The sequence below is a fragment of the uncultured Kluyvera sp. genome, from assembly GCF_902485085.1.
Taxonomy (GTDB): domain Bacteria; phylum Pseudomonadota; class Gammaproteobacteria; order Enterobacterales; family Enterobacteriaceae; genus Kluyvera; species Kluyvera ascorbata.
On record NZ_CABTJS010000037.1, the window covers coordinates 1 to 47707 of the forward strand.

At 56.8% G+C, this 47707-nt stretch carries 44 protein-coding genes and 1 pseudogene; 30 read left to right on the top strand and 15 right to left on the bottom strand.

Annotation, left to right across the window (positions count from 1 at the left end; all coding sequences use genetic code 11):
* Window positions 1–102: IS1 family transposase (locus RDN66_RS05530; RefSeq protein ID WP_000496773.1), on the top strand; the 102-nt coding region annotated here is incomplete at its 5' end.
* An 18-nt stretch (window positions 103–120) separates the two neighbouring features.
* Here RDN66_RS05530 and RDN66_RS05535 read toward each other — a convergent pair.
* Window positions 121–1731, bottom strand: a pseudogene (locus RDN66_RS05535) (sigma 54-interacting transcriptional regulator); the annotation flags it as partial.
* Between the two features lie 273 nt (window positions 1732–2004).
* On the opposite strand from RDN66_RS05535, the gene ssuD reads away from it, so the two are divergent.
* From ssuD to RDN66_RS05550, 3 genes are read left to right on the top strand one after another with little or no spacing between them, the layout of a single operon-like run.
* A complete protein-coding gene (ssuD, locus tag RDN66_RS05540; protein WP_202215944.1) occupies window positions 2005–3177 on the top strand; it encodes an FMNH2-dependent alkanesulfonate monooxygenase in 1173 nt (390 codons plus the stop codon).
* Window positions 3178–3190: 13 nt separating this feature from the next.
* Window positions 3191–4576 carry an FAD/NAD(P)-binding protein gene (locus tag RDN66_RS05545; RefSeq protein ID WP_227675087.1) on the top strand — a complete coding sequence of 462 codons (1386 nt, stop codon included), beginning with the start codon at window positions 3191–3193 and terminating at the stop codon, window positions 4574–4576.
* Between the two features lie 56 nt (window positions 4577–4632).
* Window positions 4633–6030, top strand: coding sequence for an LLM class flavin-dependent oxidoreductase (locus RDN66_RS05550; protein ID WP_308537652.1), 1398 nt, complete (start codon window positions 4633–4635; stop codon window positions 6028–6030).
* A 110-nt stretch (window positions 6031–6140) separates the two neighbouring features.
* On the opposite strand, the gene RDN66_RS05555 is transcribed toward RDN66_RS05550, so the two are convergent.
* The 4 genes from RDN66_RS05555 to sppA all read right to left on the bottom strand — a co-directional run bounded on the left by RDN66_RS05555 (window position 6141) and on the right by sppA (window position 11183).
* On the bottom strand, window positions 6141–7394 hold the full coding sequence (locus RDN66_RS05555) for a glycoside hydrolase family 18 protein (RefSeq protein ID WP_035894593.1): 1254 nt from the start codon (window positions 7392–7394) through the stop codon (window positions 6141–6143).
* A 207-nt stretch (window positions 7395–7601) separates the two neighbouring features.
* Window positions 7602–8243 (bottom strand): bifunctional nicotinamidase/pyrazinamidase, encoded by a 642-nt coding sequence (pncA, locus tag RDN66_RS05560; protein ID WP_308537653.1) that lies wholly within the window; start codon window positions 8241–8243, stop codon window positions 7602–7604.
* A 10-nt stretch (window positions 8244–8253) separates the two neighbouring features.
* Window positions 8254–9270, bottom strand: coding sequence for an asparaginase (ansA, locus tag RDN66_RS05565; RefSeq protein ID WP_123652388.1), 1017 nt, complete (start codon window positions 9268–9270; stop codon window positions 8254–8256).
* A gap of 56 nt (window positions 9271–9326) precedes the next feature.
* Entirely contained in the window at window positions 9327–11183 is a 1857-nt protein-coding gene (gene sppA / locus RDN66_RS05570) for a signal peptide peptidase SppA (RefSeq protein ID WP_308537654.1), read from the bottom strand.
* 159 nt (window positions 11184–11342) lie between these two features.
* Here sppA and RDN66_RS05575 point away from each other — a divergent pair, with 159 nt between their 5' ends.
* From RDN66_RS05575 to RDN66_RS05585, 3 genes are all read left to right on the top strand, one after another.
* Entirely contained in the window at window positions 11343–11894 is a 552-nt protein-coding gene (locus RDN66_RS05575; RefSeq protein WP_035894588.1) for an NAD(P)H nitroreductase, read from the top strand.
* 130 nt (window positions 11895–12024) lie between these two features.
* Entirely contained in the window at window positions 12025–13068 is a 1044-nt protein-coding gene (gene selD / locus RDN66_RS05580; RefSeq protein ID WP_308537655.1) for a selenide, water dikinase SelD, read from the top strand.
* A gap of 4 nt (window positions 13069–13072) precedes the next feature.
* A complete protein-coding gene (locus RDN66_RS05585) occupies window positions 13073–15010 on the top strand; it encodes a DNA topoisomerase III (protein ID WP_308537656.1) in 1938 nt (645 codons plus the stop codon).
* Between the two features lie 151 nt (window positions 15011–15161).
* Here the strand turns inward: RDN66_RS05585 and minE are convergent, their stop codons facing one another.
* The 3 genes from minE to minC are packed head-to-tail and all read right to left on the bottom strand — an operon-like array spanning window position 15162 to window position 16978.
* Window positions 15162–15431, bottom strand: a complete 270-nt coding sequence (gene minE / locus RDN66_RS05590) for a cell division topological specificity factor MinE (protein ID WP_035894584.1) — start codon at window positions 15429–15431, stop codon at window positions 15162–15164.
* Between the two features lie 3 nt (window positions 15432–15434).
* On the bottom strand, window positions 15435–16247 hold the full coding sequence (gene minD / locus RDN66_RS05595; protein ID WP_035894583.1) for a septum site-determining protein MinD: 813 nt from the start codon (window positions 16245–16247) through the stop codon (window positions 15435–15437).
* A 23-nt stretch (window positions 16248–16270) separates the two neighbouring features.
* Window positions 16271–16978: a septum site-determining protein MinC gene (gene minC, locus RDN66_RS05600; protein ID WP_035894582.1), complete on the bottom strand. Its 708-nt coding sequence runs from the start codon at window positions 16976–16978 to the stop codon at window positions 16271–16273.
* 127 nt (window positions 16979–17105) lie between these two features.
* On the opposite strand from minC, the gene RDN66_RS05605 reads away from it, so the two are divergent.
* From RDN66_RS05605 to RDN66_RS05615, 3 genes are all read left to right on the top strand, one after another.
* Window positions 17106–17387 (top strand): YcgL domain-containing protein, encoded by a 282-nt coding sequence (locus RDN66_RS05605; protein WP_035894581.1) that lies wholly within the window; start codon window positions 17106–17108, stop codon window positions 17385–17387.
* Between the two features lie 55 nt (window positions 17388–17442).
* The gene (locus tag RDN66_RS05610; RefSeq protein WP_202215937.1) at window positions 17443–18102 is read left to right on the top strand and encodes a fumarylacetoacetate hydrolase family protein; all 660 of its coding nucleotides are present in this window, start codon (window positions 17443–17445) and stop codon (window positions 18100–18102) included.
* A gap of 93 nt (window positions 18103–18195) precedes the next feature.
* Window positions 18196–18642 carry a YcgN family cysteine cluster protein gene (locus RDN66_RS05615; protein ID WP_202215936.1) on the top strand — a complete coding sequence of 149 codons (447 nt, stop codon included), beginning with the start codon at window positions 18196–18198 and terminating at the stop codon, window positions 18640–18642.
* 268 nt (window positions 18643–18910) lie between these two features.
* On the opposite strand, the gene dsbB is transcribed toward RDN66_RS05615, so the two are convergent.
* Window positions 18911–19441: a disulfide bond formation protein DsbB gene (dsbB, locus tag RDN66_RS05620; RefSeq protein ID WP_115074706.1), complete on the bottom strand. Its 531-nt coding sequence runs from the start codon at window positions 19439–19441 to the stop codon at window positions 18911–18913.
* A 146-nt stretch (window positions 19442–19587) separates the two neighbouring features.
* Window positions 19588–21132 (bottom strand): Na(+)/H(+) antiporter NhaB, encoded by a 1545-nt coding sequence (nhaB, locus tag RDN66_RS05625; RefSeq protein ID WP_202215935.1) that lies wholly within the window; start codon window positions 21130–21132, stop codon window positions 19588–19590.
* A 211-nt stretch (window positions 21133–21343) separates the two neighbouring features.
* On the opposite strand from nhaB, the gene fadR reads away from it, so the two are divergent.
* Window positions 21344–22063, top strand: coding sequence for a fatty acid metabolism transcriptional regulator FadR (fadR, locus tag RDN66_RS05630; RefSeq protein ID WP_202215934.1), 720 nt, complete (start codon window positions 21344–21346; stop codon window positions 22061–22063).
* A 676-nt stretch (window positions 22064–22739) separates the two neighbouring features.
* On the opposite strand, the gene RDN66_RS05635 is transcribed toward fadR, so the two are convergent.
* Window positions 22740–24272: a SpoVR family protein gene (locus tag RDN66_RS05635; RefSeq protein ID WP_035893502.1), complete on the bottom strand. Its 1533-nt coding sequence runs from the start codon at window positions 24270–24272 to the stop codon at window positions 22740–22742.
* A gap of 320 nt (window positions 24273–24592) precedes the next feature.
* Between RDN66_RS05635 and RDN66_RS05640 the strand changes: the two genes are divergently transcribed.
* A complete protein-coding gene (locus RDN66_RS05640; RefSeq protein WP_202215933.1) occupies window positions 24593–25891 on the top strand; it encodes a D-amino acid dehydrogenase in 1299 nt (432 codons plus the stop codon).
* 9 nt (window positions 25892–25900) lie between these two features.
* Window positions 25901–26971 carry a catabolic alanine racemase DadX gene (gene dadX, locus RDN66_RS05645; protein WP_202215932.1) on the top strand — a complete coding sequence of 357 codons (1071 nt, stop codon included), beginning with the start codon at window positions 25901–25903 and terminating at the stop codon, window positions 26969–26971.
* Between the two features lie 78 nt (window positions 26972–27049).
* On the opposite strand, the gene RDN66_RS05650 is transcribed toward dadX, so the two are convergent.
* Together RDN66_RS05650 and ldcA are read right to left on the bottom strand one after the other, a co-directional pair.
* Entirely contained in the window at window positions 27050–28783 is a 1734-nt protein-coding gene (locus RDN66_RS05650) for a potassium/proton antiporter (protein WP_202215931.1), read from the bottom strand.
* 95 nt (window positions 28784–28878) lie between these two features.
* Window positions 28879–29793 carry a muramoyltetrapeptide carboxypeptidase gene (gene ldcA / locus RDN66_RS05655; protein WP_202215930.1) on the bottom strand — a complete coding sequence of 305 codons (915 nt, stop codon included), beginning with the start codon at window positions 29791–29793 and terminating at the stop codon, window positions 28879–28881.
* A gap of 93 nt (window positions 29794–29886) precedes the next feature.
* Here ldcA and emtA point away from each other — a divergent pair, with 93 nt between their 5' ends.
* Complete coding sequence (gene emtA / locus RDN66_RS05660) at window positions 29887–30501, top strand: membrane-bound lytic murein transglycosylase EmtA (protein ID WP_202215929.1); 615 nt, start codon at window positions 29887–29889, stop codon at window positions 30499–30501.
* Here emtA and RDN66_RS05665 read toward each other — a convergent pair whose 3' ends face one another.
* The gene (locus tag RDN66_RS05665) at window positions 30502–31233 is read right to left on the bottom strand and encodes a flagellar brake protein (RefSeq protein WP_035893515.1); all 732 of its coding nucleotides are present in this window, start codon (window positions 31231–31233) and stop codon (window positions 30502–30504) included.
* A 270-nt stretch (window positions 31234–31503) separates the two neighbouring features.
* Between RDN66_RS05665 and RDN66_RS05670 the strand changes: the two genes are divergently transcribed.
* Together RDN66_RS05670 and RDN66_RS05675 are read left to right on the top strand one after the other, a co-directional pair.
* Window positions 31504–31758, top strand: coding sequence for a GlsB/YeaQ/YmgE family stress response membrane protein (locus RDN66_RS05670; protein WP_202215928.1), 255 nt, complete (start codon window positions 31504–31506; stop codon window positions 31756–31758).
* 150 nt (window positions 31759–31908) lie between these two features.
* A complete protein-coding gene (locus tag RDN66_RS05675; RefSeq protein ID WP_308537657.1) occupies window positions 31909–34017 on the top strand; it encodes a TonB-dependent siderophore receptor in 2109 nt (702 codons plus the stop codon).
* A gap of 74 nt (window positions 34018–34091) precedes the next feature.
* On the opposite strand, the gene hpaX is transcribed toward RDN66_RS05675, so the two are convergent.
* Window positions 34092–35504, bottom strand: a complete 1413-nt coding sequence (hpaX, locus tag RDN66_RS05680) for a 4-hydroxyphenylacetate permease (protein ID WP_308537658.1) — start codon at window positions 35502–35504, stop codon at window positions 34092–34094.
* Window positions 35505–35764: 260 nt separating this feature from the next.
* Between hpaX and RDN66_RS05685 the strand changes: the two genes are divergently transcribed.
* From RDN66_RS05685 to catA, 14 genes are all read left to right on the top strand, one after another.
* Window positions 35765–36226 (top strand): MarR family winged helix-turn-helix transcriptional regulator, encoded by a 462-nt coding sequence (locus tag RDN66_RS05685; protein ID WP_035893520.1) that lies wholly within the window; start codon window positions 35765–35767, stop codon window positions 36224–36226.
* 333 nt (window positions 36227–36559) lie between these two features.
* Entirely contained in the window at window positions 36560–37684 is a 1125-nt protein-coding gene (locus RDN66_RS05690) for an amidase (protein ID WP_202215925.1), read from the top strand.
* Window positions 37685–37785: 101 nt separating this feature from the next.
* Window positions 37786–38913 carry an acyl-CoA dehydrogenase family protein gene (locus RDN66_RS05695; RefSeq protein WP_248537233.1) on the top strand — a complete coding sequence of 376 codons (1128 nt, stop codon included), beginning with the start codon at window positions 37786–37788 and terminating at the stop codon, window positions 38911–38913.
* 22 nt (window positions 38914–38935) lie between these two features.
* Entirely contained in the window at window positions 38936–39295 is a 360-nt protein-coding gene (locus RDN66_RS05700; protein ID WP_035893525.1) for a hypothetical protein, read from the top strand.
* Between the two features lie 8 nt (window positions 39296–39303).
* Window positions 39304–39858, top strand: coding sequence for a nuclear transport factor 2 family protein (locus tag RDN66_RS05705; protein ID WP_227675085.1), 555 nt, complete (start codon window positions 39304–39306; stop codon window positions 39856–39858).
* Entirely contained in the window at window positions 39848–41158 is a 1311-nt protein-coding gene (locus RDN66_RS05710) for a Rieske 2Fe-2S domain-containing protein (RefSeq protein WP_202215924.1), read from the top strand. Before RDN66_RS05705 ends, RDN66_RS05710 begins: the two co-directional genes overlap by 11 nt.
* Window positions 41159–41641, top strand: coding sequence for an aromatic-ring-hydroxylating dioxygenase subunit beta (locus RDN66_RS05715; RefSeq protein ID WP_035893528.1), 483 nt, complete (start codon window positions 41159–41161; stop codon window positions 41639–41641). It abuts the gene before it with no gap.
* Between the two features lie 10 nt (window positions 41642–41651).
* Window positions 41652–42392, top strand: a complete 741-nt coding sequence (locus tag RDN66_RS05720) for an SDR family NAD(P)-dependent oxidoreductase (protein ID WP_035893530.1) — start codon at window positions 41652–41654, stop codon at window positions 42390–42392.
* A gap of 10 nt (window positions 42393–42402) precedes the next feature.
* Window positions 42403–43335 carry a PDR/VanB family oxidoreductase gene (locus RDN66_RS05725; RefSeq protein ID WP_202215922.1) on the top strand — a complete coding sequence of 311 codons (933 nt, stop codon included), beginning with the start codon at window positions 42403–42405 and terminating at the stop codon, window positions 43333–43335.
* A gap of 10 nt (window positions 43336–43345) precedes the next feature.
* A complete protein-coding gene (locus RDN66_RS05730; RefSeq protein WP_202215921.1) occupies window positions 43346–43840 on the top strand; it encodes a flavin reductase in 495 nt (164 codons plus the stop codon).
* 21 nt (window positions 43841–43861) lie between these two features.
* Entirely contained in the window at window positions 43862–45205 is a 1344-nt protein-coding gene (locus tag RDN66_RS05735; protein WP_227675084.1) for an MFS transporter, read from the top strand.
* Entirely contained in the window at window positions 45192–46304 is a 1113-nt protein-coding gene (locus RDN66_RS05740) for a muconate/chloromuconate family cycloisomerase (RefSeq protein ID WP_202215920.1), read from the top strand. Before RDN66_RS05735 ends, RDN66_RS05740 begins: the two co-directional genes overlap by 14 nt.
* Window positions 46305–46316: 12 nt before the next feature.
* Window positions 46317–46595, top strand: a complete 279-nt coding sequence (gene catC / locus RDN66_RS05745) for a muconolactone Delta-isomerase (protein ID WP_202215919.1) — start codon at window positions 46317–46319, stop codon at window positions 46593–46595.
* A 35-nt stretch (window positions 46596–46630) separates the two neighbouring features.
* Entirely contained in the window at window positions 46631–47557 is a 927-nt protein-coding gene (catA, locus tag RDN66_RS05750) for a catechol 1,2-dioxygenase (protein ID WP_035893539.1), read from the top strand.
* Window positions 47558–47707: the final 150 nt, after the last annotated feature.

The following is a 47707-nucleotide window of genomic DNA, read 5'->3' on the forward strand; positions in this document are numbered from 1 at the left end:
CACCTGGCACGGCTGGGACGGAAGTCGCTGTCGTTCTCAAAATCGGTGGAGCTGCATGACAAGGTCATCGGGCATTATCTGAACATAAAACACTATCAGTAAGTTGGAGTCATTACCCTGACGGCGGGTAATATAGAACTGATGGTTATTCACCCGGCCTTCCCCGGTGGCCAGCACCCGCAGGGTGCCGCTGCGTTCCGCCGCGCTGAGTACCGGGTCCCACATCATCCATGCATCTGCCGCGAGATAGTCGCTGGCCGTTAAAGGATACTTAGGCGGGGCATACACAATTTTGACGTCTCCCAGCCCCAGCCCGGCCTCTTCCAGAATCTGCACCAGCAACCAATGCACGTTTGACCCTTTATTCAGGGCAATACGTTTGCCTTTGAGTTGTTCAATTGAGCGGATGTCGCTGTCATGCGGCACCACCATTGCTACGCTACGCGGTGCCGGTGGCTCCCAGGCCACGTAAAGCAACGCGTTGTCCTTCGCCTGGGCAAAGATGGGCGGCGCTTCGCCGGTAGTGCCAAAATCGATTTCATCGTTACTCAGCGCTTGCAGCAACTGTGGGCCAGCGGGATATTCGCTCCACAGTACGTTTACCCCTGAATCGGCGAAGGACTGCTCCAGAAGCTGACGCGCTTTCAGCACCCCGAGATTACCAAAGCGCTGGTAGCCAATACGCAGCTCGCGTTCGCGCGGCGGCGCAGGTAGCGGTTCGCCTGGTTTGCGCCGTTGCTTAATGACTCCCAGATGCGCCAACTGGGTGCGCAGCGCATGGCGGCTCATACCGAGCAGCGAGGCGGCCTGGCTCTGGTTGTTATCACTTTGGCTCATTGCCGTCTGGATCATGGCGCGCAGCATGCGGTCATACAGTGCGCCACTGTGCGTCTGTAGCTGACGGCGTATAAAGGTGGTCAGCTCGTCGCTTTCATCCGGCGCGGGGAGCGGTGGTGATGTGGCTGACGTGAGCCGCAGATGCTCCGGCAGGAGCAGTGCGTCGGGGTTCAGCAAGACCGCGTTGTGCAGCGTATTTTCCAGCTCGCGGATATTGCCAGGCCACGGATACGTCAGCATTAGTGCTAGCGTTTCAGGGGCAATCTGCTGTTCTGCTCGTCCAAGCCGGTGGGCGTAGCGCTGGATGAAATGCGCGGCCAGCACCGGAATGTCCTGTTTACGCTGGCGCAGCGGCGGGAGATTGACGGCAGCGATATTCAGGCGATAAAAAAGATCCTCCCGAAAACGACGTTCCTGAATGGCACGTTTAAGATCGACATGCGTCGCGGCGATCACCCGCACATTGATGCGAATCGGCCTGTGCGACCCCACGCGCGTAATTTCACGTTCCTGGAGCACGCGCAGCAGCTTGACCTGTAGCGACAGGCTCAGTTCCCCAATTTCATCAAGCAGCAGGGTGCCGCCTTCCGCAGCTTCAAACCAGCCTTCATGGCGGTGCGTCGCGCCGCTAAATGCGCCTTTCTCATGCCCAAACAGTTCGGACTCCGCCAGCGATTCGGTCAGCGCGCCGCAGTTCACCGCCAGAAACGGCGCGTTGGCGCGCGGGCTATGGTGATGAAGATAACGCGCCACCACCTCTTTACCGGTGCCGGTTTCGCCAATAATCAGCACCGTGGCGTCCGTCGGGGCAAGCCGGTTCAGCACCTTCTGAAAGGCCTGTGAAGCGGGGTCGACCAGTATCGGGCCTGATGAAGTGAGTTCTGCATTGAGCATCGTGAGTCTCCGGCTAATTCCTGTCTGGACGGTATCTTTTGCGCGGTGAATTTTCCAGAGGGGGGAAGGCGTGGTCTGTTGCCATTGCAGCAGTTTTTGCTTCTCGGCTGTTGCATTTGCAACAACGCGAGGGCAATAGAATAATCTATAATATATTGATATTTAATGTAATTTTTGTTTTTGAAAACTGGCACGCATTTCGCTAACTCCTTTATAACTGACTTAAATAACCACTTCTATAAATACCAAATATAGTTATAAGGGAAATGGATAATGACCGTACAAGCCGCAGAGAACATCAATATCTTCTGGTTTTTACCCACCCATGGTGATGGGCGCTACCTGGGGACCACCGAAGGAGGGCGTCCGGTAGACCTGCCTTACCTGCAACAGGTGGCGCTGGCGGCAGACAGCCTCGGCTACTACGGGGTGTTGATCCCCACCGGAAAAAGCTGCGAAGACTCCTGGCTTGTCGCGGCCGCGCTGGCACCGATAACGCGAAATTTACGCTACCTGGTGGCGGTACGTCCCGGCTTGCAGCCGCCGACGCTGGCGGCGCGGATGGCCGCTACTCTGGACCGGCTATCTGAAGGCCGCCTGCTGATAAACGTGGTGACCGGCGGCGACCCGGTTGAAAACAAAGGTGACGGCATTTTCTTAAGCCATAGCGAACGCTATGAAGTCACGCATGAGTTTCTTGAGGTCTATCGTCGGCTGCTGGCGGGCGAAAAAGTGGACTATCGCGGCCAGCATATTCAGGTGGAAGGCGCAGAAGTGCTGTTCCCAACGGCACAGCGCAACGGGCCTCCGCTCTATTTTGGCGGTTCGTCGGAGCAGGCCATTGATGTTGCCGCCGATCATATCGATGCCTACCTGACCTGGGGCGAGCCGCCAGCGCAGGTGGCGGAGAAATTGGCGGTGGTTAAAGCACGGGCAGAAGAGAAAGGGCGCACGCTGGAATATGGTATTCGTCTGCATGTGATTGTGCGCGAAACGGAAGACGAGGCCTGGGCCGCAGCCGATAAACTTATTGCCCATCTTGATGACGACACTATCGCGCAGGCGCAGCAGATCTTTTCTCGCATGGATTCAACCGGGCAGGCGCGGATGAGCGCGTTGCATAACGGCAATCGCGACAACCTGCGTATTGCGCCGAACCTCTGGGCGGGCGTCGGGCTGGTACGCGGAGGTGCCGGTACCGCGCTGGTGGGCAACCCGCAGCAGGTGGCTGAGCGCATCCGCGAGTATCAGGCGCTGGGGATAACTCACTTTATCTTCTCAGGCTACCCGCATCTGGAAGAGGCACACCGTTTTGCCGAACTGGTGATGCCGCTACTGCCGACTAGCACTCAGCCACGTTCGGCGAAAGGGCAGCTAAACATGGGGCCATTCGGTGAAACCATCGGCGGCGCGGCGCGCCCCGTCAAACAGGTCAGCGCGAGCTGAAGGAGGTGGTGTCATGCAACCACGGATGAGCGAACCCCACGTGGTGATCGTCGGGGGCGGATTTAGCGGTACGGCAGTCGCCATCCATCTGCTACGCGAGGCGGCGCGACCGTTACACATCAGCATTATTGAACCGCGCAACGCGTTGGGGCTGGGCGTCGCCTATTCGGCCACCGACCCGGCGCACCGGATTAACGTTCCCGCCGCGCGCATGCAGCTTGCGGGAGACGACGATGGTGCGTTTGACCGCTGGTATCGGCGTCATGGTGATTTCCCGCAGGACCCACAGGCGGTGCTAGCCGATGGCAGCATCTACCCACAGCGCGGGGCATTTGGTCGCTATCTTCAGGCCGCGTTGGCGAGCGAAGTCAGCGCGCAGCGCGGGTGGGTGAGGCATCTTCAGGACCGGGCGGTTGATTGGCACAGCGGTCAGGTGGTGACAGAAAAAGGTGAACGGCTTCAGGCCGATAGCCTGGTGCTGGCCATTAGCCATCCGCCGCCATCGCTACCGGACGCGGTAGGTGAACTGGCACAGCACTCACGGGTGATAGCGAACCCGTGGCAGTCCGGCGCGTTAGCGATCATCCCCTCTACGGCAAAGGTTGCGATTATGGGGACGGCGCTGAGCATGGGTGACGTGGTGGCCTCGCTCCACCGCCTGGGGCATCTGGGGAACATTATCGCGTTCTCACGCCACGGACTGCTATCACGCCCCAATGCGCCAATCAATTTGCCAAAATGGGCCATAAAGGCTCTGACAGGGTCGTTGCGCCAGCATCTGAAGCAAGTCCGCCAGGAGATTCGCCGCGCCGCCGAGGCCGGGTTGCCGTGGCAGGTGGTGCTGGATGCGGTACGCAGCCAGGGACAGGTCATCTGGCAGCAGATGAGTGACAAGGAAAAGCGCCAGTTCCAGCGCCATCTGCGGCGTTTCTGGGACGTGCATCGCTATCGCATTGCTCCGCAGGTGTCGCAAGCGATTGAATCACGCCAGCGCGCGGGCACATTGCGCGTGCTGGCCGCACGGCTGAAGACCACCACTCTTCATGGCGACACGCTACGTCTTGCGCTATGTGCGCGCGGTGGCGAACAACAGACAGAAACGGTGGACTATCTGGTCCTCACTACCGGTCCCGCGCACAGCAATCTGATTAGCGGTCAGCCGTTTTTAAGCGCTCTCAAGCAGGCTGGCATTATCCGCGCCGATGCGCTGGGAATGGGCATAGACGTTAACGCGCAGTCGCAGCCTGTAGGCAGCACATTACCGATTTGGGTGGCGGGTCCCGCCGCGCGCGGACGTTTTGGCGAGCTGATGGGATTGCCGCAGGTCGCCGATCACGCTCAGCAGGTTGCGCACGCAGTGCTGGAAAAACTGGGCTGCCGTCAGCGCGTTTTATCGTAAACACACCAACCTAATTTTTGGCGTCGGGCCTTTGCCGGGCGTCATGGGAGAACGCTATGTCATCACAACGTGAAATTCGTCTCAACGCCTTCGACATGAACTGCGTCGGCCACCAATCGCCGGGGCTTTGGGCCCATCCGCGCGATCGGTCCTGGCAGTATAAAGACCTGGATTATTGGGTCGATCTGGCGCGCTTGCTTGAGCGTGGCAAGTTCGACGGCCTGTTTATTGCCGATGTGCTGGGCGTCTATGACGTGTACAACGGTAACGGTGATGCAGCCATTCGCCAGGCGGCTCAGGTACCGGTAAAGGATCCGCTGGCGCTGGTCACGCCAATGGCACTGGTGACGGAGCATCTGGGCTTTGGTCTTACCGCGTCGCTGTCGTTTGAACATCCTTATCCCTTTGCCCGTCGCCTGTCGACCCTGGACCACCTGACCAAAGGGCGCGTGGGCTGGAACATTGTTACCTCCTATCTGGAAAGCGGGGCGCGCAATATCGGCCAGCAGGCGCAGACGGCGCATGATGCACGCTACGACTACGCCGATGAGTACCTGGAGGTTATCTACAAACTGCTGGAGGGCAGTTGGGAAGAGGGGGCGATTCTGCGCGACCGTGAACGCAGAATTTTCAGTGACCCGAGTAAAATTCACGCCATTAACCACCACGGCAAGTTTTTTGATGTGCCGGGTTATCATCTGTGTGAACCGTCACCGCAGCGTACGCCGGTGCTCTACCAGGCGGGGGCATCCAGCCGTGGTAAGCAGTTTGCCGCAAGCCACGCAGAGTGCGTATTTGTCGCATCGCCGTCAAAAAGCGCGCTGAAAAAGACGGTTGCGGATATTCGCCGCCGCGCCGAAGAAGCGGGACGCGACCCGCGCAGCATTCTAATCTTCAACATGCAGACGGTTATCGTTGGTGAAACCGACAAAGCCGCACAGGCGAAGTGGCAGGAGTATAAAAACTGGACCAGCTACGAAGGGGCGCTGGCGCTGATTTCTGGCTGGACGGGGATCGATTTTGGTCAGTATCAGCCGGATGAAGTCTTCACCTATGCGGAAACCAACGCCATTCAATCGGTGGTGGATACCTTCTCAACCGCTGACCCGGAGCGGCAGTGGTCGGTAAAAGCGATGGCGGATTGGGTTGGCATTGGCGGCTTTGGCCCGTTGATGGTGGGCAGCGCACAAACGGTCGCGGATGAGCTGCAATCGTGGGTGGAAGAGACGGATGTGGACGGTTTTAACCTGGCCTACGCGGTCACGCATGAAACGTTCACCGATGTCGTCGAATTGCTGATTCCTGAACTGCAAAAACGTGGGGTTTACAAACAAGAGTACAGCCAGGGAACGCTTCGCGAGAAGCTGTTCGGCGCCAGCCCCAGGTTGCAGACGCCACATCCGGGGGCAAGTTATCGTATTCATGAACAAAGCGGGATTTTAACGCCGGTGTGATACCTGAAACTCGTAGCCCAGCCAAGCGAAGCGCCGCCGGGAATGGCTCAGTGTTTCATCTGGCACCGAGCCATCCCGGAGTCGGCGAAACGCCTCGTCCGGGCTAGCGCTTAGTGTTTGATTCCGAGCGACTCAGCCAGCTGCTTCGCCAGCTGGTTGTTGTCATCCGCGCCGTACTCCCAGAACATCGCGCCTGCCAGCCCCTTGCTCTTGATGTATTCGGCCTTGATGCTCACCGAACGCGGGTTTTCATAGGAGAGCGCAAACAGCGGTTTCCCATCCGTTGACTGCACCGACAGCCACGGCACCTTCGCCTGATCGTCCCAATGTTCGGTAAAGCGCTTCTGCGGGTCGTTCAGCAGCTTGCTGACAATGTCGTTGTATTTCACGTAGGTATCTTTGCTCAAATCGACACCGAGCGATTTAAACAGATCTACCTCGTGCGGCCCAAAGTAAGGCTGGGTCACCGGGTTTTTCTGCGCATCTGGTTTGCTCCAGTCAATGCCCGGCTCGACGGTACGTTTTGGCACCCGGCCATAGAAACCAATACCCAGGTTCATCTGGCTTGGTTTCAGCCCGGCGGCGAGATAGTTATTGACCACAAAGTCGGCGCTGTATTTATCCGCCGCGGCGACCGTCGGCCATTGGGTTGAATCGTACAGGTTAGAGTTGAAGTACTGAGTGCCGTACGCCATGTCGTAGGTCATCAGGTTGATGTAATCGAGCAGCGGCGCAATGGCTTTCACGTCGACCCAGCTTTTCGGGCTTTCCGCATTCGCGCCGACGGCGATAGTCACCAGCTTTTTATGACCAAATGCCGTACGCAGATCTTTAAGCAGGGTGGTGAAGTTATCGCGGTCCGCCGGTTGGCTTGCCACCAGCCCCCACGCGCCGTTGACCGGGTATTCCCAGTCAAGGTCGATACCGTCTAAACCATATTTCGCCACCACGTCCTGCACCGAGCGGACAAACACCGCGCGGGATTCCGGCGTCGCTGCCGCGCCGGAGAAACCTCGAGCCCCCCAGCCGCCGACGGAAAGCAGGACCTTCAGGTCAGGGTTTTGCTTACGCAGAACGGGGATTTTTTCTAAGTCAGCCTGGACTTTCGGGGAGAGCCAGATTTGGTGCAGTTTGGTTGGGTCTTTTAACGCGTCGTTGGTTTCGTCTTTCTCGTCGTTGTAGATAAGGCCAAACGAATAGTTCAGGTGGGTTATCTGGCGCACATCGAGCTTATTGATATCGCCGCCAGGCCCGGCCGTCACGTCACCGCCACCGTTAAAGTAGCCGACGGACATCAAGGAATTCGCGGAAACAACCGAGGCGCAGAGCAGGGGTAATGCTGCCAGCAAAGGCAAAAGTTTCATAAACGGTCCTCTTTGACATTAAAAAAGCAAACACGCCACGGAAATGGCGTGGCGAAAAAACAACCGTTCGAACATATCACTGCCGCTGGGTTAAATCTGCGAGATGGTTCACGAGGAAGAAAAAGGGAGAGAGTAGTCTGGCTGAGCAACGCGACGCCGGAGAGAGCCCGGCGTCAGCGCTTCGCGCCTCGTCCGGGCTACAGGGAATTATCCCTGAATTTCCAGCCAGTCATCCAGCGTATAAAGCGTGGCCCCTTCGACGATCATCTCCATAAATGCGTTGGCGCTGTCCTGCGGCTGAATATTCACTCCGCGGCAGCCGTCGGTGATAACGTTAACCGCATAGCCAAGCTGTAATGCATCCAGCACGGTGAACTTCACGCAGTAATCGGTCGCAAGCCCTAACACCACAAGCTCGTCGATACCGCGCTCGTGCAGCCACGCGTCCAGACCAGTTTTCTGGCGATGACCGTTGTCGAAAAAGGCGCTATAGCTGTCGATATTGACGCTTTCGCCTTTATGGAATACGGCGTCAATATCCTGGGCGGCGAGCAGAGGATGCAGCGCCGCGCCGTCGCTGTGCTGCACGCAGTGATCCGGCCAGAAGGTTTGCGCAAGGCCGTCGAGCTCGCCCTGACTGTAGGCGTTTACGCCGTGCTGGCTGGCAAAACTGCCGTGGTTAGCCGGGTGCCAGTCCTGGCTTGCCACAACGGCATCGCCGCGAATTTTAGCGGCGCGAATCAGCAAGTTGGCGACGTCGATAGTGCTGTCACCGTCCGCGACGGCAAGCGCCCCACCGGCACAGAAATCGTTCTGTAAATCCACCAATAACAGTGCGCGTTGCGTCATCTCGCTCTCCTTATTCGTCCGGGGTCAGCTCACCGCGCAGGTTTTGCTGCATGGCGCGGCGAATGGCGTCGGCATCCAGCCCCTGGCTTAACAGATAATGTAATTTGGTCAGCGTGGCTTCCACCGTCATGTCTGAGCCGCTAATCACGCCCGCCTGTGCCAGCGCGTTACCGGTGGCGTAACCGCCCATGTTGACCTTACCGGACATGCACTGGGTAAGATTCACCACCACAATACCGCGTTTGCTGGCTTCGGCCAGCTCATTCACAAAAACGCCGTTTTGCGGCGCGTTGCCGACGCCGTAAGAACGCAGGATAAGCGCTTTTACCGGCTGAAGCAGGAAGTTACGCACCACATCGGCGGAGATGCCCGGGTAAATCGTCACCACGCCGATCGGTTGCGGCGTAATCGGGTGCACGAAAAGCTCGCCTTCGCCATGCGGCGCGGGCGGCGTCCCGAGTTTACGGATATGGATCCCTGCTTCCAGCAGCGGCTGTAGATTGGGGGAGGCGAAGGCATCAAAACCGTCGGCGTGCGCTTTGGTGGTGCGGTTGCCGCGATAGAGGCGATTATTGAAGAACAATGTCACTTCATTAATCGGGAAGTTCGCGGCGACGTACAGCGAGTTCAGCAGGTTAATTTGCCCATCGGAACGCAGCTCAGCTAAGGGGATCTGCGAGCCGGTAACGATAACCGGCTTGCCGAGGTTCTCCAGCATAAACGATAGCGCCGAGGCGGTGAACGCCATGGTATCGGTACCGTGCAGGATAACAAAGCCATCATACTCGTCGTAGTGCGCTTTAATGTCGTCGGCAATGTGCTGCCAGTCTTCCGGCGTCATGTCGGAAGAGTCCATCAGCGGGTCGTATTCGTGGATGGTAAAGTCCGGCATTTCGGGACGGTGGAACTCTGGCATCAGCGCAAGCTGGCGCTGCAGGTGACCGGAAACCGGAATGTAGCCGTGATCGGAGCGCTGCATCCCGATGGTCCCGCCGGTGTAGGCGACGTAAATGGATTTTTTTTGCATGGGGTCGTCTAATGATTAATCGAAAGAAAATCCCCTCCGTGCGGAGGGGATTGCGATTAGCGAATATTGGCGCAGGTCAGGCAAAATGCATAGCGATTTTGCGGATCGTTAAACACCGCCAGTTTATCGCTCTCGGCTTTCACTGCATTTGCAGCAGAGGCAAGCGGTGCTGGCAAGTAAGCCTGAATGGCCTGCGGCAGTGCGGCGTGAACTGAACCGGACACGCTGTCCATAATCCTATCGAAGAAGGTTGGCTCGCTCTGGTAGTAGTCAATATGCCAGGTTTTCACTTTCGCGAGCTCAGCGGCTTTCGCCACCGCATCGTCGAAGTCACCCAGGCTGTCTACCAGACCGTTAGCTTTCGCATCTTCACCGGTCCAGACGTGGCCCTGTGCAATCTTATCAATGGCCTCCGGCGTGCTGTTACGTGCTTGCGCCACCAGCGTGATAAAGCGCTTGTAGCCGCTCTCAATGCTGAGCTGCATCATCTGCTGCACTTCCGGCGGCAGAGCTTTCGTCACCGCCATATCCGCCAGCGGTGAGGTCGCCACGCCGTCGGTGTGTACGCCGATAGAATCCAGCGTATTTTCAACGGTGTTGATGACCCCGAAGATACCAATCGACCCAGTCAACGTGGATGGGCTGGCAACGATGTAGTTTGCCGGCGTAGAGATCCAGTAACCACCGGATGCCGCCATACCGCCCATCGAAACCACCACCGGTTTGCCAGCGGCTTTAGCAGCTGCCAGCTCTGCGCGGATCACTTCAGAGGCGCTGACGCTACCGCCTGGGCTATTGACGCGCAGGACGATGGCTTTCACTTTCGGGTCCAGACGCGCATCGCGAATCTGTGATGCCGTGGTGTCGCCGCCGACGTTACCCGGGGTTTCTTCACCATCCATGATAGCGCCGTTCGCGAAGATGACCGCGATGCTGGCACCGGTATCCGCCGGGGTTTTCACCGCGTAGTCATACATGCTGACCGCGCGATAGTTATTATCTGCTTTGCTCCAGCCAAACGCTTTGGTCATCGCTTTTTCGATTTCCGCGCTTGAGCCCAGCGCATCGACCAGCTTGTTGTCGAGCGCATATTTTGCCGTGTCGCCGTCGACTTTACGCAGACCGTCGAGCAGACCCTGTGCGCCAGGGAAGACCTGCTGCGCGGTAATCTGGCGGTTAGCGGCAATGGTGTTCAGGTAGTTCTGCCACAGCTCGCCAATCCAGCGGCTGTCCGCATCACGGGCGGCAGGAGACATATCGTCACGGATAAACGGCTCAACGGCGGATTTATAGGTGCCGACGCGGAACACGTGGGTCGAAACCTTCAGCTTATCCAGCAGCGATTTGTAGTACAGCCCGTTGGTCGCGAAACCATGAAGGTCAACCACGCCCTGCGGCGACAGCCAAATCTTGTTGGCGAAGCTCGCGAGGTAGTACTGCCCCTGGCTGTAGCTATCGCCGACGGCATACACCGGCTTACCGGCATCGCGGAACTCGCGCAGCGCCTTACCGATATATTGCATCGACGGCTGATCGCCACCGGCAAAGTTTTTCAGATCCAGCACGATGCCGGTGATATTGCGGTCATCTTTAGCCTGGCGAATAGTCTGCACGATATCGAACAGCGAGTTTTCCTGCAGGCGGTCAGAGCTGGCGCCGAAAATCTGGCGGCCAATCACGCTGAGTTTGCTGCTGGCGGAAGGTTTATCCACCACCACGCCGCTGATATCCATCAGCAGTGCACCACGGTTGCTGCTCTCGCTTGTGCTACTGCTACTCACCTGCATCCAGATGCCGACGCCAACCAGCACCAGCAGAATAAAGAACAGGTTCAGCACCAGCTCACGTACGAAGTTGAGCAGCCGCCACGTCCATTTAAAGAATCCGGCAATAAAGCGCCATAGGGTTCGCATGTATTCTCCCTGAAAGAAATAAAAGGTCCACCGAAACGGTGGAACGTGTGGCTATCCTAAATAGACCGTCGCCGCTTGTCAGCAGGAATCGCCTGTGGCGCTGTAACAAAATCCTCGCGCATGTTAATTTTATGAAAAATAACATGAGAGGGTTACTCAATGGACGCACTTGAATTACTCGTTAATCGCCGCAGCGCATCCCGTCTGGCAGAGCCAGCACCCACCGGGGAAGCACTGGAAAATATCCTCCGTGCCGGTATGCGCGCGCCGGATCACGGCACGCTGCAGCCGTGGCAGTTTGTGATTATTGAAGGCGAAGGCCGCGAGCGTTTCAGCCAACTGCTGGAGCAGGGGGCGGTGGCTGCGCAAAGCGATGAAAAGGCCGTTGAGAAAGCGCGTAATGCGCCTTTCCGCGCGCCGATGATTATCACCGTGATTGCGAAATGCCAGGATCACCCGAAGATCCCTCAATGGGAGCAAGAGATGTCCGCAGGCTGCGCGGTAATGGCGATGCAGATGGCGGCCGTCGCTCAGGGCTTCAACGGTATCTGGCGCAGCGGAGCGCTGACGGAAAGCCCTGTCGTGCGTGAAGGGTTCCAGTGCGGTGCGCAGGACAAAATCGTCGGCTTCCTCTATCTGGGCACGCCGCAGCTCAAAGCCTCCACCACCATTACTTTCCCGGATACGGCACCGTTCGTCCGTTATCTCTAGAAAAACCGCGACGATTGTCTGGATTATAGGCAACTGCCCCCGAATTCAGACAGTCGTACTTATCACGGCTCTGTTCTGGCGTTAACATACACCCCCTATGCAAATGCCAGAGCAATGACAGGAGTTGTCCATGAGCGAGCAGGCCATTCGTTTAACGCAGTACAGCCACGGAGCGGGTTGCGGTTGTAAAATTTCACCGAAGGAGCTGGAAACCATCCTGCACAGCGAGCAGACGAAGTTTATCGACCCGAACCTGCTTGTCGGTAACGAAACTCGCGACGATGCCGCCGTTTATGACCTGGGTAACGGTACCTCGGTCATCAGCACCACCGATTTCTTTATGCCTATCGTCGATAACCCGTTCGACTTTGGCCGCATTGCGGCGACCAACGCCATCAGCGATATCTTCGCCATGGGCGGTAAGCCGATTATGGCGATTGCCATCCTCGGTTGGCCGATTAACAAACTGGCGCCGGAAATTGCCCGTGAAGTGACCGAAGGCGGGCGTTTTGCCTGCAAACAGGCCGGTATTGCGCTGGCGGGGGGGCACTCTATTGACGCACCAGAACCTATTTTTGGCCTGGCGGTCACCGGGATCGTCCCGACCGAACGCGTTAAGAAAAACAGCACCGCACAGGCGGGCTGCAAGCTGTTCCTGACCAAACCGCTGGGGATTGGCGTGCTGACCACCGCCGAGAAAAAATCGCTGCTGAAGCCAGAACATCAAGGGCTGGCGACGGAAGTGATGTGCCAGATGAACCTGGTCGGCTCTGCGTTTGCCAACATCGAAGGCGTCAAAGCGATGACCGACGTGACCGGTTTTGGTCTGCTCGGCCACCTGAGCGAAATGTGCCAGGGCGCAGGCGTACAGGCACAGATTGATTTCGACGCGGTGCCTATGCTGCCGGGCGTTGAAGAATACATCGAGCTTGGCGCCGTGCCGGGCGGTACCGAACGTAACTTTGCCAGCTACGGGCACCTGATGGGCACCATGACCGATTCCCAACGCGCGCTGCTCTGCGACCCGCAAACCTCCGGCGGGCTGCTGCTGGCGGTCACGCCGGACGCAGAAGACGCGGTGCACGCGGCTGCCGCGGAATTTGGTATCAAACTGACCGCCATCGGCGAACTGGTGACCGCACGCGGTGGCCGTCCGATGATCGAGCTGCGCTGAACCCATGCGGCTGTTCATAGCGGAAAAACCGAGTCTGGCCCGCGCCATCGCTGACGTATTGCCGAAGCCCCATCGAAAGGGCGACGGCTTTATAGAGTGTGGCAACGGCCAGGTTGTGACCTGGTGTATCGGCCACCTTCTGGAACAGGCTCAGCCGGATGTTTATGACAGCCGCTATGCGCGCTGGAATCTGCAGGATTTACCGATTGTGCCGGAAAAATGGCAGCTTCAGCCCCGGCCATCGGTGACAAAACAGCTCAACGTGATTAAGCGCTTTCTGCATGAAGCCAGTGAAGTCATCCACGCGGGTGACCCCGATAGAGAGGGGCAGTTGCTGGTGGATGAGGTGCTGGATTATTTGCAGCTGTCGGCGGAAAAGCGTCACCAGGTACAGCGCTGCTTAATCAACGACCTTAACCCACAGGCGGTAGAGCGGGCGATTTCACGCCTACGCGCGAACAGCGAGTTTATCCCGCTGTGCGTGTCGGCGCTGGCCCGCGCTCGCGCCGACTGGCTGTACGGCATCAATATGACCCGGGCTTACACCATTCTTGGGCGTAACGCGGGTTATCAGGGCGTGCTCTCCGTTGGCCGCGTACAGACCCCGGTATTGGGGCTGGTGGTGCGCCGTGATGAAGAAATTGAGCACTTTGTCTCGAAGGATTTCTTCGAAGTCAAAGCGCATATCGTCACGCCGAAAGAGGAACGCTTTACGGCTACCTGGCAGCCAAGCGAGGCCTGCGAGCCGCATCAGGATGAAGAGGGCCGTCTGCTGAACCGCGCGCTGGCTGAGCACGTGGTGAAGCGCATTAGCGGCCAGCCTGCGCTGGTCACGGCCTACAACGATAAGCGCGACTCCGAACCGGCTCCGCTGCCGTTTTCACTGTCGGCATTGCAGATTGAAGCGGCCAAACGCTTTGGCCTGAGCGCGCAGAACGTGCTGGATATCTGCCAGAAACTGTACGAAACCCATAAACTTATCACCTATCCGCGTTCCGATAGCCGCTATCTGCCGGAAGAACATTTTGCTGGGCGACACGCGGTGATTAACGCCATTGGCGTGCACGTGCCGGATCTGCTGCCGCAGCCGGTGGTGAACACCGATACTCGCAATCGCTGCTGGGACGACAAAAAGGTCGATGCTCACCACGCTATCATTCCCACGGCGCGCGCCAGCAAGGTCAATCTTAGTGAGAACGAGGCGAAGGTTTATAACCTCGTCGCCCGTCAGTATCTGATGCAGTTCTGCCCGGATGCGGTATACCGCAAATGTCAGATAGATCTTGATATTGCTAACGGTAAGTTCGTAGCGAAGGCGCGTTTCCTGGCGGAGGCCGGTTGGCGCACGCTGCTCGGGGCGAAAGAGCGCGATGAAGAGAACGACGGTACGCCGCTGCCGGTGGTCGCTAAAGCGGATGAACTGCTGTGCGAAAACGGCGAAGTGGTGGAGCGACAAACTCAGCCGCCGCGCCATTTTACCGACGCAACGCTGCTGTCGGCGATGACCGGGATTGCCCGTTTCGTGCAGGATAAAGATCTGAAAAAAATCCTGCGCGCGACCGATGGATTAGGGACGGAAGCGACGCGCGCGGGGATTATTGAACTGTTGTTTAAGCGTGGTTTCCTGACCAAAAAAGGGCGCTACATTCACTCGACTGACGCCGGGAAAGCCCTGTTCCACTCGCTGCCGGAGATGGCCACTCGTCCAGACATGACGGCTCACTGGGAGTCGACGCTGACCCAAATCAGCGAGAAGCAGTGCCGTTATCAGGACTTTATGCAGCCGCTGGTGGGGACGTTATTCCAGCTTATCGATCAGGCGCGCAGTACGCCGGTAAGACAGTTCCGTGGGCTGGTTGCGCCGGGGGGCGCGAAGAAGTCGTTCATCAAAGGCAAAGGGAAGAGCAAGAAGCCAGCGGCGAGCCCAGAACAGGACGCGTAGCCGGCCGAGCGTAGCGACGCCGGAGAAATCCCGGCGTCGGCGCTAAAGCGCCTCGTCCGGGCGACCAGCGAGATAACATCAGCCGGAAAGCACCAAACGGCAGACACAAAAAAAGCGCTATCACTAGCGCCTTTTTTTACACCATCGAAAGTCAGGATTTTGACTCTTCTGCTTCCGGTAGCGTGACGTTGAGTTCCAGAATCGAAATATCCCCGTCTTTTTGCTCTAACTGCACCGTGACCATTTCTGGGTCAATCTGCACGTACCTGCAAATCACTTCCAGAATATCCTTCCTTAACTGCGGCAGATAGTGCGGTTCTGCATCACTGCGGCGGCGTTCCGCGACGATGATTTGCAGGCGTTCTTTAGCAATGTTGGCGGTATTCTTTTTCCGTGAGAGAAAAAAGTCGAGTAATGCCATGATTTATCCTCCGAACAGGCGTTTGAGGAAACCTTTCTTCTCTTCTTCAATGAAGCGGAAAGGACGTTCTTCTCCCAACAGACGATCGACGGTGTCGGCGTAGGCTTTACCTGCGTCAGACACGGTATCCAGAATAACCGGTTCGCCCTGGTTAGAAGCGCGAAGTACGGATTGATCTTCCGGAATAACACCGACCAGTTTGATGCGCAGGATCTCCAGCACATCTTCCATGCTCAGCATATCGCCTTTGTTAACGCGGCCTGGGTTGTAGCGCGTTAACAGCAGGTGTTCTTTAATTGGCTCTTCACCGTTTTCTGCGCGGCGAGATTTCGACGCCAGAATGCCCAGAATACGGTCGGAGTCACGAACGGACGACACTTCTGGGTTAGTGGTGATGATCGCTTCATCAGCGAAATAGAGCGCCATTAGCGCACCGGTTTCGATACCGGCAGGGGAGTCGCAGACCACGAAGTCGAACTCCATCTTCTTCAGCTCATCGAGCACTTTCTCGACGCCTTCGCGGGTCAGCGCATCTTTATCACGGGTCTGAGAAGCAGGGAGGATATAAAGATTTTCGGTGCGCTTATCTTTGATTAATGCCTGATTCAGCGTGGCATCGCCCTGGATAACGTTCACGAAATCATAAACTACACGACGTTCGCAGCCCATGATCAGGTCAAGGTTACGCAGACCGATATCAAAATCGATAACGACCGTTTTCTTTCCCTTCTGCGCCAAACCAGTCGCGATGGCCGCGCTGGAGGTGGTCTTACCCACGCCCCCTTTACCTGAAGTCACAACAATAATGCGTGCCATAGAAATTCCTTGTTAAAAAGGGATTAATTTAACGGTTGAATAGTCAAAGCGCTGTTGTCCAAACGTAGACGCGCCGCTTTGCCATAAAATTCGGCTGGGATCTGATCGCTCAGCCAATATTCCCCGGCAATGGAGACCAGCTCCGCCGCCAGGTGGGTACAAAATACTTGTGCTTCCCGGTCTCCGCCGGCACCGGCCAGAACGCGTCCACGCATCATGCCGTAAACGTGAATATTCCCGTCGGCAATCAACTCAGCGCCCGCGCTGACGTGGCTTGTCACAATCAGATCACAGTTTGGTGCATAAATGCGCTGACCGGAACGTACTGGCGTATCAATCATTCGCGTTTTTGTGATCGGACTAACAATTGGTTCGGGTTCTACCGGTTTGGGCTGCTCTACGGGGGCCGCGCGGACAACTTTTTCTTTGCCTTCAGTCAGTAAAGGAAGACCTGACTGGTCGATGGCCGCTTTAAATTGAGGGTTTTTACAACCGCTCACGCCCACAATCCGCAAGCCCACGGACATAATGGCCTGTTGAATAGCACGCCACTGGGTGAATTCTTCAAGGTTACCGACATTGACCACTACAGGGGCATGACGGAAAAAGGCCGGAGCCTGGGCGACTTTGTCTTCCAACGCCTGACGAATAACCTCGGGCTTTGCATCATGCAAATGAACCACAGATAGGGTGAAGCTACTGCCTTTAAGTTCGATTGGCGTGTTTGACATCCTGGCCTTACTCAATTTGCTATTTATCGCCGCACGTTGCGCGACGATATTCCGAAGACTATCAGTCATGTTATAGTCACTAATATATTCAAGCAAGTAACCACAGTCCTAATTCCGAGTATAAAGTATGTTTTGTGTGATTTATCGTAGTTCTAAACGTGATCAAACCTATTTGTATGTCGAAAAAAAAGACGATTTCTCTCGCGTGCCGCCAGAACTGATGCAGGGCTTCGGTCAGCCTCAGTTAGCCATGTTGTTGCCGCTTGACGGACGTAAGAAGACAGTCAATGCCGACCTGGAAAAAGTAAAACAGGCGCTTAAAGAGCAGGGCTATTATTTACAGATCCCGCCACCGCCTGAAAATCTGTTAAAGCAGCATTTGGCTGAGTCGAAAAATAAGGGCGAGTAACCGCTCCGCTTCCGGCCAAAATGCGTCCACGATGAACAACGAGTAAGGGAAAAGCATGTATCAGCATCATAACTGGCAGGGTGCTCTGCTGGATTACCCGGTAAGCAAAGTTGTCTGTGTTGGCAGTAATTATGCTAAGCATATCCAGGAAATGGGCAGCGCAACGCCGGAAGAACCCGTTCTTTTTATTAAGCCAGAAACGGCGCTGTGCGACCTGCGCCAGCCGCTGATTCTGCCGCAGGGTCTTGGCTCTGTGCATCATGAAGTCGAACTGGCGGTATTGATTGGCGGCACGCTGCGCCAGGCAACCGAAGATCACGTATTGCAGGCGATTGCCGGCTACGGCGTAGCGCTGGATCTCACCCTGCGCGATCTGCAGGGGAAAATGAAGAAGGCCGGTCAGCCGTGGGAAAAAGCCAAAGGATTTGATAACTCCTGTCCAATCTCCGGCTTTATTCCTGCTTCCGCTTTTGAGGGCGACCCGCAGAATATTTCGCTGGGCCTGAACATCAATGGCGAAGTACGCCAGCAGGGTAGTACGTCCGATATGATCCACAAAATCGTGCCGCTGATTGCCTATATGAGCCGCTTCTTTACCCTGAAGCCGGGTGATGTTGTTCTAACCGGTACCCCGGAAGGCGTTGGCCCACTGCACGCGGGCGATGAGCTTGAGGTGCAGTTTAACGGACTGTCCCTGACGACTCGCGTACTGTAAGCCCTCCTTGCCGCCCCATTCGGGCGGCAAAACTTGCATCCCTGTGCCAGACTGGTTATAAGAAGCACCCTGATTTTTGATGTGGACATCCTGATGAGCGAATTACCTTTCTGGCAGAGCAAAACCCTTGATGAAATGACAGATGCGGAGTGGGAGTCGCTGTGTGATGGCTGCGGGCAGTGCTGCCTGCATAAGCTGATGGATGACGACACCGACGAAATCTATTTCACTAACGTTGCCTGTAAGCAGCTCAATATCAAAACCTGTCAGTGCCGTAACTATGAACGCCGCTTCGAATTCGAGCCGGACTGCATCAAGCTGACGCGCGACAATCTGCCTACCTTCGAGTGGCTGCCGCATACCTGCGCCTATCGCCTGCTGGCGGAAGGGCAGTCGCTGCCGCAGTGGCACCCGCTCATTACCGGTTCCAAGGCGGCGATGCACGGCGAGCGTATTTCCGTACGTCATATCGCAGTGAAAGAGTCGGAAGTATACGACTGGCAGGACCATATATTAAATAAGCCGGATTGGGCTAAATAAACCGCAATTTGCGGCATCATTCACTATTTTTATATTTCCCGCCTTAAACCCCTACGTAATTCTTATACCGGGCCGATAGAGAATAAAAGCGATTCGGTATAAGGACGCATATGCGTAATCCAATAAAGCTCTTAGTACTGGCGTTAGTGATTAATCTGGGCGGCTGGAGTCTGGTACTTGCGGCGGGATATGGAATATGGGCGTTGATGGGATAGAGAGAGTGAAGAACTTGCCAGCAGCCTGTTCAAAGCCACTGGCAAGGCGGTGATTAGCGGCCGAACAGGTCGCGTCTTTTCGGTTTGAACGGTTGGGCAATCAGCACCAGCAGCGCCACAATCAGATAGGCGGCAAAAATACCGACCAGCCACTGCGGCATCTCCAGCGATAAGAATTCCCACTGACGAACAGAACAGTCACCTGACGCGACAAATACCTGCGGCAGCCACTTATCGAGCGGCAGCCAGCTTGGGAAACGCGCCATAAAATCACAGGTCATAAACGGCGACGGGTGAAGCTGAATCATGGTGTGTTCCCACGCCAGCTGTAACCCTCTGAAAGCGCTGTACAGCCAGATAAGCAGGGCAACATAGCGTAACGGACTTTTCGGTGCGATGGCACCCACCAGCCCCGCGCCCATAATCCCAAACAGCGCACAACGCTCGTAAATACACAGTACGCACGGTTTTAATAACATCACGTGCTGGAACCATAATGCCACTAACTCAAGCGCAAAAGCGGTTAACGCCAGTAATAACCAGGCACTGCGGCCACGTGAGCTCTGGTTTAAATATCGCAACATATACATTTCCCTGGAACGTGCTTTGAAAGCGCAGTGTAAACGAAAACGATAGCTGTGCCATCCGGCTATACGTAATTATTCATAAATAACGAGTCAACGCCCGAACAAAGTTTGTCGGGCGATAATCATTGGACGTTATTAAGTCGTTACTTAGGCAAAACTAATAACCCATTACTCATCATCCAGTCTATCGACGGCTGCAGCGTGAATTCAACGCACAGCAGACCTACCAGCGTCAGGACTATCGTATACGGCAGCGCCATCCACACCATGCGTCCGTAGGAGAGGCGAATCAGCGGTGCCAGCGCTGAGGTGAGCAGGAACAGGAAGGCTGCCTGACCGTTTGGCGTCGCTACCGACGGCAGGTTGGTGCCGGTGTTGATGGCCACCGCCAGCAGTTCGAACTGTGGCAGGCTGATAGCACCGTTATCCAGCGCGGCTTTGGCTTCGTTGATATAAACGGTACCGACAAACACGTTATCTGAGATAGACGACAGAACGCCGTTAAAGACATAGAACAGCGAGCGCTGGGCATGCGGTGAAGCCTGGAGCACAAAGTCAATAATGGGCGCAAAGAGGTGCTGGTCAATAATGACCGCGACGACGGCGAAGAAGACCGTCAGCAAGGCGGTGAAGGGCAGCGCCTCGGTGAAGGCTTTACCAATAGCGTGTTCGTCGGTAATGCCGGTAAATGAGGTGGCGAAGATAATCACCGACAGGCCAATCAGCCCAACCTCAGCCAGGTGTAACGCCAGTGCCAGCACCAGCCAGACGCCGATGACCCCCTGCACGATCAGCCGCATATTCTCTTGCTTTGAGCGTTGTACGCGGCTGCGTTCATCAAAGTCGTACAGGATTTTACGGACTGGCTCCGGCAACTCGGCGCCATAGCCAAATACTTTGCATTTCTCCAGCAGCCAGCAGGTCAGTAGCCCGCAGATGAACACGGGCACGGTAACCGGCGACATGCGCAGGAAAAACTCACCGAAATGCCAACCAGCAACTTTAGCAATGATCAGGTTCTGCGGCTCGCCGACCATCGTCATTACGCCGCCGAGTGCCGTACCGACGCCTGCATGCATCATCAAGCTACGTAAGAAGGCGCGGAACTGCTCAAGCACGATGCGGTTATGCTTGTCGATATGGCTGTCGTCGAGCAGATCGTCATCATCGGGGCGCGATGATGCCACCTGGTGGTAGATGCTATAAAAACCAACGGCGACGCTGATAATCACCGCCACTACCGTCAGCGCATCAAGGAACGCTGACAGAAATGCGGCAGCAAGACAGAACGCCAGCGATAGCAGGCGCTTGCTGCGAATGGAGAGCAAAAGACGGGTGAAGATAAACAGCAGAAGCTGCTTCATAAAATAGATGCCGGCGACCATAAAGATCAGCAACAGCAGCACTTCGAGGTTGGCCGCAATCTCATCACGCACGTGGTTAGCGGAGGTCATGCCGATAAACACCGATTCAATCGCCAGCAGCCCGCCAGGGATCAGCGGGTAGCACTTGAGCGCCATTGCGAGGGTGAAGATAAACTCCACGACCAGCAGCCATCCGGCGATAAATGGATTAATTAAAAATACCAGCGGATTGATGACTAAGAAAATAATCAGCAGCAGTTTGTACCAGTCCGGCGACTGGCCAAGAAAGTTACGCCATAGCGCGCGACCGTAAGAGATTTCCATGACAACCGTTTTCCTCCCGAAAGATGTCATTTTTTACCACTAAATCAGTGCTACTTCCAGAATTCAGCCTTTGTGGGTACTTTCCACTACGACAAAGAAATGTGAAAAATGAAACGGCGATCCCTTTTTAATTCATTTGTCCTGCTACCTGCACTATGTTGCCTCTGGTATGATGAGTCCAATTGCAACGCTGTGTAATGGAATTTTTACTATGGTCATTAAGGCGCAAAGCCCGGCGGGTTTCGCGGAAGAGTATATTGTAGAAAGCATCTGGAATAACCGCTTTCCTCCAGGGTCTATTCTTCCCGCTGAACGTGAACTCTCTGAATTAATTGGTGTGACTCGCACCACCTTACGTGAAGTGTTGCAGCGTCTGGCTCGTGATGGCTGGTTGACTATTCAGCACGGTAAGCCGACGAAAGTGAATAACTTCTGGGAAACGTCAGGTCTCAACATTCTGGAAACGCTGGCGCGTCTCGATCACGATAGCGTACCGCAGCTGATTGATAATCTGCTGTCCGTGCGTACCAATATCGCAACCATTTATATTCGTACCGCTTTCCGTCAGCACCCGGAAAAATCGCTGGAAGTGCTGGCCGCGACGCGCGAAGTCGAAGACTACGCTGATGCGTTTGCCGAACTCGACTACGGTGTGTTCCGCGGTCTGGCATTCGCTTCCGGTAACCCTATCTATGGGCTGATTCTTAACGGGATGAAGGGGCTGTATACGCGCCTGGGGCGTCATTACTTCTCTAGCCCGGAAGCGCGTAGTCTGGCGCTCGGTTTCTACCATAAGCTGGCGGAACTGTGTGAGCAGGGTGCGCACGATAAGGTGTATGAGACGGTGCGTAGCTATGGTCATGACAGCGGTGAGATCTGGCATCGTATGCAGAAGACGTTGCCGGGGGATTTGGCGATTCATAGCCGGTAGTTATCTGTTTTATGGAGTGCGTTGGTTCCGTTCACTTTATGCTGGGCAGAATATGGCGCTTCTTCATCTGTGAACGGGTTAAGGGGAGCTTGCCGCGCTCCCCTTAACAATCCCCGCGGCCCCGCAGGGAAATCGGTGCTTCGCACTACGCTCACCTACGAACTCCAGCCTGCGGCACGGCGAAACTCGACATCCCTGTCTCGGTTCGCCTCAGTCCGCCATCCATGGCGTCCTGACCTTGTCTTCCATTCTCCGGCTCGCCGATTTCCAGCGGGGACTCGCCGTTCCAGTCACTCAGGTTTTTGCTGTTGGCTAAAAGACTGCTCTGGTGTTGGTGGCGTCTAAATCGCCGAAGCGTTTCCCGTAGGCCGGGTCAGCCCACATGGATGTGGGCTGAGGGCGCAGTTTACAGGGATGTAAACTTGCGCCCGACCCGAAGCCGGAGGGAATAAGCTGAGGGAACCACGAAGTGGCGATTTTGCCGCCAGAGCCCGGGGGTGCAGGGGACGGCGGCGATTGGCCGCCCCTTGCGCGCTCTCTGCGCCAGTGCAATTTATATGGCAAGAGCTGGAAGAGAGCGCAACCAGGTGATGAATCCACAAAAGTAATTGCGAATCCGAGTTCCCCGGAGTCGGCGCTTCGCACCTCGTCCGGGCTACCATGACTACGATAGAAGTTACAGCGCGTTTGGCCGCGGCGGGCAACGCTCCAGCAACTCCACGCTACCATCCGCATTCTGCTGCTCCAGATGCACATCAAACCCCCACAGACGATGCACATGCTTAAGCACCTCACGACGCCCCTTATCCAGCGGCGCGCGGTTATGCGGCACATAGCGCAGCGTCAGCGAACGGTCGCCGCGAAGATCCACGTTCCACACCTGAATATTCGGCTCCAGATTGCTGAGGTTGTACTGGGACGAAAGCTGCGAACGAATCTCCCGATACCCTTCCTCATTATGGATAGCCGAAATCTCCAGATAGTTATTACGATCGTCATCCAGCACCGTGAACAGACGGAAATCGCGCATGATCTTCGGTGACAAGAACTGGCTGATAAAGCTCTCGTCTTTAAAATCACGCATCGCGAAGTGCAGGGTAGTGAGCCAGTCAGATCCCGCGATATCCGGGAACCAGTACTTATCTTCCTCGGTCGGATTCTGGCAGATGCGCTTAATATCCTGGAACATGGCAAAGCCCAGCGCGTATGGGTTAATTCCGCTGTACCACGGGCTGTTGTACGGCGGCTGGTACACCACGTTGGTATGGCTGTGCAGGAACTCGAGCATAAAGCGTTCGGTCACTTTTCCTTCATCGTACAGATGGTTAAGGATGGTGTAGTGCCAGAAGGTGGCCCAGCCTTCGTTCATCACCTGGGTCTGCTTCTGCGGATAAAAATACTGGCTGACCTTGCGCACGATGCGCAGGATCTCACGCTGCCACGACTCCAGCAGCGGGGCGTTTTTCTCCATAAAGTAGAGCAGGTTTTCCTGCGGCTCGGACGGATAGCGATGTGCTGACTCGATGGCTTTCTCTTCATCGCGTTTCGGCAGGGTGCGCCACAGCATATTCACCTGGCTTTGCAGATACTCTTCACGGCTCTTCTGCCGCGCTTTCTCTTCCTGCATGGAGATTTTGGATGGTCGTTTGTAGCGGTCTACCCCGTAGTTCATCAGCGCGTGACAAGAGTCGAGCAGACGCTCCACCTCGTCCACGCCATAGCGTTCTTCGCAGTCGGCAATGTATTTGCGGGCGAACAGCAGATAGTCGACGATAGAGCTGGCATCGGTCCAGCTACGGAATAGATAGTTATTTTTAAAGAAGGAGTTGTGGCCATAGCAGGCGTGCGCCATCACCAGCGCCTGCATGGTGACGGTGTTCTCCTCCATCAGATAGGCGATACACGGGTTGGAGTTGATGACTATTTCGTAGGCCAGCCCCTGTTGTCCGTGCTTATAGCCGCGCTCGGTCTCAATAAATTTTTTGCCAAACGACCAGTGGGTGTAGTTAATCGGCATCCCGACGCTGGAGTAAGCGTCCATCATCTGCTCGGAGGTAATGACTTCAATTTGGTGCGGATAGGTGTCCAGCCGGTACAGCTTCGCTACCCGGTCGATCTCTGCCAGGTAGGTTTCGAGCAGCGGAAACGTCCAATCGGGTCCATCGCTCAGACGAGTGGTGTCCTTATTCATCGAGTCAATCGTAGCCATTAGCGCGCCCTCATTGTTGGCGACTCTCTCTGTCTGGAGAGCCTCTCTTCAAGAATAGAACACCGCAGAAATTCTGTAACAAGCGCCATTTCTTTTCTTCATGATTTATTCATTTTGATAGCGACTATTTTTCAATTTTGCAGAGTTTTATGCTGACAAAAAAAAGAGGGTAGCAGGAGATATCAAATTCTCCGCTACCCCGTGTGATGGGCACTCTGTGAGGCAAGTCACCATAAAAAAAGCATATGTTGAATAATATTTTCATCTGGGTTATCAATTTGTAATTAGAAGATTGTTCTTTTACTCATTCTGGAGTGGCTATGCACATTGTCATACTGGGAAGTGGCGTGGTTGGCGTAACCAGCGCCTGGTATTTAAGTCAGGCGGGGCATCAGGTTACGGTAATTGACAGGGAAGCCGGTCCGGCGCTGGAAACCAGCGCGGCCAACGCGGGGCAAATTTCGCCGGGGTATGCGGCACCCTGGGCAGCACCTGGTGTGCCTCTGAAGGCGATTAAGTGGATGTTTCAGCGCCATGCGCCGCTGGCGATTCGTCTGGACGGCACCGGTTTTCAGCTGAAGTGGATGTGGCAGATGCTGCGCAACTGCGACACCCGCCACTATATGGAAAACAAAGGTCGGATGGTGCGGCTTGCCGAGTACAGCCGCGACTGCCTGAAGACGCTACGTGAAACCACCGGTATTACTTATGAAGGGCGTCAGGGCGGTACGCTGCAGCTGTTCCGTACCGAACAACAGTATGAAAACGCCACTCGCGATATCGCGGTGCTGGAAGATGCGGGCGTTCCGTATCAACTGCTGGAAGCCTCGCGACTGGCAGAAGTTGAACCGGCGCTGGCGGAAGTGGCCCACAAGCTGACCGGTGGGTTGCGTCTGCCAAACGATGAAACCGGCGACTGCCAGCTTTTCACCCAGCGTCTGGCGAAAATGGCCGAACAGGCGGGCGTAGAGTTCCGCTTTAATACTCCGGTCGACAGCCTGATTCAGGAAGGGGACCGCATCGTCGGCGTAAAATGCGGCGATGAGCTGGTGAAAGCCGATGCCTATGTGATGGCCTTTGGATCTTACTCTACCGCCATGCTGAAAGGGCTGGTGGATATTCCGGTTTACCCGCTGAAAGGCTACTCGCTGACCATTCCGATTATTGAAGAGAGCGGGGCGCCAGTCTCGACCATTCTCGACGAAACCTACAAAATTGCCATTACCCGATTTGATAACCGTATCCGCGTCGGCGGCATGGCGGAGATCGTCGGTTTTAACACCGAACTGCTGCAACCGCGTCGCGAAACGCTGGAAATGGTGGTGGGCGATCTCTTCCCGCGCGGCGGTAAAATCGAAGAGGCTACCTTCTGGACCGGCCTGCGTCCGATGACTCCAGATGGCACGCCAGTGGTGGGCAAAACCGCGTTCAAAAACCTGTGGCTCAATACCGGGCACGGCACCCTGGGCTGGACCATGTCCTGCGGTTCCGGTCAGTTGCTGAGTGATTTAATGTCTGGCCGAATGCCGGCTATCCCCTATGATGATCTTAGCGTTGCACGCTATTCGCCGGGCTTTACGCCGGCACATCCTCAGCATTTGCATGGCGCACACCAATAAGGAGAACGCATGTCACGTCCCGTGCTCGCCACGATTGATTTGCAGGCGCTGAAGCAGAATCTGGGCATTGTCCGCCGCGCGGCGGGTGGTGCTCGCGTTTGGTCGGTGGTGAAAGCCAACGCCTACGGTCACGGATTAGATCGCATCTGGAATGCGCTGCGGGAAACCGACGGTTTTGCGATGCTCAATCTTGAAGAGGCCATTTTGCTGCGCGAACGCGGCTGGAAAGGGCCTATTTTGTTGCTGGAAGGCTTTTTCCACGCTGATGAGCTGGAGCTTTTCGATAAGTACCGGCTGACCACCAGCGTGCACAGCAACTGGCAAATTAAGGCGCTGCAAAACGCGCGCCTGCATGCGCCGATTGATATCTATCTCAAGGTGAATAGCGGCATGAACCGCCTCGGCTTTGCGCCGGAGCGCATCCATACCGTCTGGCAGCAGCTACGGGGCATTAGTAACGTCGGGGCGATGACGTTGATGTCACATTTTGCTCAGTCTGAACTGATCGATGGCGTAGCTGAGCAAATGCAGCGTATTGAACAGGCCGCCGAAGGGCTGGAGTGCCCGCGCTCGCTAGCCAACTCTGCGGCAACGCTCTGGCACCCGGAGACCCATTTCGACTGGGTGCGGCCGGGGATTGTGCTCTACGGCGCTTCACCGTCCGGGCAGTGGCAGGATATTGCCAATACCGGGCTCAAACCGGTCATGAGCCTCAGCAGTCAGATAATCGGGATTCAGAATCTGAAGCCCGGCGATGCCGTCGGTTATGGCAGTCGCTATCGTGCCAAAGAGGAGCAGCGTATTGGAATCGTGGCCTGCGGCTATGCAGATGGTTATCCGCGCATTGCCGCCAACGGCACGCCGGTGCTGGTGGACGGTATCCGTACCGGTACCGTTGGGGCGATTTCGATGGATATGCTGGCGGTGGATTTAACGCCGTGTCCGCAGGCCGGAATTGGTACCGCCGTTGAGCTGTGGGGGCAAGAGATCAAGATTGATGAAGTGGCCGCCAGCGCGGGAACCGTCGGTTACGAGCTTATGTGTGCTCTGGCGCCGCGTGTGCCAGTTGTGACGGTGTAACTTTTTGATGTTGCCCGGTAGCGCTTTGCTGACCGGGCATGTAGGCCGGATAAGCGCAGCGCCATCCGGCACAACAAACTACTCCGATTCTTCCTCAGCGACCCGCACGCCAACCTTCAGAACCTGATTTTCCTCTTTCTCGGCCACCGTCCACACCATACCGGCAAACTCCACCTGGTCACCCACAACCGGTGCTGCGCCTAAGAGGTGTTCGACAATGTCCCCCAGCGATTGCTGGTTATCGCGGAACTCTTCACCGCCGTCCAGACCATAAATCATGGCAACGTCGGCAAACTTCGCCCCGGCTTCCAGAATAAAATCGCCAAAGAAGCTTTGATCCAATGCGACCGGCGGCGACTGGCTGAACATTTTGCCGAGCGACGGCAGGTCACGTTCACGACCAATCACGCACAGAATATCGTTTTCACGCAGGCGCGTGCTGCCGGTCGGGTGGAGCATCACGTTATCGCGGAACAGCGCGGCAATACGCGTTTCCGGCGGCATATGCAGGTCGCGCAGGGCCGCCCCCACGCACCACTTTTCGGCGCTAAGTTGATACACAAACTGTTCCCACGGATTCTCCGGATGAATATCCAGACCCACGCGGGAAATCGGCCAGCCGACCGGTGGCACCACGACTTTGGCTTTCTTCGCTGCCCAGGAGAGCGACGTCCCCTGCAACAGCAGCGAGATCAGCACCACGAAGAAGGCGACGTTAAAGAACAGGCGGGCGTTATCGAGCCCGGCCATCATCGGGAATACCGCCAGAATGATGGGCACCGCGCCGCGCAGGCCAACCCAGCTGATAAACGTGCGCTCGCGCAGGTTAAACCCGCGGAACGGCAGCAGCCCGGCGAACACCGACAGCGGGCGGGCGACGAAAATCATCCAGATAGAAAGCAGCAGCGCCGGAATGGCAATAGGCAGTAGATCGGAAGGCGTTACCAGTAGCCCCAGCACCAGGAACATACCAATCTGCGCCAGCCAGGCCAGGCCATCGAAGTTTTGCAGAATGCCAAAGCGGTTACGAATCGGCCGGTTGCCGAGCAGGAAACCGCACAGGTAGACCGCCAGAATGCCGCTGCCGTCGAGCTTAGTGGTGACGGCAAAAATCATGATCCCGCCGCTCAATGCCAGCAGCGGATAGAGCCCGGCGGGCAGGGAGATGCGGTTGATCATCTGCAACAGCAGGTAACCGCCGCCGATGCCAATAATAATCCCCAGTCCAAACTGTTGGAGAATGTGCACGAGGAACATCCAGCTCAGCCCGGTTTCATGCTGCTGGATCATCTCGATAAGCGTGATGGTCAGAAACACCGCCATCGGATCATTGCTGCCGGACTCAATCTCCAGGGTCGAGCCTACGCGCTCGTTAAGGCCTTTACCGCCAAGCAGCGAAAACACCGCGGCGGCGTCGGTGGAGCCGACGATAGCGCCAATCAGCAGCCCATCCATCAGATTGAGGTTAAACAGCCAGGCCGCCATCATCCCGGTGAGCCCGGAGGTTATCAGAACGCCAACGGTTGCCAGCGACAGCGCCGGGCCTAAAGCGACGCGAAAGGAGCTCGCCTGAGTGCGCATCCCGCCGTCAAGCAGGATAACCGCCAGCGCCAGGTTACTGACCATATAGGCGAAAGGGTAGTTATCGAAGGGGATGCCGCCGATACCGTCGACGCCCGCCAGCATGCCGATGGCTAAAAAGATAACCAGAATAGGGATACCGAGACGGGAAGAAAATGAGCTTAAGAGAATACTGCAGGTTACTAAGACCGAACCCAAAATAAAGAGACTAATGACTGCCGTGGCGTCCAATGTTCACGCACTCCCCGATAACGTACAAGCTAGTTACAAAACGTTACCATAATTGCGGCGCGAACATTGGACTAATAAACGGTGATTATTGTTTTTTATTCAACTAATACAGGATGACCGGTTATCGTCAGCCGGGATTGCCCGTCGCCGTGGGCCAACTGTGCCTGCGCGCCGAGCGCCAGCGTCACCGTGCGCTGTTCATGGCCAAAGTCGAGGCCGGTGATGACCGGAATAGACAGCCGTGAACGGAGGTACTCATACATCGACTCAAGGGAATATCCGGCGTCGTAGTCGTTTGGCGTCGCGCCGGTAAAACTCCCTAATACAATGGCGCGCTGGCGCGGCAGAATGCCCGCATAAAGCAGCTGTAATAGCATGCGTTCGACGCGGAAAGGATGTTCGTTGATATCCTCCAGCACCAGAATGCCGCCTTCAATATCCGGCATCCACGGCGTGCCAATCAGTGACACGAGCATCGCCAGATTGCCGCCCCACAGCGTCCCTTGTTCATCGCATACCGGACCATCGCCGTTCCACTCAACGCTATAGCGTGGTTGACGCAGGGCGCGCCAGAAGTGCTGTTCGGTAAACGCATTCAGGGTTTCCGCGCCGAAGTTTCCGGCCAGCATCGGGCCGCTGAAGGTAATCACGTTGCCTTTGGCCAGCAGACCGGACTGAATGGCGGTGAAGTCGCTATGGCCGCAGATAAGCAGCGGATCTTGCCGCTGGCGGGCTGCCAGTGCCTGCCAGTCAATGGTATCCAGCAAACGGCTGGCACCATAGCCGCCGCGTACTGCCAGCACTATCTGATTCTTCTCTTTGAGGGATGCCAACGCGTTGATATCGTGCAGACGTTCCGCTTCCGTTCCGGCAAAACGGCGGTCGCGACGAGTGATAACCTGCTGGTTATTCACCCGATGCCCGGCCTCTTCTAATCGCTTGACCCCGCACTGCGCGGCGGACTGATTGATGCAATAACCGGAAGGGGCGACGAGATGAAACTGAGACATGGCATTTCCTTGCAGAGAATGAAACGAGTATCATGCCGCCTGAGCCCATGGTTGTCATTAACGGCGGCAAAGTTCAGCTAAAAGGATAGATGCGTGAAATTGAGATGGTTTGCTTTTTTAATTGTATTACTTGCTGGATGTTCTTCTCACCAATCGGATTATCGCAACCCACCCTGGAACCCCGAAGTGCCGGTGAAGCGCGCAATGCAGTGGATGCCAATCAGTGAAAAAGCCGGTACGGCATGGGGCGTAAGCCCGCGTCTGCTGACGGCGATTATCGCCGTGGAGTCAGGCGGCAATCCGTCGCTTGTCAGTAAATCAAACGCGGTAGGGCTGATGCAGCTTAAAGCCTCTACGTCTGGTCTGGATGTTTATCGTTACATGGGCTGGAGTGGACAACCGTCGACCAGCGAACTGAAAAACCCGGAACGGAATATTTCCATGGGAGCCGCTTATCTGAGCATTCTCGAACATGGTTCGCTTGCTGGGATAAACGATCCGGAAGTGATGCAGTATGCGCTGGTGGTCTCCTATGCTAACGGTGCCGGCGCGCTGCTGCGTACCTTCTCATCGGATCGTAAAAAGGCGATTGCCGAAATTAACGACATGGATAAGGATGAGTTCTTCCAGCACGTCGTGAAGAATCACCCAGCACCGCAAGCGCCCCGTTATATCTGGAAGGTTCAGAAAGCGATGGACGCCATGTAATCAGCGGACGTTATTCGCCCGTTCGCGCGCTTCACGCTCCAGTGCAAAGATAATGCGCTGGAGCGAGCGCTCAAGCACCGGATTCATATGCAGAAAACGGAAGCTTAAGCGCGGCGTGACGATGGTTTCGTTCTTGCTATCCACCACTTTGCGCTCGCTAATTCCCAACAGCTGCGCATCAAAGCGAAAGCGCCCCCACTGCGCCATATCCAGCTCAATCTCGTTAAGTTGCATACCCGGAACTAATCCATCCGGTGCTGGCGCATCCAGCAACGCCCCCATACCGCCGAGCGAAAGATCGTACAGACGAAAGCGCAGCGTGCTTTTATCCGGTAACGTGGCTTTGCCGAAATAGGGCGGATGCAGCGGAGCAGGAATGCGGAAAAACTCCCGACGCTGGATAAACCAGACTGCCGCAGGCGTAGGCATCACGAAAGCCGGCAGGTTCTGATAATCCTCGACCGCCATCGCTGGCACCGTGAATTCAATTTTGGCACCGTTGGTTTCGGCGACGATGGTGATATTTTTTGCCGTTCTGGCCGCAATGTTATCTTCTTCCCGACTGCCAAAATCAATCACCAGCCGCTGCTGGCTGGCATCAAGAATACGGCTAATAAACTGTCGGGACGACCAGCTGACGCGCAGCGCGGCGTTAGCCTGCTGAAGATCGCGCAGAATACTTAATACAGCTAATGGGTTTTGCTTTAGAAACTGTGTGTTGTGCTCACTCACGTGGAATGGCTCCTGAATGGCAGAGGCTTAATTATGTATCGGCGTAGCAATCTATAACTTCAGCGCCCAAATGAAAATATTTAACATCTTCGCAGCTTTAGGCTGACCAAAGCACTTAAGACAGTGCTTACGTCAAAATTCGTATTTATCCGTATAAAATATCATCGCCTTTCCAGGTTTTTTAAGAACAATTACCTATACTTGAAGTATTAGCGGCGCAGAATGTCGGCGCTTTTATGGCTGTTTAATGGAACTGAAGAGGTGGGAAAAATGGGTATTATTACCTGGATTATTTTTGGTCTGATTGCCGGTGTTATTGCCAAACTAATTATGCCGGGGCGCGATGGGGGTGGATTCATCCTCACCTGTATCCTGGGGATAGTCGGTGCGGTTGTGGGCGGCTGGTTAGCGACCACGTTTGGCCTCGGCGGCAGCGTCACCGGGTTTAACCTGCACAGCTTCCTGGTTGCCGTAGTCGGTGCCATCGTTGTGCTGGCGGTTTTCCGCCTGATTCGCCGCGAATAATGTCTCTCAGCGGCCCCGCAAGGGGCCGTTCTTCGTTTTATCCCCCGCGTGTTTTTTCCACTTTTTGTTGTTGTCTGCATTTTTATGTTGAACTAAGAAAACAAATGATAATAATTATCGTTCTTTGTTCGTTTTGAGTTCACCTATAAAATGAAAAAAACCGTTTTTCGTTGTTGTACGCTTTCAGGGATGATTGCCGTTGCGCTCTCCACGTCGGCCTGGGCTGATAAAAATGAAACCACGATGGTCGTCACCGGGTCGGGCGAGAGCAGTGAATTGCCAGCATGGACCAACAGCGCCACCAAATCCGCGGTGGCCGAGAGTAAAACCCCGCAGGTGATTAACACCATCAGCCAGCATGAAATCAGCGAACACCATGCCACCTCGGTGAATGAGATCCTGCGCTATGCGCCGGGTGTATCAACCGAGTCTCGCGGCAGTACCACCTATATGAGCGAATATAAAATCCGCGGTTTTACCGTCGATAACGAGTTCTATAACGGTCTGCAATTGCCTTATAACGTCACCGGCAATACCAAAGCGCGTATCGATCCGCTGCTGATTGAGAGCGTCGACATTCTGAAAGGGCCTTCTTCCGTGCTGTACGGCAACGGTTCGCCGGGCGGGCTGGTCAACATTCAGGGCAAAAAACCACAGACTACGCCGCGTACCGAAGTCGGTTTTAATACCGGTACCCGTAATCTGAAAGAGGGCTACCTCGATTCCACCGGGCGCATTGCCGACAGCGACTGGAGCTACCGCCTTTTGGGCAAGGCGACGGAAGGCGACGATCAGCCCTACACCTCTCGCACCGAGGATTATCTGGTTGCGCCGAGCGTCACCTGGCAACCTAGCGATAAAACCCGGCTGACGATTGATGCGCTGGCGCAAAACACGCCAAGCCTGACGCCGTCGAACCCGCTGCCGCTCTCTTATCTGCGCTCAAGCTATGCTGATAAGCGCGATTATGCTGGCGATAAATGGAGCGGCTTTAAGCAGCGGCAGTGGATGGTGGGCTACAGTTTTGAGCACGAATTTGATAGCGGCTGGGGCATTGCGCAGAAGGCACGCTACTTCGATATCGACACTCACCAGCAGAGCATTTACTCAACGGGGAATGCGGGCAATCCCGTTTATGAGTTAGACCGTTTTGCGTACACCACGGATGAAGACCTGCATAGCTTCAATATTGATAACCAGGTGACGCGCACCTTCACCTTCGGTGATTGGCAGCACCATCTGTTGGCTGGGTTTGACTACCAGAAGCTGAACTCGCATTACCACTATCGTTATGCGACCACAACACCGGGTATTGATATGCGCAATCCGGATTTCGGTCTGGTCAATGAAGATGCGCTGGGGCTGTATACGGAACAGAAAAACCGTCTCTCCTACAACCAGAAAGGGTACTACCTTCAGGATCAGGTTGAGTTTGGCGGTCTGAATCTGCTGGCGAGCCTGCGTTACGATGAGTACCAATCTGCCACTACCGATTATCTTAACGCTGACCAGAAAACGTGGATTTCTCAGGATAGAGTAACGAAACGACTGGGGGCGCTGTACGCCTTTGATAACGGTATTTCGCCGTTTATCAGCTATTCCGAAGGGTTTAAACCGGTATCACCGGCGCGTAACCTGACGGCCGATCAGGTGAAACCGACCACCAGTAAACAGGTGGAAGGCGGCGTGAAGTACCTGCTGGCGGAATATGCCACCACCTTCACCGCCTCGGTGTTTAACATTAAGCAGAAAAACGTGCTGAGCCTGGACCCGAGCTGGAATTACCATCAGACGGGGGAGATTGAATCAAACGGTGCGGAGCTGTCGGCCATTAGCCGACCAACCGATAACATCAACCTGATAGCCAACTACGCCTATACGCACGCCATTAATACCGAAGATGAAACCTATCAGGGTAAACGTCCGACGCAGGTTCCGGAAAACGCGTTTAACCTGTGGGGAGACTACACCTTCGATCAAAGTCTGGTGCGCGGGCTGACGGTAGGGGCCGGGGTGCGCTATACCGGGCCAATGGAGATTGCGCCGGATAACACGGCAGGCAAACTCGGTGGCACCACGCAGTACGATATGTCGCTCTCTTACGATATGTCGGCGGTGGACAGCAGTCTGGCAGGGTTGATGCTGAAAGCCAGCGCGCAGAACCTGACCAACAAAGAAACGTTGACCTGCTATGACAGCACCAACTGCTGGATTGGTCGTGACAGGACGGTGCAGCTCGGGGCGAGCTACACCTTCTGACGTGAATGGGCCTTCCCGGCGTCGCTTTACTCGGCCGGGCTACGGGATGGTTTCTTGTAGCCCGGACGAGGCGTTTACGCCGACTCCGGGGCGGCACCGGCCGTGGCTGATTGACGCTGCGTCGCCTTCATCGGAATAAACGCGATAATCACCGCGCCCAGCACCAGGAACCCGGCGACCATATAGATCCCCGCGTTAAAGCTGCCGGTCACGTCCTTCATCAGCCCCATCAACAGCGGGCCAAGCGCGGCGCCGGTCATCCCGGTGCCGTTAATCACCGCAATGCCCAGCGCACGGGCGCGCAGGGAAAGCGCTCTGTCCGGCGTGGTCCAGAAAATGACCATCGCGGCAAAGGCGCCCATCGAGGCCATCACGATACCGGTAAACTGCAACGGCGGGTACGGACTGGTGGCGGTGAGAACCCAGCCCGCCGCGGCGAAAAGATAGGGCAGTAAAGTGTGCAGCTTACGTTCGTTATGGCGGTCCGAACGCTTGCTCCACCAGATCATCCCGACAATGGTACAGACCTGAGAAATCGCGCTGAGCAGGCCGATGGTCACGTTGCTGCTCTCAGCGTTAAAGCTACGCAGGATAAGCGGGGTCCAGACGCTCAGGGCGCTCAGCGTATTGGTCAGGCAAAAATAGGCCAGCGTATAGAGCATAATGGTCGGCGTCATCAGCTCGCGCAGTACGCTCTTTTGACCCACCGATGCCGCCTGAATCGCGCTCTGGGTTTGCAGCGCGGTCTGGCGGTCGGCCTCCATCATCTCTTCGAGGCAGGCTTTATCGTCGTCGGTCAACCATTTGGCTTTCGACGGGCTGTCGTCCAGCCAGAACCAGACCACCAGACCGAGCAGCACGGACGGGAAGCCTTCCAGCAGGAACAGCCACTGCCAGCCCTTGAGGTTCAGCAAACCGTCCATGTTGAGAATGTAACCTGAAGCCAGTGACCCCAGCGCCATGGTTACCGGCATGGCAATCATAAACAGGGCGTTGGCGCGAGCGCGATAGTGCGCCGGGAACCAGTAGGTTAAGTAGTAGAGCAGACCGGGCAGGAAGCCCGCTTCGGCGATACCGACCAGCATACGCAGCGCGTACAGGCTGTTCGGCCCGGTGGCGAACAGGGTGGCGGTCGAGGCAATACCCCAGACTATCATCAGGATGGCAATCCAGCGGCGGGCGCCGACGATGGTCAGCATGACGTTGCTGGGAATACCGCACACCACGTACATCACATAGAACAGGGTTGTCGCGAGACCAAACATGGTACTGGTCAGCCCCAGGTCTTTGCCCATGGTCAGGCCGGCAAAGCCGATATTAATACGGTCGAGATAGGAGAAAACGAACAGCACGAATAAAAACACGATTAAGCGGCGGAAAAGCTTATTGATAACCGCCTGTTGGCGAGGGTTCAGCGGCCGTTGCGCCGGGGGCGGAGTGGCAAGCTCCCCGTCGCGTTTGTGTCCCAGAGAAGGGCTATCGTTCATGAAAAGCTCCACATTGTGTTTATTAGTATGGGTACCGAGATGCAGGCTGCTAACGTATAGAAAATAGCCATCACAAATGTCAATTTTGCGTAGTTAAAATGATACGTAATTGTTATGTATGTGGCATTTGTGAATCATAATGAGATCTGCGTCGCGCTAATTCTTAAGCCGCCGGTATTCGGGGTGAAAAGGGGTCAGGACGGGCGTAACGACTCAGGGTATAATCGAAAAATCTGTGGTTTGATGGGGTAAGGAAACGCATGAGTCATATAAAAAAAGTATCGGACGACACCGCCTTTCATCGTGAAGAGTTTCCGTTCTACTGGATTGTTAACGTCTATGCGCGTTACACCCAAACCGTAGAAGTGGCGCTGAAAAAGATTGCGCTCGACGTGTCGCGCTTTCGCGTGTTGATGATAACGCACCAGTACGGCGAGGCGAGTATTTCGCAAATCTCCGAATACGCGCTGGCGAAAATGCCGACGGTCACCAAGATTGTGGGCCGACTGCGCGAAGATGGCCTGGTCACCACCGCAAATAGCGCCAGCGATGCGCGGGTAACGGTGGTGATGCTGACCGAAGCGGGCCAGCAAAAAGTGGCGGAAGCGATGCCGCTGGTGGGTAAAATTTTCGACAAAGGCTTTAAGGGGATGAGCGTAAGTCAGGTGGAGAAAATGAACCAGTCGCTGTCGAAAGTGCTGGATAATCTTAACGAACTGTAGCCGCAATACGACACAATGACAAAATTGTGACCCGCGTAGAAAATTATCATAACTCACTGTAAATAAACTCTTTTCTTATGACTGCCGTTGGCCTCATCGCCAACGGCAGCGCCCGCCTGTATTCGCCATTTTGCTTTGTAATTCATCAAACTGCGTGATTAACCCCTATTAATAAAAGGTTAATTAATTGTTATTTTGCAGTAAATTTAACGTGAAAATTTACTTGAATTTTCATCTAAATATTCCATAGTGATTACACATCGGTCAGGGCAAAAAAGCAGCAACGACTGCGCGCCTGAATATGATTCATTTTTTCTGGTTAAGGTGTTAATCATGCAGCCAGTTTGTGAGAGCAATGGGTTTATCGAACGGTTCATCCTCGGCGAGGGTGACCTGAGTTTTGCCGTCAAAGACACCCTGGACGTGGCGGGATTCCGCACCCAGGCCGGTTGTCAGGCGCTGGCGGATACGCCGGTCGCCGCGCAGCATGCAAGCGTCGTTGCCACCTTGCTGGCAAACGGCTGCGTGCTGTCAGGAAAAACCACGTTACACGAACTGGCGTTTGGCGTGACCGGGGTAAACCCCTGGAGCGGCACCCCGGTGAATCCTCATTTCCCGTCGCTTATTCCCGGCGGTTCTTCTAGCGGTTCGGCAGCAGTCGTGGCGGCGGGCGAGGTCGATTTTGCGCTCGGCACCGATACCGGCGGCTCGGTGCGCATGCCAGCAGCCTGCTGCGGCGTACTGGGGCTGAAGCCCGGCTATGGCGTGCTGAGCCGACAAGGTGTTCTGCCTGTCGATAGCTCGCTTGACAGCGTCGGTCTGTTTACCCGCGATACGGGCACGCTCCGTCAGGCGCTGAACCGTCTGCACATTGTCGTCGAATCCCCGCTGGAGGCGCTGCCAGCCATCACCTTTATCCCGGCGGCGCTGCCGGAAATTGATGCCGCGCTGCTGCGTTTTCTTGCCGAAGCGGACGTGCAGCCAGAGCAGGGCGAACTCTCAACGCTTACCGATGCCCATCTTGCGGGTATGGCCATTATCAGCCATGAAAACTGGCAGGCCTTCAGCGCGCTGCTGGCGACAAACACCGTCTCTGCCGATGTGGCAACCCGCATTCGTGCCGGGGCTAACGTCAGCGCCGATGCGCTGGCAGAGGCTGAAAAAGTGCGCCAGCGCTTCAGCGACGACGTGGATGCGCTGCTGGCTATCACTCCGCTGGTGGCGCTGGCGACGTTGCCAGAATTGCCGCCCACGCTTGATGAAGCGAAAGACCCGCTCAGCGTGGTCAACCTGACCCGGCTGGTGAGGCCGTTTAACCTCAGCGGACATCCGGCGCTCACGCTACCTGCGGGCACGCTTGATGGCCGCCCGGTTGCCCTGCAACTGGTGGCCCGCAAAGGCGCCGAAGGGTTGCTGGTACAGGCCGCCGAATGGCTCACGGCGCGACAACGCCGCTAAGCCAACCCGTTTTACCTTTTCCCTGATGACTCAGTGAGTTCGACTCATTGCGGCCTCGTTCGCTCTGCGAACGGCTGCCTATAAAAATTATGGAGAAAGCCATGTCTGCCATCCAGGTTCGTGAATCGCTGGTTCCGCTGCTGAGCGAAGTGAGCGCGCGCAGCACCGATTTTGAGCATCAACGCCATATTTCCGACGACATCATTACCGGTTTTAAACAGGCCGGCGTGTATCGCGCGCTGGTGCCAAAAATCTACGGCGGCGACGAGTGCACCCCGGCGCAGTTCTGCGAGCTGATTGAGCAGATTGCCACCGCGGACGGTTCCGCAGGCTGGGTGGCGAGCTTCGGCATGAGCCCGTTTTACCTCGGTGCGCTGCCGGTAGAAACGTTAAAAGCACTTTATCGTGACGGCCCGGACGTGGTCTTTGCCGGCGGGATTTTCCCGACACAAAAAGCGCGACAGGCAGACGGTGGTTACCGCGTCAGCGGACGCTGGAGTTTTGCCAGCGGCAGCATGGGCGCGTCGGTGCTGGGCGTGGGTATTCTGCCCGACGGCGACCAGGCGCTGCCGCGCATGGCGGTGCTGCCCCGCGCCAGCGTGCAGATTGACCCGGTATGGGACACCGTAGGCCTTGCCGGAACCGGCAGCCATGACCTGCTGGTGGACGACGTGTTTGTGCCACAGGATTGGACCTTTATTCGCGGCGGCGCCTTGAACCTCGAAGGCCCGCTGTACCGCTACCCGGTGCTCTCGTTAGCCACTCAGGTGCTTTCTGTGGTGGCGCTCGGCGTGGCCCGCGCGGCGCTCAACGAAATTTATGCCATTGCTCATCGTCAGCAGTCGGTCACCGGCGCGCCGCGTCTGGCCGACCGCCCGCAGGCGCAGATGCAAATTGCCCGCTGCGAGGCTGACCTGCGATCCGCCCGCGCCTGGTTCTATGACGCTATCGACGATGTCTGGCAGCAACTGCTCAGAGGCGATGATGCGGACTGCGCGCAGATCAACGCCTTACGACTTTCCTCAACCCACGTGACCCGCGTCGCTGCCGACGTGGCGCGCCAGGCGCTGGCGCTAAACGGTATGGGCGGCGTCACCATGACCAGCCCGCTGCAGCGCTACGTCCGCGACACGATGGTGATTACCCAACACGCCTTTATGGGCGACCTCTCGTACCTCAACGCCGGTACGGTCTTTTTCGGCGGTAAACCGATGCCCGGTTACCTGTAATTTTTAACCTAAGGAGCAACCAATGAGCCAATCAACCACACTGCGCGTGCTGTTTTGCATCGGCGTGAACCAGAACTTTTTTGACGCCAGCCAGGCCGAAGCCAAACAAGTATGGGCCGCTTTCGGCGTGATGATGAAAGGGATGGAAGAGACCCCGGGGATCACGGTAATCGGCAACATGGACGACGACCAGCTGATGGTCGGGCCGTCCACCACCGCGCCGTGGACCACCTACGTGCTGGCGGATGCGCAGGCACTGGAAAACGTGGCGGCGGTCTGCAACCTGTTCCGCACCACCCCGGTCGGCGACGGCGGCAGCAAGCTGTGGAAGTACTGCAAAATCGAAGCCCGCGTGGGTCGTGAACTGATTATCCAGGGTTAAGGGAGCCGATGATGACCTCTCAGGATGCGCTGCGCCTCCAGCAGCTCGAAGACCAGCAGGCCGCGCGGGTGTGTATCAGCCACTACATGCACCTGTGCGACCGGCTGGATTCACTCGACACGGTACAGGCCATTGGCGCGCTGTTCTCTGTCGATGCCTGCTGGCAAGGCGTGGGCGAACCCTACGCCACGCGGCTGGGGCGTCATCAGGGACGCGCGGCGATTATCGCGATGATGGCGGGCTACGTCCGCCATCCCGCGCACTTTGCCATGAACGCGCACTTTCTCTGCTCAGAGGCGCTGACGAACGCAGCAGGCGGAGAGGTACAGGGCCGCTGGCTGATGCTGCAAACGTCGGCCTTCAGCGCGGGCGGCGCGCACCTCAACGCCGCCGAATTAAACGTCACCTTGCGGCGCGAAGCGGGGGAGATGGTGATGCACCATTTCACCACCCGCAACCTGTTTAGCCGACCCGTAAGCCACTGGCATGCCGAGGATACGCTCCCGGTGCCGGACCAAAATCAGACCGTCGAAGACGTGCAGGAGAATGGACATGCAGTGTGACCACCTGATTAATGTGAAAAATATCGATACCACGATGCCGAACGCGCCGAGCCGCGAAGCGCTTGCCTCGTTGGTACAGCACGACCGTGTACACACCTCGCTGTACACCTCTGAAGAACTGTTCAATCTGGAGCTGGATCGCGTGTTCGGTAAAACCTGGGTTTGGGTGGCGCACGCCAGCGAAATTCCGGAGACCGGCAGCTTCAAAACGACTGAAATTGGCACTCAGCCGGTGATTGTGGTGCGTGGCCGTAAAGGCGCTGTCCACACGCTGCTTAACCGCTGCCGTCACCGCGCGGCCACCGTCTGCGAACACCGTAGCGGCAAAACCAACAGCTTTGTCTGCCCGTACCACGGCTGGGGCTACGCGCTGGACGGCAGCCTGCGCGGCGTGCCGCACCCGGAAAGCTATGCCGACCAGTTAGAAAAGGGCGAACTGGGGCTGGTGTCCCTGCGCACCGAACAGTACGCGGGCATGATTTTCGCCACCTTTAACGACCACATTGAACCGCTGGAAGATTTCCTCGGCGCGGCGAAAAAATGGATGGATCTGTTTATGAAGCAGGGCGCGGGCTACCCGATCAAAACCGGCCCGGCGCACCGTTTCCGCTTCCCGGGCAACTGGAAAATCCAGCTCGAAAACACCACCGACGGCTACCACTTCCCGGTGGTGCACCGTTCGTTTTTAAGCTCGGTCGATAAGCAGACCGAGGAGATGCTCAACTTCGTCGACGGCAGCGGTTACGTCGAAGACCTTGGCAACGGCCATAGCGTGATGGTGATGATCCCGGAGCTGGTGGATCTGGAAGCCAACCTTGATGCGTCAATCCCTGAACGCTTTACCGAACTGGCCGACGCCCTGCGCGCCGATCATGACGAAGATCAGGTACGCCGCATCGTCCGCGCGGTCGGCGGCTCCGGCTTTAACCTCAATATTTTCCCGAACATTGCCTGCTCGATGGCTTTCTTCCGCGTCCTGCAGCCGGTGTCGGTAAATGAAACCGAAATTCACCATGCGGTGATCACCATGGACGGTGGCCCGGAAATCGCTAACCAGGCGCGTCTACGTCTGCACGAACACTTCCAGGGGCCGATGGGCTTCGGTACGCCGGACGACTCGGAAGCATGGGAGCGCGTACAGCGCGGAGCCACCGCCGGTGACGACCTGTGGATCATGCTCAACCGTGGCCTGGCGGGGGAATACCGCACCGACGACGGCCGGCGTAGCGACGTTAGCGCTGAAACTGGCATGCGTGCGGCCTACCAGCAGTGGAAAAAACTGATGACGGAGATGGAATAAATGACGACCGCTGAATCTGTACTGTTTAACGCCATCGCGGTTATCAACCTCGAGGGCGACCTGCTGGATCAGGGCGAGTTCGATGCGTGGCTGGATCTCTGGCAGCACGACGGCCTGTACGTAGTGCCGATCGACCCGACCGAAACCGACTTTAAAAACACCCTCAACTACGCCTGTGACGATCACGAAATGCGCGCTAAGCGCGTGAAGCGTCTCTACAGCGGCGAGTCAATTTCCACCACGCCGCGCGCCAGAACGCTGCGCACGCTGTCGCGCTTCCGTCTGCTGGAGGCCAGCGAAAACGAAGTGGTGGTGCGCGGCGCACAGTCGCTGTGGGAGCACCGTAAAGGCCACAGCCGCCACTACGCCGCCGACATTACCTGGCGTCTGCGCCCGCAGGAAAGCGGTTGGCGTATCACGCAGAAGGTGATTCGCCTGGTCAACAGCGACGATGTGCTGCACAGCATCGGCTACATCCTGTAAGGAACCGTTTATGACGCAAACCGTATTAGTAACCGGAGCGGCTTCCGGTCTCGGCAACGTGATTGCCGCTCATCTGCTGGCCGAGGGCTTTCAGGTGGTGCTGACCGATGTCGACGCCGCCCGCGCCGAAGCGGCTGCCGCAAACCTGGATAACGGCGAAGGCAAAGTCCTGGCGCTGGGGCTGGATATCCGCCAGCCGGAAGCTTTTGACCGCGCGCTGACGGCGACCATCGAACGCTTCGGCAGCCTACAGGTGCTGGTGAATAACGCCGCGCTGACGCTCGCCACCCCGGTAATGGACATTACCGCCGAAGAGTTTGACCAGGTGATTTCCACCAACCTGCGCGGCACCTTTGTTGGCTGCCAGACGATGGGGCGCTACTTCGCCCGTCGCGGCTACGGTCGCATCATCAACCTGGCGTCGCTCGCCGGGCAGAACGGCGGCACCGCCTCCGGGGCGCACTATGCGGCGTCAAAAGGCGGCATTCTGACGTTGACCAAAGTCTTTGCCCGCGAGCTGGCGAAATCCGGCGTGACGGTCAACGCCATTGCGCCGGGGCCGATGGACCTGCCGACGGTGCATGCGCTGGTGCCGGAAGAGAAGATGCCCGGCCTGTTACAGATGATCCCGGTAGGTGAGCTTGGCGACGCGGCATTTGTCGCTCAGGCCGTGGCCCTGCTGGCTTCCCAAACATCGTCGTTTGTCACCGGGGCCACCTGGGACATTAACGGCGGGCTGTTTATGCGTTAAGGGGCCATCGATGCTGACATTACAGGTTATTCGTCGCGAGCTTCAGGGTGAGGTGGTGCTGCTGACGCTGGCGAAAGCCGACGGTACGGCGCTGCCCGCGTTTACCGCCGGGGCGCATATCGACTTGCATCTGGGCGAGGATCTGGTGCGCCCGTACTCGCTGTGCGGCGATCCGTGCGAACTCAATCACTACCAGCTTGGCGTGCTGAAAGATAGCCAGTCCAAAGGCGGCTCACTTGCCGTTCACGGGCTACAGGAAGGCGATGAGATTCAGGTCAGCGAGCCGCGCAACCTGTTTGCACTGGATGAAAAGGCGAGCTTCAGCCTGCTTATCGGCGGCGGTATCGGTATTACGCCGATGCTGGCGATGGCGGCGGAGCTGATGGCGGCCGGGCGTGCTTTCAGTCTGCATTATTGTGCGCGAAGCCGCGCACAGGCGGCGTTTGTCGCCCAGTTGACGGCGTCGGCCTACGCCCCGCAGGTGCATCTGCACTTCAGCGATGAACAGCGCATTAATCTTGATGCGGTGCTGTGCGACGTGCCTGCTGGCACCCATGTCTACGTCTGCGGTCCGACGCGGCTGATGGATGCGGTCAGCGAGCAGGCCACTGCCCAGGGCTATGCGCCGGAACAGATCCACCAGGAGTGTTTTAGCGCCGAGGTGGAAACCGGTGGTCAGCCGTTTGAAGTGGTGGCAGTCGCCAGCGGTATCACCGTGCAGGTAGCGGCAAACCAGACCATCGTTGAAGCACTGGCGTTAGCGGGGCTCAAGGTCTGCGTCTCCTGTAAACAGGGGATCTGCGGCAGTTGCCTGACCGACGTGCTGGAAGGTGAGCCGGATCATCGTGACCACTATCTGACCGACGAAGAGAAGGCCGATGGCGATCAGATCCTGCTGTGTTGCTCCCGGGCGAAAAGCGCCCGTCTGATAATCGATCTTTGAGGATCTCCCTATGACTCTGCAAACCGAGTTTCGTAACGCCATGGCGCAGTTGGGCAGCGCGGTATCGGTGATCACCACCGATGGCCCCGCAGGTAAATTTGGCTTCACCGCCTCCGCCGTGTGCAGCGTGACCGACCAGCCGCCGACGCTGCTGGTGTGCATGAACCGCAACTCTTTTGCCCACGCGCATTTCAAGCAAAACGGCGCGCTGTGCGTCAACGTGCTGTCGAGCGACCACCAGGCGCTGTCGGGCATTTTTGCCAACGCCAGCCTGCGCTCCGAAGAACGTTTCTGCCACGACAGCTGGCAGGTGATGGCCAGCGGCGCGCCGGTGCTGAGTTCTGCGGTGGCGAGCTTCGATTGTGTGATTGATGACTGCCACGAAGTGGGCAGCCATTCGGTCTTTTACTGCCGGGTGCAGGCGATTCGCGTCAGCGAGCAGCCGCGCGGGCTGGTTTATTTCAACCGCCGCTACCACACGGTTGGCTGCGACGTGGAAGCCTGATAACGAAAAGGGGAATGCCGGATGAGCAATGTCGTTTCTGAAACTGCCGTCACATCAACGACCGTCCGCCAGGACGCGCAGCAAATGCGCAAGCTGGTTGTCGCGTCGGTACTGGGTAATGCGTTGGAATGGTATGACTTCTTTCTCTACGGCACCGCCGCGGCGTTGGTCTTTGGCCCGCTGTTCTTCCCGGTGGGCGGCGACCCGTTGCAGGGCACGCTGCTGGCGTTTTCCGGCTTCGCGGTCGGTTTTCTGGCGCGCCCGCTCGGCGGCATCCTGTTCGGTCATATCGGCGACCGCTATAGCCGCAAGATGACGCTGATAATGACCCTGACGCTGATGGGGGCGACGACCTTTGTTATTGGCCTGCTGCCGACCTACGCGCAGATAGGCATCTGGGCGCCGCTGTCGCTCATCATCCTGCGCTTTTTACAAGGCGTGGCTTCCGGCGGCGAGTGGGGCGGCGGCGTGCTGATGCTGAGTGAAAACGCACCGGCCTCGCGCCGTGGCTTCTACACCGCGTGGAGCCAGATGGGGGTCTCCGGCGGCTTTGTGCTCTCGTCCTTCGCCTTTTACCTCGTCCAGCAGTTACCGGAGAGCGATTTCCTGAGCTGGGGCTGGCGCGTGCCGTTCTTGCTGAGCATCGTCATCTTCCTGGTCGGCGTTTATATCCGCAAAAACATTCGCGAGAGCAAAGCCTTTACGCAGGCAAAGCCGGAAGATAAACATGAAAAGATCCCGCTGCTGGTGCTGGTACGCGAACACCCGAAAGCGCTGTTGCAGGCCATTGCCCTGCGCCTGCCGGAAAACGGGGCGTCCTACATTTTCTTTACCTTCTCGGTAGTTTACGCCAAACACATTGGCATCGGCACCGGGGAGATCATCAGCGCGGTGACGCTGGCGATGCTGATTGAATTCTTCTCGATCCTCTTCTGGGGCGCGCTGTCGGACAAGATTGGCCTGAAACCCGTTTACTACATCGGCGTGATTGGCCTGCTGGTCATGGCGTTCCCCTTCTTTTGGCTACTCTCCACCGGCAGCTACGGCGCGGTGATGCTGGCGATGTTCCTCGGCCTGCCGGTGTGCCACGGCGCGATGATTGGCACTCAGCCGTGCATCATGAGCGATCTCTTCCCGGTGCGGGTGCGTTACTCCGGGCTGGCGCTGGGCCACGAAGTGGGGTCCATCTTCTCCGGCGGCCTTGGCCCGATGCTGGCGGTGGCGCTGCTGATGGCTTTCGATGCCTCGTGGCCGGTCTCTTTATTGTTGATGGCCTACGCGCTGCTGGCATGGATTGCCCTGAGAAGTCTGCCTTCAACCCCTTTACCACACAACAATGCAGGAGCAACGGATGTTAACGATTGAATCACTGACCTGCTGGCTGGTGGATATTCCCACCATTCGCCCGCACAAGCTGTCGATGGCCACCATGGGCTGCCAGACCCTGACCATCGTGCGCATGCAGTGCGCCGAGGGCGTGGTTGGCTGGGGTGAAGCCACCACCATCGGCGGGCTGAGCTACGGGGCAGAAAGCCCGGAAGCCATCCGCTCGGCTATTGAAACCTACCTGTCGCCGCTGCTGTGCAGCCAGACCTTCAGCGGCGTAGCGGCGCTGGCCGAGAAAATGAACGCCAGCGTCAAGGGCAACACCTTTGCTAAATCGGCGCTGGAAACCGCGTTTCTGGATGCCCAGGGCAAACTGCTGGGGTTGCCGGTGAGCGCGCTGCTCGGCGGGGCGATAACCGACCGCCTGCCGGTGCTGTGGACGTTGGCGAGCGGCGACACCGATAAAGATATTGAAGAAGGGAAACGGCTGCTGGCGGAAGGGCGACACGACACCTTCAAACTGAAAATTGGTGCCCGGGATCTCAAAACCGATATCCGCCACGCGCTGGCGATTAAAGCGGCGCTCGGTGAAGAGGTCAGCGTTCGCGTTGACGTTAACCAGGCGTGGGACTTTCCCACCGCGGTGAAAGGCATGAGTCAGCTACAGGATGGTGGTATCGACCTCGTCGAACAGCCAACCCCGCTTTGGGACAGAGAGGGATTGATAACCCTGAGCCAGCGTTTTGACGTCCCGATTCTCGCCGATGAGGCGGTGGCAACCAGCCACGACGGTTTTGCTCTGGCGCACGGCGGTTTTAGCGGTGCCTATGCGCTGAAGATTGCTAAAGCGGGTGGCCCGGCGCAGGCGCTGAAGCTGGCGCACGTCGCACAGGCGGCGGGCGTGGCGCTGTACGGCGGCACCATGCTGGAAGGCACGCTCGGCACGGTAGCTTCGCTGCACGCCTGGTCCACCGTAAAGATGCAATGGGGCACCGAGATGTTCGGCCCGCTGCTGCTGAAAGACGACATCGTGGTCACGCCGCTCGACTTCCGCCAAGGGCAGGTTTCGCTGCCGCAGGGGCCGGGATTGGGCGTAGAGATTGACCTCGACAAACTGCGTTATTACGCGCGCCACTAAAAGGACATCCCGATGCTGTTCAAAGTTGAAATGACCGTCAATATCCCGTCGTCGTTGCCCAAAGCCGAGGCCGATGCGATCAAGGCCCGTGAGAAAGCCTACTCCCAGCAGCTTCAGCGCGAAGGGAAATGGCTGCACATCTGGCGCGTCGCCGGGCTGTACGCCAACGTCAGCATCTTTGACGTGGCCGATAACCAGGAACTCCACGACCTTTTAACCGCGCTGCCGCTGTATCCGTATATGGACATCAGCGTGCAGCCGTTATGCCGACACCCGTCGGCCATTGATTAAAACAACAACCCTTACCCTACGAAGAGGAATACGCAATGTCCGTTAATCCCGCAAAACAGACCGAACTGGAATCCTTACTGGCCATTAGCAGCGGCCTGAACGCCGAGCAGGGCAACGAGCGCTTTAAGGCTATCATGCATCAGTTGCTGAGCGACCTGTGCCAGACCATCCGCAAATTTGATATCACCGACGAAGAGTTCTGGCTGGCGGTGAACTACCTGAACGAACTGGGCGAGCGCAAAGAAGCGGCGCTGCTGGCAGCAGGGCTGGGGCTGGAGCACTATCTGGATATGCGCGCCGATGAAAAAGAGGCCGCCGCCGGTAATGACGTTGGCACGCCGCGCACCATCGAAGGGCCGCTGTACGTGGCGGGCGCACCGCTCAGCAAGCAGTTTGCGCGTATGGATGACGGCAGCGAGCAGGGCGAGCCGATGTGGCTGCACGGGCAGGTGACCGACCTTGAGGGAAAACCGGTGGCAGGCGCAATTGTCGATATCTGGCACGCGAACACGCTGGGCGGCTACTCGTTCTTTGACCAGTCGCAGAGCGAATATCATCTGCGTCGTCGCGTGGAAACCGGTGCTGATGGGCGCTACGCGGTACAAAGCATCGTGCCTTGCGGCTACGGCTGCCCGCCGGATGGCCCAACGCAGAAGCTGCTCAACCAGTTAGGCCGTCACGGTAATCGCCCGGCGCACATTCATTTCTTCGTGTCGGCACCGGGCTATAAGCACCTGACCACGCAGATTAACCTCAACGGCGATGCCTACCTGTGGGACGATTTTGCCTTTGCCACTCGCGAAGAGCTGATTGCCGATCCGGTGAAAATCACCGACGTTGCGCTTTCTCAGGAGCGCAACATCAACCAGCCGCATACCGAAGTGAGCTTTAGCTTTGCGCTGGTGGAATCGGCTGAAACCAGCGAAGAGAGCCGCATTAAGCGTGCGCGTGTGATGGAGTGATTTGAGGCGTGGCACCGCCCCGGCGGCGCTGCTGTACGACCGGATACATAGGTAACACTTCAGACCGGGAACATAGGTAACACTTTCCTAGTCTATCCGGATAATACTACGGCTTTTCCGGTCATAGTAAGCAAGCGTTATTCCGTTAAA

Bases quoted from the DNA above. Each gene is read 5' to 3' on its own strand.
- ssuD (WP_202215944.1), top strand. From the start codon at position 2,005: ATGACCGTACAAGCCGCAGAGAACATCAATATCTTCTGGTTTTTACCC.
- selD (WP_308537655.1), top strand. From the start codon at position 12,025: ATGAGCGAGCAGGCCATTCGTTTAACGCAGTACAGCCACGGAGCGGGT.
- RDN66_RS05735 (WP_227675084.1), top strand. From the start codon at position 43,862: ATGAGCAATGTCGTTTCTGAAACTGCCGTCACATCAACGACCGTCCGC.
- RDN66_RS05700 (WP_035893525.1), top strand. From the start codon at position 38,936: ATGAGCCAATCAACCACACTGCGCGTGCTGTTTTGCATCGGCGTGAAC.
- catC (WP_202215919.1), top strand. From the start codon at position 46,317: ATGCTGTTCAAAGTTGAAATGACCGTCAATATCCCGTCGTCGTTGCCC.
- RDN66_RS05550 (WP_308537652.1), top strand. From the start codon at position 4,633: ATGTCATCACAACGTGAAATTCGTCTCAACGCCTTCGACATGAACTGC.
- RDN66_RS05545 (WP_227675087.1), top strand. From the start codon at position 3,191: ATGCAACCACGGATGAGCGAACCCCACGTGGTGATCGTCGGGGGCGGA.
- RDN66_RS05615 (WP_202215936.1), top strand. From the start codon at position 18,196: ATGAGCGAATTACCTTTCTGGCAGAGCAAAACCCTTGATGAAATGACA.
- RDN66_RS05635 (WP_035893502.1), bottom strand. From the start codon at position 24,272: ATGGCTACGATTGACTCGATGAATAAGGACACCACTCGTCTGAGCGAT.
- RDN66_RS05710 (WP_202215924.1), top strand. From the start codon at position 39,848: ATGCAGTGTGACCACCTGATTAATGTGAAAAATATCGATACCACGATG.
- ansA (WP_123652388.1), bottom strand. From the start codon at position 9,270: ATGCAAAAAAAATCCATTTACGTCGCCTACACCGGCGGGACCATCGGG.
- RDN66_RS05575 (WP_035894588.1), top strand. From the start codon at position 11,343: ATGGACGCACTTGAATTACTCGTTAATCGCCGCAGCGCATCCCGTCTG.
- RDN66_RS05670 (WP_202215928.1), top strand. From the start codon at position 31,504: ATGGGTATTATTACCTGGATTATTTTTGGTCTGATTGCCGGTGTTATT.
- RDN66_RS05640 (WP_202215933.1), top strand. From the start codon at position 24,593: ATGCACATTGTCATACTGGGAAGTGGCGTGGTTGGCGTAACCAGCGCC.
- dsbB (WP_115074706.1), bottom strand. From the start codon at position 19,441: ATGTTGCGATATTTAAACCAGAGCTCACGTGGCCGCAGTGCCTGGTTA.
- pncA (WP_308537653.1), bottom strand. From the start codon at position 8,243: ATGACGCAACGCGCACTGTTATTGGTGGATTTACAGAACGATTTCTGT.
- RDN66_RS05730 (WP_202215921.1), top strand. From the start codon at position 43,346: ATGACTCTGCAAACCGAGTTTCGTAACGCCATGGCGCAGTTGGGCAGC.
- RDN66_RS05695 (WP_248537233.1), top strand. From the start codon at position 37,786: ATGTCTGCCATCCAGGTTCGTGAATCGCTGGTTCCGCTGCTGAGCGAA.
- minE (WP_035894584.1), bottom strand. From the start codon at position 15,431: ATGGCATTACTCGACTTTTTTCTCTCACGGAAAAAGAATACCGCCAAC.
- RDN66_RS05605 (WP_035894581.1), top strand. From the start codon at position 17,106: ATGTTTTGTGTGATTTATCGTAGTTCTAAACGTGATCAAACCTATTTG.
- RDN66_RS05720 (WP_035893530.1), top strand. From the start codon at position 41,652: ATGACGCAAACCGTATTAGTAACCGGAGCGGCTTCCGGTCTCGGCAAC.
- RDN66_RS05725 (WP_202215922.1), top strand. From the start codon at position 42,403: ATGCTGACATTACAGGTTATTCGTCGCGAGCTTCAGGGTGAGGTGGTG.
- RDN66_RS05610 (WP_202215937.1), top strand. From the start codon at position 17,443: ATGTATCAGCATCATAACTGGCAGGGTGCTCTGCTGGATTACCCGGTA.
- nhaB (WP_202215935.1), bottom strand. From the start codon at position 21,132: ATGGAAATCTCTTACGGTCGCGCGCTATGGCGTAACTTTCTTGGCCAG.
- dadX (WP_202215932.1), top strand. From the start codon at position 25,901: ATGTCACGTCCCGTGCTCGCCACGATTGATTTGCAGGCGCTGAAGCAG.
- minD (WP_035894583.1), bottom strand. From the start codon at position 16,247: ATGGCACGCATTATTGTTGTGACTTCAGGTAAAGGGGGCGTGGGTAAG.
- minC (WP_035894582.1), bottom strand. From the start codon at position 16,978: ATGTCAAACACGCCAATCGAACTTAAAGGCAGTAGCTTCACCCTATCT.
- RDN66_RS05685 (WP_035893520.1), top strand. From the start codon at position 35,765: ATGAGTCATATAAAAAAAGTATCGGACGACACCGCCTTTCATCGTGAA.
- RDN66_RS05555 (WP_035894593.1), bottom strand. From the start codon at position 7,394: ATGAAACTTTTGCCTTTGCTGGCAGCATTACCCCTGCTCTGCGCCTCG.
- ldcA (WP_202215930.1), bottom strand. From the start codon at position 29,793: ATGTCTCAGTTTCATCTCGTCGCCCCTTCCGGTTATTGCATCAATCAG.
- catA (WP_035893539.1), top strand. From the start codon at position 46,631: ATGTCCGTTAATCCCGCAAAACAGACCGAACTGGAATCCTTACTGGCC.
- hpaX (WP_308537658.1), bottom strand. From the start codon at position 35,504: ATGAACGATAGCCCTTCTCTGGGACACAAACGCGACGGGGAGCTTGCC.
- sppA (WP_308537654.1), bottom strand. From the start codon at position 11,183: ATGCGAACCCTATGGCGCTTTATTGCCGGATTCTTTAAATGGACGTGG.
- RDN66_RS05715 (WP_035893528.1), top strand. From the start codon at position 41,159: ATGACGACCGCTGAATCTGTACTGTTTAACGCCATCGCGGTTATCAAC.
- RDN66_RS05675 (WP_308537657.1), top strand. From the start codon at position 31,909: ATGAAAAAAACCGTTTTTCGTTGTTGTACGCTTTCAGGGATGATTGCC.
- RDN66_RS05705 (WP_227675085.1), top strand. From the start codon at position 39,304: ATGATGACCTCTCAGGATGCGCTGCGCCTCCAGCAGCTCGAAGACCAG.
- RDN66_RS05585 (WP_308537656.1), top strand. From the start codon at position 13,073: ATGCGGCTGTTCATAGCGGAAAAACCGAGTCTGGCCCGCGCCATCGCT.
- RDN66_RS05690 (WP_202215925.1), top strand. From the start codon at position 36,560: ATGCAGCCAGTTTGTGAGAGCAATGGGTTTATCGAACGGTTCATCCTC.
- RDN66_RS05740 (WP_202215920.1), top strand. From the start codon at position 45,192: ATGTTAACGATTGAATCACTGACCTGCTGGCTGGTGGATATTCCCACC.
- fadR (WP_202215934.1), top strand. From the start codon at position 21,344: ATGGTCATTAAGGCGCAAAGCCCGGCGGGTTTCGCGGAAGAGTATATT.